At 35.8% G+C, this 57,671-nt stretch carries 56 protein-coding genes (2 of these 56 running past the window's edge); 13 read left to right on the top strand and 43 right to left on the bottom strand.

Annotation, left to right across the window (positions count from 1 at the left end; translation table 11 throughout):
* From ACMT7R_RS10980 to ACMT7R_RS10970, 3 genes are all read right to left on the bottom strand, one after another.
* Positions 1–608, bottom strand: partial view of a leucyl aminopeptidase gene (locus ACMT7R_RS10980; protein WP_415311930.1) — the 5' end (the start) only. 916 nt of this gene lie to the left of the window's left edge; the window shows 608 of its 1,524 coding nt (coding positions 1–608); the start codon lies at positions 606–608; the stop codon falls past the left edge of the window.
* An 80-nt stretch (positions 609–688) separates the two neighbouring features.
* Complete coding sequence (locus ACMT7R_RS10975) at positions 689–1,243, bottom strand: thioredoxin family protein (RefSeq protein WP_415311928.1); 555 nt, start codon at positions 1,241–1,243, stop codon at positions 689–691.
* A 72-nt stretch (positions 1,244–1,315) separates the two neighbouring features.
* Entirely contained in the window at positions 1,316–2,716 is a 1,401-nt protein-coding gene (locus tag ACMT7R_RS10970) for a nucleotide sugar dehydrogenase (RefSeq protein ID WP_415311926.1), read from the bottom strand.
* Positions 2,717–2,869: 153 nt separating this feature from the next.
* Between ACMT7R_RS10970 and ACMT7R_RS10965 the strand changes: the two genes are divergently transcribed.
* Positions 2,870–3,244 (top strand): hypothetical protein, encoded by a 375-nt coding sequence (locus tag ACMT7R_RS10965; protein ID WP_415311925.1) that lies wholly within the window; start codon positions 2,870–2,872, stop codon positions 3,242–3,244.
* Positions 3,245–3,281: 37 nt separating this feature from the next.
* Here the strand turns inward: ACMT7R_RS10965 and ACMT7R_RS10960 are convergent, their stop codons facing one another.
* Entirely contained in the window at positions 3,282–3,896 is a 615-nt protein-coding gene (locus tag ACMT7R_RS10960; protein WP_415311923.1) for a PqqD family peptide modification chaperone, read from the bottom strand.
* Between the two features lie 66 nt (positions 3,897–3,962).
* Positions 3,963–5,024 (bottom strand): S-methyl-5-thioribose-1-phosphate isomerase, encoded by a 1,062-nt coding sequence (gene mtnA / locus ACMT7R_RS10955; RefSeq protein WP_415311922.1) that lies wholly within the window; start codon positions 5,022–5,024, stop codon positions 3,963–3,965.
* Between the two features lie 65 nt (positions 5,025–5,089).
* Between mtnA and ACMT7R_RS10950 the strand changes: the two genes are divergently transcribed.
* Positions 5,090–5,506, top strand: a complete 417-nt coding sequence (locus ACMT7R_RS10950; RefSeq protein ID WP_415311920.1) for a hypothetical protein — start codon at positions 5,090–5,092, stop codon at positions 5,504–5,506.
* Between the two features lie 10 nt (positions 5,507–5,516).
* Here the strand turns inward: ACMT7R_RS10950 and ACMT7R_RS10945 are convergent, their stop codons facing one another.
* The 13 genes from ACMT7R_RS10945 to ACMT7R_RS10885 form a co-directional block, all read right to left on the bottom strand.
* Complete coding sequence (locus ACMT7R_RS10945; protein WP_415311919.1) at positions 5,517–5,912, bottom strand: hypothetical protein; 396 nt, start codon at positions 5,910–5,912, stop codon at positions 5,517–5,519.
* A gap of 18 nt (positions 5,913–5,930) precedes the next feature.
* The gene (locus ACMT7R_RS10940; protein ID WP_415311917.1) at positions 5,931–7,187 is read right to left on the bottom strand and encodes a DNA primase small subunit domain-containing protein; all 1,257 of its coding nucleotides are present in this window, start codon (positions 7,185–7,187) and stop codon (positions 5,931–5,933) included.
* Between the two features lies 1 nt (position 7,188).
* Complete coding sequence (locus tag ACMT7R_RS10935; RefSeq protein ID WP_415311916.1) at positions 7,189–8,175, bottom strand: hypothetical protein; 987 nt, start codon at positions 8,173–8,175, stop codon at positions 7,189–7,191.
* 384 nt (positions 8,176–8,559) lie between these two features.
* Positions 8,560–9,654 carry an RNA-guided pseudouridylation complex pseudouridine synthase subunit Cbf5 gene (locus ACMT7R_RS10930; protein ID WP_415311914.1) on the bottom strand — a complete coding sequence of 365 codons (1,095 nt, stop codon included), beginning with the start codon at positions 9,652–9,654 and terminating at the stop codon, positions 8,560–8,562.
* A gap of 30 nt (positions 9,655–9,684) precedes the next feature.
* Positions 9,685–10,305, bottom strand: coding sequence for an AAA family ATPase (locus ACMT7R_RS10925; RefSeq protein WP_415311912.1), 621 nt, complete (start codon positions 10,303–10,305; stop codon positions 9,685–9,687).
* Positions 10,306–10,377: 72 nt separating this feature from the next.
* Positions 10,378–10,953 (bottom strand): adenylate kinase, encoded by a 576-nt coding sequence (locus ACMT7R_RS10920; RefSeq protein ID WP_415311910.1) that lies wholly within the window; start codon positions 10,951–10,953, stop codon positions 10,378–10,380.
* 138 nt (positions 10,954–11,091) lie between these two features.
* Positions 11,092–12,543 (bottom strand): preprotein translocase subunit SecY, encoded by a 1,452-nt coding sequence (secY, locus tag ACMT7R_RS10915; protein WP_415311908.1) that lies wholly within the window; start codon positions 12,541–12,543, stop codon positions 11,092–11,094.
* Positions 12,524–12,961 (bottom strand): uL15 family ribosomal protein, encoded by a 438-nt coding sequence (locus ACMT7R_RS10910; RefSeq protein WP_415311906.1) that lies wholly within the window; start codon positions 12,959–12,961, stop codon positions 12,524–12,526. Before ACMT7R_RS10910 ends, secY begins: the two co-directional genes overlap by 20 nt.
* Before the next feature lie 103 nt (positions 12,962–13,064).
* Complete coding sequence (locus ACMT7R_RS10905; RefSeq protein ID WP_415311904.1) at positions 13,065–13,535, bottom strand: uL30 family ribosomal protein; 471 nt, start codon at positions 13,533–13,535, stop codon at positions 13,065–13,067.
* An 8-nt stretch (positions 13,536–13,543) separates the two neighbouring features.
* A complete protein-coding gene (locus tag ACMT7R_RS10900; RefSeq protein ID WP_415311903.1) occupies positions 13,544–14,164 on the bottom strand; it encodes a 30S ribosomal protein S5 in 621 nt (206 codons plus the stop codon).
* Positions 14,165–14,303: 139 nt separating this feature from the next.
* Positions 14,304–14,876 (bottom strand): 50S ribosomal protein L18, encoded by a 573-nt coding sequence (locus ACMT7R_RS10895; RefSeq protein ID WP_415311901.1) that lies wholly within the window; start codon positions 14,874–14,876, stop codon positions 14,304–14,306.
* A 455-nt stretch (positions 14,877–15,331) separates the two neighbouring features.
* Positions 15,332–16,111, bottom strand: a complete 780-nt coding sequence (larB, locus tag ACMT7R_RS10890; RefSeq protein ID WP_415311899.1) for a nickel pincer cofactor biosynthesis protein LarB — start codon at positions 16,109–16,111, stop codon at positions 15,332–15,334.
* A gap of 13 nt (positions 16,112–16,124) precedes the next feature.
* Entirely contained in the window at positions 16,125–17,042 is a 918-nt protein-coding gene (locus ACMT7R_RS10885) for a malate dehydrogenase (protein ID WP_415311897.1), read from the bottom strand.
* A gap of 141 nt (positions 17,043–17,183) precedes the next feature.
* Between ACMT7R_RS10885 and larC the strand changes: the two genes are divergently transcribed.
* The 4 genes from larC to ACMT7R_RS10865 all read left to right on the top strand — a co-directional run bounded on the left by larC (position 17,184) and on the right by ACMT7R_RS10865 (position 21,089).
* Complete coding sequence (gene larC, locus ACMT7R_RS10880; RefSeq protein ID WP_415311895.1) at positions 17,184–18,446, top strand: nickel pincer cofactor biosynthesis protein LarC; 1,263 nt, start codon at positions 17,184–17,186, stop codon at positions 18,444–18,446.
* A 1-nt stretch (position 18,447) separates the two neighbouring features.
* Positions 18,448–19,338 (top strand): ATP-dependent sacrificial sulfur transferase LarE, encoded by an 891-nt coding sequence (gene larE, locus ACMT7R_RS10875; RefSeq protein ID WP_415311893.1) that lies wholly within the window; start codon positions 18,448–18,450, stop codon positions 19,336–19,338.
* Positions 19,335–20,510 (top strand): cysteine desulfurase family protein, encoded by a 1,176-nt coding sequence (locus ACMT7R_RS10870; RefSeq protein ID WP_415311891.1) that lies wholly within the window; start codon positions 19,335–19,337, stop codon positions 20,508–20,510. The genes larE and ACMT7R_RS10870 overlap by 4 nt, the downstream gene beginning before the upstream one ends.
* Before the next feature lie 81 nt (positions 20,511–20,591).
* The gene (locus tag ACMT7R_RS10865) at positions 20,592–21,089 is read left to right on the top strand and encodes a redoxin domain-containing protein (RefSeq protein WP_415311890.1); all 498 of its coding nucleotides are present in this window, start codon (positions 20,592–20,594) and stop codon (positions 21,087–21,089) included.
* A gap of 70 nt (positions 21,090–21,159) precedes the next feature.
* Here the strand turns inward: ACMT7R_RS10865 and ACMT7R_RS10860 are convergent, their stop codons facing one another.
* The 14 genes from ACMT7R_RS10860 to ACMT7R_RS10795 all read right to left on the bottom strand — a co-directional run bounded on the left by ACMT7R_RS10860 (position 21,160) and on the right by ACMT7R_RS10795 (position 37,514).
* Positions 21,160–21,672 carry an acetyl-CoA carboxylase biotin carboxyl carrier protein subunit gene (locus tag ACMT7R_RS10860; RefSeq protein WP_415311888.1) on the bottom strand — a complete coding sequence of 171 codons (513 nt, stop codon included), beginning with the start codon at positions 21,670–21,672 and terminating at the stop codon, positions 21,160–21,162.
* Between the two features lies 1 nt (position 21,673).
* Complete coding sequence (locus tag ACMT7R_RS10855) at positions 21,674–23,185, bottom strand: acetyl/propionyl/methylcrotonyl-CoA carboxylase subunit alpha (RefSeq protein ID WP_415311887.1); 1,512 nt, start codon at positions 23,183–23,185, stop codon at positions 21,674–21,676.
* 12 nt (positions 23,186–23,197) lie between these two features.
* On the bottom strand, positions 23,198–24,742 hold the full coding sequence (locus ACMT7R_RS10850) for an acyl-CoA carboxylase subunit beta (RefSeq protein ID WP_415311885.1): 1,545 nt from the start codon (positions 24,740–24,742) through the stop codon (positions 23,198–23,200).
* 96 nt (positions 24,743–24,838) lie between these two features.
* On the bottom strand, positions 24,839–25,090 hold the full coding sequence (locus ACMT7R_RS10845; RefSeq protein ID WP_415311884.1) for a hypothetical protein: 252 nt from the start codon (positions 25,088–25,090) through the stop codon (positions 24,839–24,841).
* A gap of 29 nt (positions 25,091–25,119) precedes the next feature.
* The gene (locus tag ACMT7R_RS10840; RefSeq protein WP_415311882.1) at positions 25,120–25,569 is read right to left on the bottom strand and encodes a hypothetical protein; all 450 of its coding nucleotides are present in this window, start codon (positions 25,567–25,569) and stop codon (positions 25,120–25,122) included.
* Between the two features lie 52 nt (positions 25,570–25,621).
* Entirely contained in the window at positions 25,622–26,842 is a 1,221-nt protein-coding gene (locus ACMT7R_RS10835; RefSeq protein ID WP_415312198.1) for an AAA family ATPase, read from the bottom strand.
* 27 nt (positions 26,843–26,869) lie between these two features.
* On the bottom strand, positions 26,870–28,000 hold the full coding sequence (locus ACMT7R_RS10830) for a hypothetical protein (RefSeq protein ID WP_415311880.1): 1,131 nt from the start codon (positions 27,998–28,000) through the stop codon (positions 26,870–26,872).
* 37 nt (positions 28,001–28,037) lie between these two features.
* A complete protein-coding gene (locus ACMT7R_RS10825; protein WP_415311878.1) occupies positions 28,038–28,646 on the bottom strand; it encodes a 30S ribosomal protein S7 in 609 nt (202 codons plus the stop codon).
* Positions 28,647–28,648: 2 nt separating this feature from the next.
* Positions 28,649–29,086, bottom strand: coding sequence for a 30S ribosomal protein S12 (locus ACMT7R_RS10820; RefSeq protein ID WP_415311876.1), 438 nt, complete (start codon positions 29,084–29,086; stop codon positions 28,649–28,651).
* A 6-nt stretch (positions 29,087–29,092) separates the two neighbouring features.
* Complete coding sequence (locus ACMT7R_RS10815) at positions 29,093–29,563, bottom strand: NusA-like transcription termination signal-binding factor (protein WP_415311874.1); 471 nt, start codon at positions 29,561–29,563, stop codon at positions 29,093–29,095.
* Positions 29,564–29,745: 182 nt separating this feature from the next.
* Positions 29,746–30,045 carry a ribosomal L7Ae/L30e/S12e/Gadd45 family protein gene (locus ACMT7R_RS10810; RefSeq protein ID WP_415311872.1) on the bottom strand — a complete coding sequence of 100 codons (300 nt, stop codon included), beginning with the start codon at positions 30,043–30,045 and terminating at the stop codon, positions 29,746–29,748.
* A 7-nt stretch (positions 30,046–30,052) separates the two neighbouring features.
* Positions 30,053–33,847 carry a DNA-directed RNA polymerase subunit A' gene (locus ACMT7R_RS10805; RefSeq protein WP_415311871.1) on the bottom strand — a complete coding sequence of 1,265 codons (3,795 nt, stop codon included), beginning with the start codon at positions 33,845–33,847 and terminating at the stop codon, positions 30,053–30,055.
* A gap of 44 nt (positions 33,848–33,891) precedes the next feature.
* Positions 33,892–37,254, bottom strand: a complete 3,363-nt coding sequence (locus tag ACMT7R_RS10800) for a DNA-directed RNA polymerase subunit B (protein ID WP_415311870.1) — start codon at positions 37,252–37,254, stop codon at positions 33,892–33,894.
* Between the two features lie 8 nt (positions 37,255–37,262).
* Positions 37,263–37,514 (bottom strand): DNA-directed RNA polymerase subunit H, encoded by a 252-nt coding sequence (locus tag ACMT7R_RS10795; RefSeq protein WP_415311868.1) that lies wholly within the window; start codon positions 37,512–37,514, stop codon positions 37,263–37,265.
* Between the two features lie 488 nt (positions 37,515–38,002).
* Here ACMT7R_RS10795 and ACMT7R_RS10790 point away from each other — a divergent pair, with 488 nt between their 5' ends.
* Both ACMT7R_RS10790 and ACMT7R_RS10785 read left to right on the top strand, forming a co-directional pair.
* Positions 38,003–39,256 carry a hypothetical protein gene (locus ACMT7R_RS10790; RefSeq protein WP_415311867.1) on the top strand — a complete coding sequence of 418 codons (1,254 nt, stop codon included), beginning with the start codon at positions 38,003–38,005 and terminating at the stop codon, positions 39,254–39,256.
* Positions 39,257–39,688: 432 nt separating this feature from the next.
* Positions 39,689–41,131, top strand: coding sequence for a hypothetical protein (locus tag ACMT7R_RS10785; protein WP_415311865.1), 1,443 nt, complete (start codon positions 39,689–39,691; stop codon positions 41,129–41,131).
* 43 nt (positions 41,132–41,174) lie between these two features.
* Here ACMT7R_RS10785 and ACMT7R_RS10780 read toward each other — a convergent pair whose 3' ends face one another.
* Positions 41,175–43,958 (bottom strand): DEAD/DEAH box helicase, encoded by a 2,784-nt coding sequence (locus ACMT7R_RS10780; RefSeq protein ID WP_415311864.1) that lies wholly within the window; start codon positions 43,956–43,958, stop codon positions 41,175–41,177.
* Positions 43,951–44,148 carry a hypothetical protein gene (locus ACMT7R_RS10775; RefSeq protein WP_415311863.1) on the bottom strand — a complete coding sequence of 66 codons (198 nt, stop codon included), beginning with the start codon at positions 44,146–44,148 and terminating at the stop codon, positions 43,951–43,953. Before ACMT7R_RS10775 ends, ACMT7R_RS10780 begins: the two co-directional genes overlap by 8 nt.
* 137 nt (positions 44,149–44,285) lie before the next feature.
* Between ACMT7R_RS10775 and ACMT7R_RS10770 the strand changes: the two genes are divergently transcribed.
* Positions 44,286–46,181, top strand: a complete 1,896-nt coding sequence (locus tag ACMT7R_RS10770; protein WP_415311861.1) for an MBL fold metallo-hydrolase — start codon at positions 44,286–44,288, stop codon at positions 46,179–46,181.
* A 39-nt stretch (positions 46,182–46,220) separates the two neighbouring features.
* Here the strand turns inward: ACMT7R_RS10770 and sepF are convergent, their stop codons facing one another.
* The 6 genes from sepF to ACMT7R_RS10740 all read right to left on the bottom strand — a co-directional run bounded on the left by sepF (position 46,221) and on the right by ACMT7R_RS10740 (position 50,002).
* Positions 46,221–46,493, bottom strand: coding sequence for a cell division protein SepF (gene sepF, locus ACMT7R_RS10765; RefSeq protein WP_415311859.1), 273 nt, complete (start codon positions 46,491–46,493; stop codon positions 46,221–46,223).
* Between the two features lie 83 nt (positions 46,494–46,576).
* The gene (locus ACMT7R_RS10760) at positions 46,577–47,650 is read right to left on the bottom strand and encodes a tRNA (5-methylaminomethyl-2-thiouridylate)-methyltransferase (RefSeq protein WP_415311858.1); all 1,074 of its coding nucleotides are present in this window, start codon (positions 47,648–47,650) and stop codon (positions 46,577–46,579) included.
* Positions 47,651–47,747: 97 nt separating this feature from the next.
* Positions 47,748–48,110, bottom strand: coding sequence for an Rpp14/Pop5 family protein (locus ACMT7R_RS10755; RefSeq protein ID WP_415311856.1), 363 nt, complete (start codon positions 48,108–48,110; stop codon positions 47,748–47,750).
* Positions 48,097–48,693 carry a hypothetical protein gene (locus ACMT7R_RS10750; protein WP_415311855.1) on the bottom strand — a complete coding sequence of 199 codons (597 nt, stop codon included), beginning with the start codon at positions 48,691–48,693 and terminating at the stop codon, positions 48,097–48,099. The genes ACMT7R_RS10755 and ACMT7R_RS10750 overlap by 14 nt, the downstream gene beginning before the upstream one ends.
* A gap of 5 nt (positions 48,694–48,698) precedes the next feature.
* Positions 48,699–49,088 carry an RNA-binding domain-containing protein gene (locus tag ACMT7R_RS10745; RefSeq protein WP_415311853.1) on the bottom strand — a complete coding sequence of 130 codons (390 nt, stop codon included), beginning with the start codon at positions 49,086–49,088 and terminating at the stop codon, positions 48,699–48,701.
* 17 nt (positions 49,089–49,105) lie between these two features.
* On the bottom strand, positions 49,106–50,002 hold the full coding sequence (locus tag ACMT7R_RS10740; protein ID WP_415311851.1) for a hypothetical protein: 897 nt from the start codon (positions 50,000–50,002) through the stop codon (positions 49,106–49,108).
* Between the two features lie 405 nt (positions 50,003–50,407).
* Between ACMT7R_RS10740 and ACMT7R_RS10735 the strand changes: the two genes are divergently transcribed.
* Positions 50,408–52,099, top strand: a complete 1,692-nt coding sequence (locus ACMT7R_RS10735) for a hypothetical protein (RefSeq protein ID WP_415311849.1) — start codon at positions 50,408–50,410, stop codon at positions 52,097–52,099.
* Positions 52,100–52,130: 31 nt separating this feature from the next.
* Here the strand turns inward: ACMT7R_RS10735 and egtB are convergent, their stop codons facing one another.
* Positions 52,131–53,474 carry an ergothioneine biosynthesis protein EgtB gene (gene egtB / locus ACMT7R_RS10730; RefSeq protein ID WP_415311848.1) on the bottom strand — a complete coding sequence of 448 codons (1,344 nt, stop codon included), beginning with the start codon at positions 53,472–53,474 and terminating at the stop codon, positions 52,131–52,133.
* A 107-nt stretch (positions 53,475–53,581) separates the two neighbouring features.
* Between egtB and ACMT7R_RS10725 the strand changes: the two genes are divergently transcribed.
* A complete protein-coding gene (locus tag ACMT7R_RS10725) occupies positions 53,582–53,926 on the top strand; it encodes a TRAM domain-containing protein (protein WP_415311846.1) in 345 nt (114 codons plus the stop codon).
* A 54-nt stretch (positions 53,927–53,980) separates the two neighbouring features.
* Positions 53,981–55,054: a sn-glycerol-1-phosphate dehydrogenase gene (locus ACMT7R_RS10720; protein ID WP_415311844.1), complete on the top strand. Its 1,074-nt coding sequence runs from the start codon at positions 53,981–53,983 to the stop codon at positions 55,052–55,054.
* 32 nt (positions 55,055–55,086) lie between these two features.
* On the opposite strand, the gene ACMT7R_RS10715 is transcribed toward ACMT7R_RS10720, so the two are convergent.
* Positions 55,087–55,947 (bottom strand): FKBP-type peptidyl-prolyl cis-trans isomerase, encoded by an 861-nt coding sequence (locus tag ACMT7R_RS10715; RefSeq protein ID WP_415311842.1) that lies wholly within the window; start codon positions 55,945–55,947, stop codon positions 55,087–55,089.
* Positions 55,948–56,002: 55 nt separating this feature from the next.
* A complete protein-coding gene (locus tag ACMT7R_RS10710; protein ID WP_415312197.1) occupies positions 56,003–57,136 on the bottom strand; it encodes a pyridoxal-phosphate-dependent aminotransferase family protein in 1,134 nt (377 codons plus the stop codon).
* 71 nt (positions 57,137–57,207) lie between these two features.
* Between ACMT7R_RS10710 and ACMT7R_RS10705 the strand changes: the two genes are divergently transcribed.
* Positions 57,208–57,671: the beginning of a M24 family metallopeptidase gene (locus ACMT7R_RS10705; RefSeq protein WP_415311840.1), read on the top strand. 688 nt of this gene lie beyond the right edge of the window; 464 of the gene's 1,152 nt are visible here — the first part of the coding sequence; the start codon lies at positions 57,208–57,210; the stop codon falls past the right edge of the window.

The following is a 57,671-nucleotide window of genomic DNA, read 5'->3' as shown; positions in this document are numbered from 1 at the left end:
CCTGGATTGATGTGATTTGGAGGAGAGTTGGCTAGGTCTCTAGAAAAAAAAACTGCGTCACAAATTATCTTGGTTTTGTTTATTTGTGATAGTTCCTCTTCTCTTTTGCTGCCGTCAGTAATTATGTTTATATTACAATTGTCAGAAAACGATAAATCTTGATCCTGTTCGGATTTATTTTCTTTAAATTTGCTGAATTCATACTGAGATAGCACTAGTCCCTCAATCAGTGGTTCGAAGAACGTGGGTTCAGAAAAAAATTTTAGAATATTGATCCTAGTAAAGTTTAGCTCTTTGCATCGAAGTGAAATAAGACCCCCAATATGCCTTATGCGATCAGAATTTAACTTATTTAACTCACCGAGTCCTACTAAGAGAATCGTAATAGGGGTTTCATCCAAACTAGTAGCCAAAGTCATGAATTTGCCATACTTCCTAATATTTTTCAAATGTGTCTGTCCGAAACTATTGATTTTGTTCGATATCTGATTTAATTTTGAATTCTTTTCAACGTAAATTGGAATACTCCCATCTTCAGCAAGTCCAACTACCACAACATTATCAGACAAATCAATTTTATCCAAAGTAGTTGTTATTATATTTACCATAGCGCTAATTGGATTCCATTTTATAATTACTTAACTGAAATCATTATGCCATTATTGTAACTATCACTACGAAATTAAACTTAACCGATCCACTTTATGGAGCATCCTACGGATGGATCAAAATCTTTTGAGATATCATTCTTTTTGCCCTCTAATACTTTGTGAATATTTTCTTCCATGGTATGAACCGTTGGAATGGCATCTGGCTCTATAGCGTTGTTAATCTTGCCGTGGAAAACAAGTTTCTTTGACTCGTCAAAAAGAAATGGATCCGGAGTACAAACCGCTCCAAATTCCTTGGCAACGTGTTGTGTCTCATCTATCAAGTATGGGAAATTCAGTGAATATTCCTTTGCAAAATTTATCATATTGTCAAATCCCTCTCCCTCATAGCTTGGATCATTACTATTAATTCCAACTATTTGAAGCTCAGAAGGGGCAAATTTTGATTGCAGTGAGACAAGGTCTGAAATCCTAGCCTTTACGTATGGACAATGATTACAGATAAATACGATTAGTAAAGCTTTAGAGTTAAATTCATTCAAATTATGTATCTTATTGTCTACTCCTTTCAATGAAAAATTCGGTGCTTGAGAACCTGAACTTAATTTTTGTGCGGATTGCGTCTTGACCATACTAACAGGTGGGTAATAAAATAAATAAAAGTGTTATTTAGGTTGACTTTTATTTTGTAGTATTTACAAAATTCAAACAGATGGTCTGCCAATCCCCGCATAAAGACCCTTTTCAAATTTCTCAGGATGTAAAAACCCTCGTCCATCATAAATTGGCGTTTTACCCAAAACAGATGAATCAATATTCAAATATTCTTTATGATTGGTAGCCAAAATTATCAAATCTCTTCCAGTTATTGCTTCATCTAAATCCGAAATCAACCTAACATCCTTAAATTTCGCCAATAATCTATCATCTTTTACTAGCGGATCATGTACAATAACATCTTTGATTTTCAACTTTGCTAGTTCTCTAAGCAAGTCAAAAGTTGGTGATAAACGAGTATCCGATACCCCGCCACGGAATGCTAGACCCAAAATTGATATTTTGGATTTTCTTGAGTAGTGTCCCTTAATCAATTTTAATGCCTTATTCAATGAATATTTAGGCATCTCATTGTTTATTGCTCTACCTGTTTTCGTAATTCTGCAGTTTAATTTGTTTTTCAATCCAACATCGATGATGAATTGAGGATAGACAGGTATACATGCTCCACCTACCCCGATACCAGGATCATGAATATGACAAAAACTTTGAGAATTGGCTGCCTTCTTGGCCTCCCAAAAATTAATATTCAATTTGTCGCATAACCTTGCCAATTCGTTTGCCAGAGAAATGTTAACGTCTCTGTAAACACCCTCAAACAATTTTTCAGCTTCGGCAGTTTTTATCCCGAGTATGCTTACTATTCCCTTCTTGTACAAAAGAGAAAATAAAGCTGACGCTATTTCTAAAGAATATGGATCATCTGCAGATATAATCCCTGGATGACCTTCCTCTATGTCAAATATGGCCCGCCCTTCATAGATTCGTTCAGGATTATATATAACTGAAAAATCAATTCCTGATTTCAACCCGCTTGCCCTTTCAAGCAAAGGCACCAAAACTTTTTCTGTCGTCAATGGCGGAATCGAAGGATGAATAGATACGATATCACCTATTTTTAAACCTTTACCAATTGAGAGGACAACTTCCTTAATTATTGACAAATCAGGTTTATTCTTTTTAATTAGTACTGGAACGCATATCATTTTTAATTTAGAATCAAATGACGCTTTCACTGGATCTTCATATATGAAAAACCGATCCTCCTGTAGTCCCATGGAAAACGATTCGTTAACAAGAGGTTCAGGTATATGGGTAACCCCCCTCTTTGTATTTTCTATAACCTTACTTGATTTGTCTATTCCAATGACTCTGACTCCTGACCTGAGCCAAACCGAAGCCAGCGGAGCACCCACATGGCCTAGTCCAAACACCGACACCAAATATTCACCTGACCTAAATTTACTAACTATGCTTTCTATTGATTCCCTATTTTTACGGATTTGATTAGAATTATGAGGGACGTGTTTAGCTCCTCCCGATTGCACAGATTGAATATTTTGTTAACTTGTTATTATGTTTATATCATATATTGAAATGTAAGATATACAATGAGAAATTTTATTCGATTCAACGGTTATAATCTCGAATTGAGCGACTAAAAGAATATTTACGGAAGGAGTCTTTTGTAATAATAGATAATGTTATTCCCTGTTTATCAGCTTAATATAGCAGGATCAGAATGGTTTATCATTATTATTGTTATAGTAATATTCATTTTTCCGACCAAGATCACAGGATTTTCTAAGTCAATTGGTAGGCTTATTGGAGAGTATGAAAAAGCAAGAACTAAAATAACAAGTCAAAAAGATATGCTGATTTCAAATCCATCCACAAAGTCAACAAAGCATGAGTATAGAGGACCTGCTGTTCGAAGACCTATCTCCTCTGAAAGAGAGAAACTAGAACTAATCGCACGATCTCTTAGCATAGAATCGGAAAATTTACCAGACGATGATTTGAGGGCACAGATCTCAATCAAATTGAGAGAATCTGATGACAGTGGAAATCAATAGAAGGAATATCCTTGATCTTGATTAAAGAGAGTAAAATCTAATTCTCTGTTGTCGGAGGTTTCAACAATTCTGCTTCTAATAATTGTTGAATCAATTGAACTACTTCTTGCTCTACCTGCTGTCTTGGTAGGCTAAGTTTTTGTGAGAAATCGTCAGCTAATTGATTGATTGTCCTATCTCCTCCACAGCTCTCCCAAAATTCAATAATGTTCTCATTGACCATAAAACCTTGCTCTCGTTCATTAACTAACGCAAGGGAACCATCCTCTTGTTTCAGAACATGTCCACTTTTTTGTGGCATATACTTTTCGTAATCTATTTGAAATCTTAATGAAGGTTTTCCAAAACCCAATTTGTCCCTGACCGTGGGATTCATTTTGTCAATTGACCACGGTGGGTCCCAAACTATTTCGACATTTATAGCCCCCACACCTTCAATTGTATTAACATATTTTTTCACATCTTTTATCAAAGTATCATGTAATGGACAACCACGGGTCGTCATAGTCATCTTGATATCGACATTGTTTTTTTCTGAGACATCCACATTATAAATTAACCCTAGATCAACCACATTGACAGGTATTTCCGGATCCATACATTTACGAAGCTCAGAAAAGACCCTCTCCTTTGTAATTTGATTAGTATGCACTATCAATCTGAATCAAAACGCTTCTTAAATTTTTTTCCATGAGGAAAATATTTTGTCTATCTGATTTCAAGGACTGTTAAATAGAGCTTTCACATTCTTTTCATAAGGCGGTACAATTACCCCCTTCTCAGTGATGATACCAGCAATCAATTCAGGTGGTGTTAAATCAAATGCGGGATTAAATATCCTAACGCCTGCCGGAGCTATGCGTTTATCTCCTATTTTTGTGACCTCTTCAACTGACCTCTCCTCAATAGTTATGTCACTTGTTTCACTACAGAGATCAAAAGTAGAAAGTGGCGCTGCAACATAAAATGGAATTCCGTGAGATTTTGAAAGTAAAGCAACCTGATATGTACCAATCTTATTATATACATGACCGGATTTTAATATTCGATCTGCACCAACAATTACTTTATCTATCATTTTGTTTGCCATCAGATAACCAACAGCGGTATCTGGTACAAGGCTAACATCGATTTCATCGTGTACTAATTCAAAAGCCGTCAACCTTGACCCTTGCATCACGGGTCTCGTTTCCGTTGCTATTACACTAATTTTTTTACCAGATTCCTTTACTGAGCGAATTACACCTAGTGCAGTTCCATAAGAAACAGTAGCCAAAGCTCCGGCATTACAATGTGTCATAACAACATCACCATCTTTTATTAGGTCAGATCCAAATCGGCCAAGTTTTCTGTTTATGGCGATGTCTTCTTGTGACATTCTTACCGCGCAAGCTACTGCAAATTTCTTAATATCTTCAACACTTTCGTATTTTTCTGCCTCTTCGAGTACCACATCTAGCCCCCATTTCAGATTAATAGCGGTAGGACGCGTTTTTAGCAATATTTTATACGCAGATTTTAATTCATCCATGATCTTAGCCTTTGTTGAACTTGTACTTTTTACTGCACAAAGCGCTAACCCCATTGCAGCAGCCACACCTATAGCTGGAGCACCTCTAATCGCCAGTCTCTTTATCGATTCTGCTACATCTAGATATGTAAAACAGGTAATGGTTTGTAATTTTTCGGGTAGTTTGGTTTGATCGATAAGTTTTACACTATCATTATCCCAAAAAATTGTTGTTAACCCATTGGGAGAACTATTATGATCTATGGCCATGATCTTGACAATTATTGATCAATTATTATTTATTTCTACTGAACATTTATTCAATAGATATTTCTATGGGCCATATTTTAGATCAATTTATGAATCCTGTGAACCTCTCTAGCATTATCCAACTCCCACAAAGGAAGTTAATCGTTTCTTTAACAGATATTGATTTGACATTGAAGGCTGACAGAGATACTAACAATATCATTTTTATCCTAATGATCAAAGAATCGAGGGGGTCTGCCGGTGGTAGAGGAGGAGGTTCGGGAATGAGAAAAATAGAAAAGATTCTAGGTTTTAAGTTTGAGCAGAATAATGACAAACTGATTTTTGAAACAAATAATGAAGCAGATATTGAAAAGTTTGAAATTCCATATAGTGCAGTAGCTCAGGATATAGTTTTGAATTCCGGAGAAAAATATGTGGTGCAGGGAATAGTTGATCCCCAAATGGTCAAAAACTATTTGGAACTTGTTAAAGAATTATGACCTTTTTATATCAGGATACCTGTCTTACATGCATAAAGTAAAAGTGGTCTTCTTTGCATGTTAGCGAACAAAATTCCGACTTGCATTTCATCTTCTCATTTTTCCGGTAATCGCATTTTATTGGTTCAATGTTGTTAAATTCCTTGTTGCAAAAAGTACAAATAAATTCCAAATTTGGCAAGAGTTTTTCTCTGAATTCTACCCCACAATTTCTTTTCTCTTTGAACCACACAATGTGGTACGGACTCTTTTCTGCAAAAGTCATTACTATATCATAAGCCTCATAGTATCCCTCTGCAAGGAATTGCCTATATAAGAACTTCCTGCCGTCATGGGATTTTAGAAAAGCAACTACCCAGTATTCGAGTAGAGGTTGATCATCCGACTCGTGCTCATTTTTCACCATGGTCTAATGTCAAACCATTTACTTTAGTTTTTCAATATATATATCTCCTATCCCCTTTGATATGATATAAACTGCAACGAATTCGGGTATGTTATTTATCCCGGTCTTAATTTTGTATGATGTTCCATTGAAAAATAATTTGGTATCAACAAATGCATCTAATTTGACCAACGCATCTTCTCTGATGCAAGATTCCTTAAAAGGATCAAAAGTAGTTAAATTGTTGACACGAGATTTAACCAGCCCACTCTTACTATTTATCGTTCCAGCGAGCCGAAATATTCTATGTATATCAATAGTAACATTTGGATCTATTTTTACGGAAATATTTTGAATCTGATTGTTGATTACACCTGAGATCCCAATTTTGTTTGTTTCCTTAATTTGTGTTATCTTTCTCATAAATTTATCGTCTATACGATGATTTTTCAATTGCAAATGTAACCGACTTAACAGACGTGCTCTCCAGCCTTTGTTATAATAAATCTTATTTGGAAGCATAGTAATATTATCGCTTTTATCTATTCGAAAACCCAAGTTATCAACTAGATAACCCCTCCCTAGTAGATACTGTGTTAAAGAACTCCGTTTCATAGAACTTAGATTGAAAAAACTTTCATCAACTACATGAATATGGAAACCATTGTTACCAGAAAAAAAGATATTAATACTGTTGTTTTCGATGCCAAAATCATCATGAAGTACTTCAACTAACTTTGTTACTTCTTTTTTTAAATTTCTTATACAATTTTGACAAGGTAATTCAACTATCTGAACCATTGATGAATTACATTTAGAGCAACTAGTATGAACTTCCTTTTCAATTAGCTTGCAATTTTTGCAAAATGTCATGTTGTGAATTCGTGCGCAATCAAGTTGCAAATCTTTCCCGTCGATGTCAAAGATAAGATCTGCTCCAATCCAGCCCTTTTGATCCATGCTCGCAGAAGGATGTTGATATCTTGCGGGTGAACAAAAAATATCTGATGGAGAAAACTTGATTATGCTGGCAATTAGCTCTCTTTTGCTCTTAAAATTCAAATGTCTACGTATGTATCCATCAAAAAGTCTAAACCCAAATTCATGCTCTGATACATAGTTATCAAGTTCTATTTCTGAAGAGGAGTTAAAATAATGCTTTCTGAAAACCTTCTCAAGCCAAATCTTATTCGGATCATCTTCAACTGAATGAGGATAGTTGAATGAGTCGGTTATAGAATCTTTTAATTTATCAGAAGAGGAGGAAGTGTGGGATGAGGTAGTAGGTGAAGTCATGTTATTTAGAACTTTTTCTATAAATCAATTGTGTAGGATTGCTGATTCCTTTACAAACTACAGTCTCAAAACAGAGATTGTTCAATTTGATTTTCTCACAGGAAGGAACAAAATACTGTTTAGTGTTGCCTCGTTTACCTGCCAGATGTTCCAATTGATAGCGAGTAATTTGCTCATTATAGTCAGGCAACCGTTTAAAAAGGTCAATCATTTCTTCCATTGATTTGTTCGTATATATCAAAAATGTACCCAATAATACCCTAGCTGGATGAGAAAGATTTTCCCCCTTGTCAATTTGATTGTAAATATGCTGAATGCAAGGTGGTAGAATGTCTTGATGTCCCGGTGCCCTCAACGGAGGATACATTTTTTCCCACCTACTTTTTAGCGAGTCTGATATAGATATGATCATATCCGGGAGCACTTCAGGATTCATCTTCTTGATTCTATCAATAATTAATAAATAAAGTTCATTTCTGAATAGTCTCACTATTTCACTACCATCTAAATACACATATCCTTTATCTACCGTTCGATTTACAAGATTCCATTCCCTTTCTTGAAATGCAATAGGATGATCTAAATAATCACTTATTTTGATCTTATAAAAGTTGAATATATCTACTTCCAGATCTACTTTAGTCTGAAACAAATCTTCAAATATTTTGTACAAAATCAACTTTACCGTCTTGTCATCTTGATTTGAATTATCTAAATCCGATATGAGATATCTTTCAAATCTCATTGATTCAAACAACGCAAATTTCTTTGTGACAGAATCAATCGATATTGACTTTATTAACAACAATGAAATTAGAAAAATTATTACCTCTTCCTGCACAATAATCTCGTGGGTTTTATTATAATCAATTTGGTATGCCAATTTCCCTTCGAACACATAATCTTCGATTTTTCTTTTTGCCTTTTCTACAAGATGATAGAATTCCGAATTATCGAGATCTTCGATTTTGAATTCATTCTTAGTCACATACGACAACGCCTCTCTTAGAAACGGATATCGGGCTAGATCCTTATTGCCAAATCTCACCAAATCAGAATTACAATATTATCAGATTGAAAATAATTAAGATTTTCTATCAATTAAACAATTAAATTTAGAACAACCTAACAAAAATTCGGTATATGGAAAAATTACAAATATCAACTTACTGTAAGAATTTGAAACACATAGAATGTGATGACTGTATGTGTAATTGTCATGTGCCTGGTACTATAGAAAACCTTGCAAGAAAAATTTCATTGTTGGATAAAACCAACCCAGGGATGGGAGAGACGATCTAATCCCTAGAAATTTGATTAAATAAGGGAAGTGAATAAATAACTGCGATGCCATGCATTAACATACATTGAATTAATTATAATTATCAGAAAATATTGATTCTGAATCTTCATCTTCAGAATTGTGATCGTGTTTTGAAGGAGATTCTAAAGTGGCATTTTCTTCTGTATCTGTAGTAGTGGTTGACCAAAACTTTGGATAAGTGTTAGGCTTCATTACGATTCTTTTGATCTGAAAACAAATTCCCTTTTTCTTGTTAAAAAATTCTTCAAAATCTAACACCGAGATACCTAATCCAATTATCTCGCCTTTGATTGAATATATACCAACTAAATCTCCCTTTTTAATGTCCTTTGAAATCGAGACAACTCCTGGCATCGCCAGTTGTGCCCCATGGCATAATGCATCTATGGCGGTGTCTCTGACAATAACAGCGGGTAAGTGAGTCATTGCAATTTCAATTGGAAGTACAATGCGCCTAAGTTTTTCTTCATTTTTTGTTTCTTTATAAAGTTGAAAAGCATCCACTAAATCATGAAGTCTAACAAAATTGGACTCGTTAGTAAAGTCACATACTTTTGTTCTACGCAACTCAATCATTGAAGCTCCCACTCCGAGAATCTCGCCCATATCATATATCAATTTTCGAATATAGGTTCCTGATTCACATAATACTCTTAAGAGTAACAATCGATCATACTGATCATCAAGTTCAAACTTGTGAATGATTCTTACCCGAGTTTGTCGCTTGACAGATGACCGCTGTGGAGGTTTTTGGTAAATTGGACCGGTAAATTCCAAAATAACCTGAGCAAGTTTGCTATCGGACACATGACTATGTAGTCTACCTAAAGCGATGTATTCCTTAGGACCTAGTAATAAAACAGGTACTATTTTCGTTCCCTCTTCTAATCCTATAGGTAGCAACCCGGTTGTACCTGGGTCTAATGTCCCACTATGTCCGGCTTTTTCCAACTGCAATATCCTTTTTACATAAGAAACAATTTCATGACTTGTATTTCCCGACGGTTTGTCCAAGAGTATCAAACCATAATTCAATAACTCCGAAATTGGTCTTTTATTAGGATAATTACCAAAACGGTCATCTGAAACACCTTCGCTAATAGTTATTAAATTGTCTAGTTGTGTAAGTCTAAAGTCTGTCATGCCTTATCCTAAAAATTTTTCATATTTGCTTTACGTTCGCAATACATTTTCGACAATATTTTTGGACAATAAGATTAACGATTCTAATGTCAATATATCTGTATTCATCGCAAAATCAAACACATCTAGTTTTTCTCCAAATTCGAATTGATATAATTTTTTGTAAATCTGCTTGTTTTCAAAATCTCTTCTCTGAACAATTTTCCTTGCATTGTCAATATCAATATTGTCACGCATAGACATGCGCTTTGACCTGTTTTCTACTGAACCTTGCAACCAGAAGTTAATAGTGGCATCAGCAATCCAAGGAAGTGTATAACTGGTAATAACGACATTGCCTTCATTCAATAATTCAATCAATCGGTTATCTACTTCCCTATCGAAATTGGGATTTTTGCTCCGCTCATTCATAAATTTTGCGGCCTCTTCAGTATCCCACCAGTCATGATTCAGCGATGACGAATATCCTCTATCGTGCGCCATCATCTTTAGTATATCCCCACCATTCCAAAGTTTTAGATTAAAATCCCTTGCAAGGCTTTCCGCAATGGTAGTTTTACCTACTGCTGGCCATCCAGAAATCACTATACTGATCTTCCGATCGGCTTGGAAATTGATTTTTTTTATGTCATTATTTTGATTCGGTTCCATTTTTAACACTAAAACTAGATTTTGGTGATTAGTAACCTATGAGTATATAAAGCTATCAATGATTTGTACACTTCATTTGTTTAAAATGATCTTGCATATAGCATTTGAAGCATGATCGACTTGACCTGTGTTGTTCTGTATTAGATAAAATGGACAACCTGTGATAATGGAACTGGTAGATATCATACTCTCCGATAGCCTCAAATCATTGTTTATATGATCGATAGAAATCAAATCTCTTTGTCTGCTACTGTCGCTTTCTCTTCTCTTGTGAATTTCTTCCGCGGCAGCAGTTATCAAGATTAAATGGGTGGGATTTATAATATCTAATAGTTTAAGGGGCATCCCAGGGTAAAATCCATCATCAGTACTTATAAATAAATGAGTATCAACTAACACTACATCATTGCCCAGGGAATTAATAGAATTTGCAGCCATTTCTTGCAACGTTCGCTGTTGATCTATCGGTAACCTTCGAAGCTGATCGCGATTATGTATGGACATTAATTTAGCTTGTTCGAACATGATTTTTCCAAATTCAGCTATTTTTGTATCCACTCCTCTTTGGGATAATAGACTTTGTACATTTGTAATGACAGTAGATTTTCCTACACCCGGAATTCCAACTATTATGACACGTTTCGTCATAGGGATCTTGATTGAGATAAAATTTTGTTTTTTTGAAGTTGAAAAACCGTTAGTAGCATGACATCAATGTTTGTGGACAAAAAAGTGGAGGAGCTCAGCAGATGAGGACCTGATATCATGTCCAAGTCAGATCCCCCTCTAGGTACGTCCCAGCAGAGAAGCCAACTTAGGCATGTGAACATCGACCTGTTCCCTAACGAGCAGGTTATAGTAATTCACTAGGATATCCACCATCAGAAGCAAACCAATTCCCGTACCAAAGACGCTAAACAAGTCAGAGACCGACGCCAATAGTCCAATAATTACTCCTCCAATTATCGTAACGGACGGTATGTAGCGATTTAGTAGCGATTCCACAGAACTCTCAGACCGTCTAAACCCAGGAACCTGTACATCTGCATCCAAGAGGTTTTTCGCAGCCGCCTTCGCCGAAAGCCCACCTAATTCGACCCACAACCGACCAAAAATGGTAACTATTGTAGTTAGGAATACTACGTATACTATAGCTCGAACTGGATCAGCCACGGTTGCTTCAAACGATCGAGGAGCAGTGACGTAATAAAATAGTCCGCCCGTTGGATTCTGCGATTGAGCATCATATTGCGCTATCAGATTGAACATAGGATTATCATTATTAGGATTGTAGTTTATCCATACCATCTGTCCTATGAACAGAGCATTAGCCATTAGCGCTGACGCCAATATTACTGGAATGTTTGAAGTGTAAAGCAATTTGATAGGGTAGGTAGCAGTAAAACCCCTGTACCTCGTCGACACAATAGGAATGTCCACGTGTATACCCTGCACATACACCAATAATAGCAATATACCCGCAGTGATCCCAAAGGCAAACAGGCTTGGCATATTAGGCACTGGTGCAGGCGGCGCTGATCTCAGTACGGAATCCCCTAAATGACCTTCCATTCCACTCGTAATCATAAAGGGTATCATCCCACTTAGTTCCTCTCCATTGGGGATAGGGAGTGGATTGAACAAACTCCACAGAATAGCCTGCGCTACTCCAGCCATGATGAATATACTTATCCCTGAACCCAATCCCCATCCCTTTTGTACAAGTTCATCGAGGTACATTATGACGATGCACGCCGCCGTCAACTGCGCTATAAGCACAGCCAAGTGATACCCAGAAGGGGTCGCCCCTCCATAAACACTTACACCATATAATAGCGTCTCAGCAACAATCACGATGATGGTTACTATTTTAGTTGCCGATGTAAACAGTGATCTATCATTAGGATCTCTGAAATTAAGTTTCAATATGTCAGACCCTTTCAACAACTGCATAAGCAAACCCGCAGTAACTATAGGGCCTATACCTAATTCTAGTAAAGTTCTCTGTTGTGCCGCGAAGATAACCCTAGCAAATGCGAGAGGGTCAGTCGCCGGGTCAACATTAACACCGAATAAAGGCACTTGGCCCATAACAAGATAAACTAACAATGCAATGCCAGTCCAAATAAGCTTATTTGTAAGAGTAATTTTCTTTTTTGGTTTTTCGACTTGTGGGATAAAAGGAGAGATAGTCTTTACGACTGTTCTAAAGAGTCCATCATTCTGTATTGAGCTCATCTAAGACTATCACCTCTCCACCCGCGGATATAATTTTATTTCTGGCTGAATCAGAGATTTTTCTGACTTTAATTGTAAATGCTGAATTAAGAATACCAGCCCCTAATACCTTTCCTATTCCCAATTTATCCAAATCCAGAACTACTTTTCCATCCTTATCCGTTTCTGAAAATTTTACTAACTCATTTAATTCTTTAATATTAACCCATTTTTGAACATCACTGGGTCTAAGAGCATGAAATTGTTCATGTCCAAAGTGATTAGGTTCTTCTTTAATTGTCCTGATAAAGAAGTGTTTGTGTTTTCCGGCACCGCCCACACCGCCACGACTTCCAGAGGCTCTATGCTGGCCAATTTGACCCCATCCACAATATCGACTTCCGCGCTGCTTTCTACTTTTTCTCAATCGAGTAGCCATCCATTATCACCATTTATTCCTATAGGGGATATGCAACATTTGGTGTAAATATTAAAGTTTGCAATCCACAATCAAGACAAAAATTATTTATGCTAATCATATTTTACATCATCCTTTTTACAAGTTCTACAAGTTCACGGTTTTCGCCCAAAATTCCATTCTGGGAATAAAGTACTTTTGATTTCCTTTTAAATCCACCACGAGGTGGATTTAATGCGAACCAGGGTTTAAGCCCAGATATCTTTGATAGAAATGATTCGTTTTTTGTAATATCAGTAACTACTTTATCTATATCAGGAGCATTTTCAAGATTTGTCTGCGATTCCTTATTAGAAGACAACAACTTGGTTGAAGTATGTCTTCCCTTCTTCTCCACAAATTCACGAATAAACCCTTCATCAACTGACGTCCAAGCTACTATTTCCTTAATTTTTCGTAGCATTCCTAGTGTTTGCTCATTTTCTGGAATCAATGTTGCTCTAAATTTCTTTTGTAGGTGTAAATTATCCAAGGTACTTTGCGCCCAATTTGGAATATTTACTGTCCCCTTCATTCTTACGACCAGATATACCATTCCAAATCCTATCCTGTTACAAATGTACTCCGTAATGCGTTAAATATGGCTTTGGCTGTGGATGACATGGTATTAGTAGAGCCAAAAGATCGGCTCCAACAGTCCTTTAGTCCTGCCAATTTCAATAGGTTTCGTATATTTTCGCCGGCAACGATTCCTAACCCTCTTGGTCCAGGGATCAATTCTATTGTTACACTACCTCCTCGTCCTTGGACTTTAAAAGGAACAGAATGAGCTTGATGACATCTGCATTCCCAGCTACCACATCCAAGTTTTACTGGGATGACGTTGAGGTAAGAAGCGTTAGTAGCCTTATCAATAGCGTTTCGCATTTGAGAGGCCTTCCCCTTTCCTATCCCAAACCAACCTGACTCGTTTCCTATCGCCACCAGGGCATTGAATCTAGTTAATTCACCAGCATCAGTTTGTTTTTGTACTATTTCTACACTAACCACTTGTGTTTTAATATCAGGTAACAAATGTTTGACAATTTCTGATTCCTGGATCCTCATACCATTTTCAAATATCTGTTCCATAGAGTTAATCTTACCACTGGCCACCATTACGCCTAAGGTAGTTCTAGGTTTCCACTCTACCTCGGCCTCGTTAGATCTAGACATTCTGCTCATTGTCTACACCTACAGCTCGTAATTAATCTGAAAAATATCAAAGTTTTCATCCCTAATTCATCTTAACCTTATAGAAATCAATATTTTTTTGTTTATTATTCTTTCGGTATGTTTATAATTTGTCACTCACTTCGTCGCCTCATTCAAATTTACTATTTGAAATATGATTCTTAATTTCTTCGAAATGTTTAGGATATTCTTCCGGATTTATATTATTGCTAATCAATTTTGAAAATTGTTTTTCATAGCGATTTTTATCTTCTTTCAAGTTAGTTGCATATTCGGATACATGAGAACCACTAATCCTATCATCACTTGGTAAGGATTCCTCTGAGAGTGGAATGTTAATTCCTGCCGCGGAAATACCTTTTAAACAGGCAGCTACTTTGCTTGTGAAAGAAGTTTTCCCCGTATACAAAATTGCAGAGTCAATTTTCTTGGCTCCCATTTTCTTTCCGAGAATCAAACCGACCAAAAAACAAGCTGACAAGTTATTTTGCGAGCCCTTCCATCCATACTTTCCAAGCTCTTTGCTACCTGCATGTGTTAAAACCAGGTCTCCCTTGATCGCAGGTTGAACAAGTTGACAATAAATATTTTGATTGCTTATTTTGATGGTTACAAAGTTTCGCCTCGAAATTAATACAGCTTTCCTTTTTCTGTAATTGGTTTTATTGTTTCGTATTCGTTTAAGGGTTTTAATATAAGACATTCACTAATCCTTTCCTTTATGCTAACAATCAAGAAAACTTCTTGAATCTCTTATAAACGTTTTAAAAAGTACAAAATATTCCTTATCCAACAATGATAAAATATTTGATCGAGTTAACAATACAATTCGATTTGCCGATAGCATCCAGACAGATTGAACCCATCAGTTATTCACAGTAAGGTAGTAATAATGACAATAATAATTATCTGCTTACCCTAGCACTATTCACAAAAAATTCTAGCCATTATGACACTTGAGCTTCAAAAACATAATTTATGCTTAACAAATCATAATCTCTCATGATTAAACAGATTAATTAAGACTGAATGTATGGAACTTTTGCTTTTCAATAAAGAGTATAAAAGGTAAACTAGAGTCGCTACATCCAATTGAATTTCAATCAAGGATTTTTAAATTCCTTTGCAAGACCGACTACTGGGATTCAAAGATTATTATCAGGTACTACCTTTCTTTGCTACCATACTGGCGAAAATACCCCCTCCTATCCCATTATCTATGTTTACTACCGATAGTCCAAAAGAGCATGTTTGGAGCATAGAGGCCAATGCTCCCACTCCGTTACTTCCAAACCCATATCCGAAGGAAGTTGGAACTCCTATCACCGGTACGTTAACTAGTGAGGTAACGATGGCCGGCAAGGCTCCTTCCATGCCAGCTATGGCTACTATTGCATCGACTTTATTAGTTGTCATCTTCTTCAGTGGTCCGATCAATCTATGAAAACCTGCTATTCCTACATCATATGTAATATACGAAGTGCAACCCATTACTCGAGTAGCCAGTCTCGCTTCCTCGGCTATTCCCATATCCGAAGTACCTGCACTGATTATTCCGACCTTACCTTCCCGTATCGATGGAAGAGAAGTTTCATTTTTATAGACAAGAATTGAAGTACTGTTTCGACCTTGATCGACGATATAGCCGGCTTTAGCGTAGTAAGAGACAAATTTGGGAACCAAAGATGGTTTAATCTTACTTACCAGCACGTATTCTTTCTTTTGAAGAATCTTATTTAGGATAAGTAACAAGTCTTTGGGTTTTTTGTGGGTTGCAAGTACTACTTCCGGAATAAATTTCCTATTTGCCCTATCGATATCTAATTGTGCAACTTGGTCTTCTATATGCTCTATGGAGAAAAGGGAAAGAGAATCGAGAACGTCTTCTAGACTTTTCTTCTTGTCCCTGTAATCTTGTAATACGTCCTTTATATCCATAGAACATTCTTATTTATAATGGAAGTGAGGAAATCGCTTCCCTTACGTTTTGAATACCCTTCTCAAATTCCTGGCGTTCAAAATCGTTCAGAGGTAGTTCAACAATTTTTTCAATTCCATCCTTACCAACTACTGCTGGAACACCTATACATACATCATTTACCCCGAATTCTCCTTCTAAATATGCAGATAAGGGAATCACACTTTTTTTATCCTTAATTATGGCTTCTGTCATGGTTGCAACCGCGTTTCCTGGTGCATAAACGGTAGCTCCTTTGAGCTTTATCACCTCAGCTGCGACTTGCTTAGTCTTTTCATAAATTTCATTTGATTGATTTTCATTTATGAAGTTGTTAAGCGGTATTCCAGAGATTGAGGAGAATCTAATTAGTGGCAACATTTTTTCTCCATGTTCACTGATAACCATGGCTGAGATAGATTCTCGTGAAAGTTTTGTGTATTCATGAATAAAACTTGCAAATCTTGAAAGGTCTAACATACCCCCCATTCCCATGACTTTGTTTTTAGGATATTTAGTAGTCTTTAATGCCAGATAAGTCATAGGATCGAGGGGATTTGTTACAACAATTAGTATAGCATTTTTATTGTGCTGTGAAATTTTTGTAGCAACATCTTTAACTATTGATGCGTTGGTCTTTAAGAGGTCCATTCTAGTCATTCCAGGTTTTCTACCAACACCTGCTACCAAAATAACAATTTTTGAATCTCTTACAACACTAAAATCATTAGTTCCAATCAGGTCGCTGTCTAATCCCTGAACAGATAGTTGATGATTAATGTCCATTGCTTCACCTTGTGGCAACCCTTCAATAATATCTACAAGGTTAATTTTAGAATCCAATTCTCTCAATCCACAATTTAAGGCTATTGATGCTCCAACCTTACCAGAGCCAATGATAGATATAGTCATGTATTTGTAAAATTATTTTTTTTATTTATAGTTTTAAATCCGATTTGTCCGCATTATGGTGATTTCACGATATTTCAGAACCAGAGGCAGGTAAGCTTACGATAACTCCATAAAACGGAGTATATTATATTACTAGTCAGAGTGACTAAAATTGCGGTAATAGACGCCCAGCTCGGTGGAATAGCAGGGGATATGTTTTTGTGTGCTCTAGTGGATTGTGGTGCTGACAAAGTTAAGATCATAAAAAAAATAAGACAGTTCGAAAAGGTATTTGCTGGATCAATTATAAAAGATATAGATTTTTTAACAACAGAAACCCATGGTATCAAAGCGACAAAGTTGCACATAGCTTTGGAGGAAAAATATTCTGAAAGGCAGGCAACTGAGATGTTACAACTTATGACTAAGTGTTGTAATTGTTCAAAATTAAGTGATAGAGGGAAGCAATTTGTGCTCAATTCATTGAAAGCCATAATTAAAGTAGAGTCTGTAATTCATAACAAAAGTCCCAAGGATCTTTATTTGCATGAAGCTTCCAGCATTGATACCGCCGTTGATTTAATAGGAAGTGCAGTGGCATTGGAGGATTTGAATTTATTTGAGGATACCATTTTTTATACTACAAAAGTTGCGATAGGTGGAGGAACCACAAGCTTTTCTCACGGTGTGGTACCTAATCCGACAAATGCCGTTTTGGAGATGTTAAAAAGCCTTCAAATCCCGATTGCAGGAGGTCCAGTTGATTCCGAACTTACTACACCGACTGGAGTGGCAATACTCTGCGGTTTAAACGCCCGGGAAACCTTATTTTATCCTGATATTTATATAAATAAAATCGGGTATGGTACTGGAATAAAGAAGTTTGAAAAAATCCCAAACTTACTAAGAGTTTGTGTAGGGAGTAACATTAACGAAGAGAAAATTTCTAAAGACTTTGTAACAGTTTTGGAGACTAACATTGATGATGTATCTGGTGAGATCCTAGGGAATTTGATAGAAAAATTATCTTCAGAAGAATTAGGGGTCAAAGACGTTTCAATAATTAATGGCTTGACAAAAAAAAATCGACCTTTAAGTGTTCTTAAGGTGATCTGTTCTGAAAAAACAGAAAAAAACGTTGTAAGAATCATTTTTGAGGAAACTGGTACTTTAGGTATCAGGAAAATGATAAATGAAAGATATAGATTAGAGAGACATCAAATAATAGTACCTATTAAAATTATGAAAAAAGATTTTAAGATTACTGTAAAGATTTCAAAAGATGATAACGGGAATGTAATTAACATGAAACCAGAATATGAAGATATCAAAGATCTCGCGAATGTATTAGGCTTTAGTTATAAAAAAACTCAAGAATTGGTCAATAATTTAATATTTCAAAAAAGTATATTAAAACGAAGATAAATTGCCCATAAAGACTATCAACGATATAGCACATTCCAGTAGTGAGAAGTATACAGATTTATTAAATTGGTTCAAGTCCAAAAACTCGAGGGTAATGATTGCTCTGTCAGGTGGTGTAGATAGTGCATTTGTGGCTATGGCAGCAAGACAGGCCTTAGGTAAAGAAAAGATTTTGACCGCTACCGCAAATTACAAGACTTTGGCAAAAGAAGAACTAGAGGTAGCAAAGAAAATAGCTAAAGAAATTGATGTGGACCACATAATGATAGAGTATGATGAACTTGCAAATCCAAATTTTGTGAAAAACGATAGTCTAAGATGCTTTCATTGCAGAAATGAACTCGCAGATAATCTTCTAAGAGTTGCCAAAGAGGAGAAAATCGAATTGATTGTTGATGGAAGTCAAATAGACGACTTGGAAGATTACCGGCCTGGGATGACTGCACTGCATCAGAAAGGGATCTGCAGTCCGCTGATAGAAGCGGGTCTAAATAAGCTTGAGATACGTTATTTGGCGAAGGCTAATAATCTGTCTGTCTATGACAAACCATCTAATTCGTGTCTAGCGTCTAGAATTCCCCACGGTTCGGAAGTGACTTTGTTAAAGTTAAAAAAGATTGAAAACAGTGAAAGTGTAATAAAGAAAATCTCGAAATTTAGGAATTTAAGGGTTCGGGATCATGGAGATCTGGCAAGGATAGAAATAGATAAGAAGGAGTTTACTAAAATATTGGATCCTGAAACGCTTCAAGATTTAGTTACAAATCTAAAAAATAAGGGTTACAAGTATGTAACACTTGACCTCGAAGGATACCGAAGTAACAAAAATGATTACTCAATTGATACTGAAATAGATAATATAGATCCCGACGGAAGTAATGATCGTAAATGAAGGAAAAATCAAGAATATACTTGGATAATGCAGCTTCGACACCGATTGATTCGGCAGTAAGTGATGTAATGATACCTTACATATTTGATCACTTTGGAAATCCCTCCTCTCTTCATGAAAATGGGAGAAAAACTACTTTGGCTTTGTCCAAGGCCAGATTTCATGTTTCAAAGCTCATAGGTGCTAAGCCAAATGAAATTTATTTTACTTCTGGTGGGACTGAATCCAATAATATGGCACTTATCGGATACTCAAAAGCAGTAAAAAAGTTGAAACCAGAATATGATAGAATATTAGTATCCGAAATAGAACATGAATCAATACTAGAAACAGTAAGATATCTTGAAAAGGATTTGAGGTTTGCCATAGATTTTATTAAAACCACTAGAGATGGTTTCGTAGATCTGAAATCATACAGTGATCTTTTATCACCTAAAACCTGTTTGGTAAGTGTTATGCTAGTTAATAACGAGATTGGTACAATACAACCAATACAATCGATGGTTGAAATATTAAAGAAAAGAAACTATGATACGCTATTTCATTCAGATGGGGTACAAGCATTGGGAAAAATTCCTATTGATGTACGGCAGATGAAATTAGATATGCTCTCGATTTCATCGCACAAGATAAACGGGCCCAAAGGAATAGGAGCTTTATACATTAAGAGAGGAATTTGTATCGAACCCATTGTATATGGCGGAGGTCAAGAGATGAGTCTAAGATCCGGAACGGAAAATGTTTATTCAATTGTGGGTTTTGGAAAAGCGTGTGAGATTTGGAAAAATAAAATGAACCAGAGTAATTCAGTTGTTAGAGAGCTCCAAAAATACATGATTAATCGCGTGATGAATGAAATACCTGGATCAAGAATTAATGGTTCATTGCAAAATCGTATATCCAATAATGTAAATTTTTCTTTTAAAGGAATTAATGGTGAAAATTTACTTGTAAAGCTAGACGAGTATGGAATTGAAGCATCTACCGGCTCAGCGTGCTCCTCAAACAAAAAAAAGCAGGCATCCCATGTATTAAAGTCATTGGGACTATCATACGATGAAATTTCCGGTTCAATAAGATTTTCGTTAGGAAGTCAGAATACCTTAAACGAATTGGAAGTTGCTGTGAAGGTTTTAAAGGATGTAATTCATGAATTCAGAGAGACAAATTAGCAAAGTTAATTTTTGGATTTGCTACATGATTCAAACCATGAATATAGAATAATTTATTATATTGAAAATATACTTTACTGTATGAACAAGAGTCTTAGCGATAAAAATATTGAAGTAGGAGATAAAGCCCCAGATTTTGAACTCCTGGATACTAATCAGGATCTTCATAAATTGGCAGACAACAAGAATGGAATGACGATCCTGGCATTTTTTCCTGCAGCTGGTTCTCCAGTTTGTACTGTGGAAATGTGTAACTTCAGAGACTCCCTCAATAGCCTTAAGAATAGGAACGTTATGGTTTTGGGAATATCAGTAGATAGTCCTTTTGCAAATAAGGTTTTTGCAGAACATCATGGGCTTAATTTTCCAATTTTAAGCGACTATGATAGGCAAGTAATCGAAAAATATAATGTGGTAATGCCTAGTCTTGGAAAATTGAAAGATTATAAAGTAGCCAAGAGGGCTATTTTTGTGATTGACAAAAACTCTCAAGTAATATACAAATGGGTAACAGACAATCCATTGATAGAACCTGACTATAACGAAATCAGAAAGATTACAAACACAGTCACAGAATAGTCATTAATCGAACTTATAAAAGGTATAGAGTCGGTTCATCCGGATAGATCAAAGACATGACAAAAATAAATTATTCTAGAATTGCGACAACATCATTTCTAGAAATACTTTGACCTTCTTTTACTTTTAGTTCTTTTATATTTCCGTCTCTATGTGATTTGATAGCAACTTGCATTTTCATTGATTCCAATATCACAATGTTGTCTCCCTGTTTTACAATGTCACCTTTATTAATCGCTATTGAGATAACTCGTCCTGGAATCTGACTTGAAATTGTATTCTGTGAGTTCGCTCCACCCGACAGTGCACTTGACTTTTCAATTATTTCAGAGAGCCTGATATGTTTCTTAAGTGTCATAGGAATGTTATCTAATACTATCTTTAATTCAGTACTTGTAGAGTTACTAATCTTGGTTTCATGATACATACTATCGAAAATAAATTCAAATTTATCTGTCTTGATATCAATGATTTTGATCAGATGTTCAGTGCTGTTGATCTCAACGATAAGATTGTTGTCTTTATCAAATCCCATTATCTTTCCTTCAAATTCTTGATTAATTTCATCAACTTTTATTTCCATCTCAGCAATTCAATCCTCCAAATTTCCAGCTATTTGATATATTATTTTCAATTGTACTGCCTTTCTTAACAAACTCGGATTGTAGAATTGCAGAACTTACAGCAGGTAATAATCTTTTTTGCAAATCGGAATTTAGCGATTTTTGTTCATCCTTCATTTTTTGAATAATAGAATATCTATCCAGATAATCTGTGGATAACTCCCCCGAAATAAAGTGCTCGTCATTCATAATCGTTTTATATAGAGGAATAGTCGTATTTATCCCCTCAATAACAAACTCATCTAGTGCGTTTCTCATCCTACGTCTTGATTCATCAAAATTTGCACCCCACGAAATAAGTTTTGCTGTTAACGAATCATAAAATCCCGATACGGTACATCCTGGATATAGGTATGTATCCACTCTTATACCTGGCCCATATGGAAGATTACAATCAGGGACTTTACCCACTGAGGGAGCGAAGTCATAAAAGGGATCTTCGGCATTAATTCGACACTCTATAGCATTACCTGTTAGTTTCAAATCGTTCTGTTTAAACGGTATTGATTCATCATTGGCTATAGATATCTGAAGCTTTACAAGATCGATACCCGTCACGAGCTCAGTTACCGGATGCTCTACCTGTAATCTAGAATTGATTTCTATGAAATAAAAGTTACCTTCTGGATCACAAAGAAATTCTGCAGTTCCCGCATTTAGATAATCGACAGCATCGGCGGCCCTTTTTGCAATTTCTCCAATTTCATTTCGTTTTTCAGGGGTCATGATTGGTGAAGGAGACATTTCTATCAACTTCTGATGCCTTCTTTGAATAGAACACTCTCTCTCAAACAAGTGTCGGGTGTTTCCATGAGAATCCCTGATTAATTGAAATTCAATGTGTCTAATTTTCTCTAAGAATTTCTCTACAAAAAGAGCTGCTTTACCAAACGCAGCCTTTGATTCGGCAGAGGCCATCTCAAATTCTTCTCTCAATTCCTTCTCATCTTTAGCCAGTCTAATTCCTCTTCCGCCGCCGCCAAATGCAGATTTTAATAAAACTGGATACTTAGCATCGTTAGCAATCTGAACTGCCTTCTCCACATCCTCTATAACCCCATCACTACCCGGAACGGTGGGAACTTCAGCGTCTTTCATGATACGTTTACATTTCATTTTATCGCCCGTCAAATCCATAGCCACACTTTTTGGACCGATAAAAATAATGTTATTTTTTTCACATAATTCGGCAAAAGTTTCATTTTCAGAAAGAAATCCATAACCAGGATGGATAGCATCAACCCCAGCCGCTAGAGCAACTTCGAGAATCTTGTTCATATTCAAGTAGCTTTTAGATGGAGCCGCAGGGCCGATATGATAGGCAGCATCTGCACGCTTTACATGAATAGAGCGAACGTCCTCATCAGAAAAAATCGATACAGATTTAATATCCAGCTCTCTACACGCTCTTATTATTCTTAGTGCTATTTCCCCTCTATTCGCAATTAGTATGCTTGAAATTTTTTTGGTCATCTAATATACCCTTTAGAGATTGATATTTCCATGCTTCTTCCACGGCCTACTTTCTTTCTTATTAGATAATGCATTAAGAGCACTAATTATTGTACTTCTGGACTCCATTGGATCTATCACTAAATCTATTGTTCCTCTTTCTGCTGCAATGTAAGGATTAGCAAACTTGTTTCTATATTCTTTTGCTAGATTTTTCTTTTTGGAAGATGCATCAGGAGAATCCTTCAGACTCTTTCTATGAATAATAGTTATAGCAGCTTCGGGACCCAGAACAGCTATCTCGGCAGTTGGCCATGCGATATTAAGATCAGTTCCCAGATTCTTGCTGCCCATAGCAATGTATGCACCTCCATATGCCTTACCAATTATACAGGTTATTTTAGGCACTGTAGCTTCGCAGTAAGCAAAAAGTAATTTACTTCCATGTCTGATTATGCCGTTGTGCTCTTGGTCTGTCCCCGGTAAATATCCAGGAGTATCAACTAGAGTAACAATAGGTATATTAAAAGAATCACAAAATCTAACAAACCGTGCTGCTTTGTTTGAAGAGTGAATATCTAAGGCTCCTGCGAGGAAGAGTGGTTGATTTGCGATGATACCTATGGACCTCCCCCCCATTCGTGCAAAGCCTACAACAATATTTTCAGCGAATAGCTCATGAACCTCAAAAAAAACCCCATTATCAACTATCGATCTTATGACTTCTTTCATGTCGTAAGACTGATAGGGATTGTCTGGTAAAATTTTAATTAAATTTGGATCTACTCGACCAGGATCGTCAATATTTTCGGTCAGTATTTTTGGCTCTTCTTTATTATTTTGTGGTAAAAATGATATCAATGTCTTGATCTTGTCCATACAGTCGACTTCATCTTTAGCTACAAAATGGGCAACGCCTGATTTTGTGGCATGAGTCCTTGCACCTCCCAATTCTTCAAAAGTAACCTCTTGACTCAAAACTTCCTTAACAACCTCCGGACCTGTTACAAACATTTGTCCGATATTTTCAACCATAATTACAAAATCTGTCATAGAGGGCGAGTAAACTGCTCCCCCCGCACATGGTCCAATACTGGCTGTTATTTGAGGAATAACACCAGATGCAAGTGCATTCTTTAGAAAGATATCACCATAACCATCTAAACTTGATACTCCTTCTTGAATTCTGGCTCCACCAGAATCTAGAATTCCAATAATTGGACAACCTACTTTCAGCGCGTGAGACATCACTTTGGATACTTTTTTACCAGCCATTTCGCCTAATGAACCTCCCAGAACTGTAAAATCATAAACATAGATGAATACTTGTCGCCCGTTAACAGTACCGAATCCTGTAACCAAACCATCACCATAATACTTCTTTACTTCAGGATCATCACCCCTATGGGTTACAAACTTGTCAATTTCTGTGAAGGAATTTGGATCTAATAATAGATTTATCCGCTCTCTCGCAGTTAATTTTCCCTTTGAATGCTGGGATTCAACTTTATCCTGACCTCCACCTGCTTCTGCACTGTGTTTTCGGTCATAATATTGCTTTAGTTTCTCCTCATGCATATATTATGTTCTTAATCCCTGACATTATTTAATATAGACTTTGCTATAAATAAGGAAATCAAAATCATTGAACCTTGACGATATTTGTCAATATTGTTATTCCTTATCTCTTAGTTCACGCAATCCGTTCCTTCCCCCCTTAGCGCGTCTAAAATAATTTAATCCCAAATTATAATTCTCATACAACGATTCAAGTGTCTCTATTTCCATTTTTAAGAAGTCTTTTTCATAGGCTGAAGAATTATTTGAATTTTGTAGTTCTTTTAATTTTCTTGTTTTTTCAGTGAGGATTTTGCTGACATTGTATTCATATTCGCTAGACAATTTCTGACGGGTATTGTGTACCATTAATATTTATTTTAACTTTTATGGAGAGCCTATTTTTTAATTCTTCGGTTAAAAGATGTTTTATAATCTTCAAAGATTCTAGTATTAAACCCTTTCAAACAAAGAGCACAATACAGTGATTTTAGTTGATTACCCCCATCTACGATTTTGATTAGTTCAATAATTAAAGGATCGTTTAGGTCCACTGGGTTGTTACAGATAAAGCATAGCTCATTTTTCTGCCGTGTTGAAGTAGTAGCAACGGCATCAATCATGGCCCCCTTATTCATTCCTACATTACCACGATTTCCTATAGGATTAGTGTCTTGTTCAATTTGTTTAGATCCTAAATAGCAATTAGTATGAACTATGGATTTGGTATTTCTTGACCAGTAGCCAACATCTCCAGTGTTAATCTTTTGCTTGCAATTCAAGCATACTCCAGAAAATTTTATCTTGATCTTCAGCCAATCCCCAGAATAAAACTTACTATCGCTCATTGTTTAGGTTACACCAACATCTCGACTAACATCTTTTTGAAGGTTTCGAATGTTACCTTGATTTTTCCTTCTCAATTATATCATTCAACTTTGAATTATCAGGATTTTTGAAATCAATTGTACTGAGGTTTGAATTTCTTAGAATTTGTATCAAATAAGGATAATAGAAAAGTCCGACGTTACTCATTCCTGCATGAAATTCTCTGGCTAATTCGGCTCTAACTTGTCTCAGTGTTTGACCACGCATGAAAATTGAACCAATTAACGGGAATGGAACTGAATATTGATTGTATGTGATTGAGGGAAACCTGCTGTAGTCAAATATTTTCCAAACTAGTATATCGTTCGCATATTTTAGTAATCTCCAATTTCGATTTTCATAAATTTTATTTACGAACAAATCTGCCTCTGACAGATGATGTAATAAAGCTGCCAAATCCATCGAGGTAAGTACCTTGTGATTGCTTACTATGCTTGTGTACAGTGCATTCAAAAAATCTTTGCTTCGCTCCTCTGGACTATATCCAAACTTAGGAGTAGAATAACGAATTGAAGAACGAGACAATAATTCCTTAGTTTTTGAAATATCAGTGGAGGAGAAAAAGTAATTGACACATTCTTCTATAGGTATCTCTTGTCTGAGTCTTGAATCAACTTGAAATTTACCTTCAAGAATTATCTGCATTCCATTCAATAGACTTCGAGCATCTCCTTTACTCTGTTTAATTAAATCTAGCTTTACATTTTCACTTATGCTTTTTTTTTCTTCATCTAGAACATGCTGTACTAGTAGATAACTTGCAAATGGTGATAACGGGTGAAATGATATGGTCTTACTATTCTTTATCACATCCTTCATTTTTGGGCCCCTTGAATTAGCCGCCATAATTATTGGGATATCAGAATCTTTCAATACCGCACCTAAATATGAAGATCCTCCAAAATCATCTCTACCCGAAATACCGTCAACTTCATCTAAGAAAAGCAATATTTTTTTTCCAAAAACACTACGGTTGGATAATATTGGGCCAATAATGCTTTCTAAATTTATCTTGTTTCTCAAGTCGCTAGCATTTAGTTCGATCAGATCATAATCAAGATATTTTGACAAAGCCTTTACAAAAGAGGTCTTTCCTGTTCCAGGCGAACCTATCAACAATAATGGTTTAGTACCTTTTACCCATGTAGCAAGCCAGTCTATTACTGTGATCCTTTCTTTCTCATTTCCAAAAAAACTATCAATTTTTTCTATTCGATATTTTTCAGTCCACATCAATGCCTTCCAACTCTCTTTGATGATCTAAGAGATTTTTTTGAGATCATGTTGAAAATTTGTTAAGAGATCTATCTTCTTTGTGACTAATTCACGATACCAGAATTCATTATAATGACTTACTGTCAAGAACAAGAATTCAAGGTATGGTTTTATTTTGAAATCCTCTTCAAGCATTTCTAACGCCAAATAAGCTTCTGACAGATAAGACTTGCTTTTCTCCAGAGTCATTTTAAATCCAGTCCTTACGTCACCAGTCATTGAGGAAAAAAATAGTGGCCAAGACGGAGATTTGATCCCCCCAGTTCCAATTGCGTCTTGAATTTCATTGCCGCAGCCGACACACTCTGCCGCCTTGGCCATTCCAATATAGTAAATTTCTGATAGTGGTTTTTCATTAAGACACATATTTTTGCCAGCAGTACCAAGAACCGAACGGTATTTCTTATAACTCTGTTCTAAATTTTCATATGTTAAGTCAAGAGAATTAGTTTTCATTTCGTAATCTATTTTTTGACCCAATAGAGCATCCATAAAACCTATTTCAAATTCTTCAAAGACATCAGATCCTGCTTCCTTGATTTTGCGTTTGGCCAACGTCAAAATGTAAGGATTAATAAATTTATAATCCTCAAGATAATCAAGATCCTCATCTTTATCTAGAATCCTATCCATAGGTTCGCTGAGATCTATAGCAATTAAATGGCCATCTATTACATTATCACGCAGAATCCTATCATTGAAATTCCTCTTATCAGAATAGCCATCAAAAAGTGCAAAAAAAACCGGGTATGTCATTTTTACGAAATTAGAATTAAGTATCCTGTCTATCCTATCGTTGATCATGCTGCGGTCAGTCATTTTCGCTTTAGCGATGTCAATTTGATTCGTTTCGAGTTCTAGTTCTTTCGGACCACCTATTTCGTCAATGAATGCTTTATGGGTATCAATCGGGGAAGGATCAGAATGGATTAGTTCATAGATCCCATCTTTGTATCGCTGTACAAATCCACTATATTCCTTTTTTGATTCTTCTAAATAGTATTTAAATAGAGAATATTTCTTGTCCTTTAGCAATCCACTCTTTAGAATCATTCTACCGGAGGGGGTTGTCAACAAGTTTATCTTATTAAAAATATGATCGTCTTTGCCGCTCATTAAATGTCCCTAAAGTAGTTAATAGATAAAATATTAATTATCTAGATGACATTGCTATTCTTTCTTGTTCGTTCTTCTTTTTTATCGCATAACTATTCATGTCATTTTCTGATGCTAATATGATTTCTTTTGCCAAGACTTCTTCCATTGTCTGTGGAGAAGAATAAGTTGATTCCCTTACGCCTTCCGCAATAAATCTCAATGCTAAATCTACTCTCCTCAGTGGAGACACATCAACGGAGACGTGATATACTACACCTCCATATACTATCCTGGTCGTATCTTCATTGGGAGAAGCATTCTCAATGGCCCTTATAAGCAATTCAACTGGATTTTTACCAGTCTCTAAAAATATTATTTCAAGAGAAGTTTTCACCACATTCATTACTCGAGCTTTTTTGCCACCCATTCGACCAGTATTCTTTGCATATCTTTTTCCAAAATGCATCAGCTTGTTAGCCAATCGTTCGACTATATTGACTTCAGCTTTCTTAAGTCTTTGGTGTTCATGACGACCGAAAGTAATTGGAATAGTCATTGAAGGATGTAAATGAATTACGTTTTTTAATCCCTCGTCTTCAATTTCGATATTTGTTGTATCCCATTTGTTAAACAGGAGCATATTTGTTTGTTCTTTGCCACTCATTATTATCGCCTCGGTTTTTCTTTCCTTCCCCTAACTAACTGGTTAAGCGAAACACCGTTGACTTTGAAAACTTGCCATCGAACTCCCGGAATATCACCCATGGCTCCTCCCATAGACCCACCAATTCCTTCCAAAATCACCTCATCATGTTCATCAACAAAGTTCAATGCACCATCTCGAGGCAAGAATGCAGTTATTGATTTTCCATTCTTGATCAATTGTACTCTTACACATTTACGAACAGCAGAGTTAGGCTGTTTGGATTCAATTCCTACCTTTTCTAGCACAATTCCTCTAGCTTGCGGAGCACCCTCCAAAGGATTTGCTTTTTTATCGAGCATCAACATTCTTCTCTTATAATATTTGTTTGACCATCGGGCTCGCTTTCTTTTAGTCTTTAATACTCTGCCAGAAAATAATCCTAAAGGTGATTTACTCAACACATATCACATCTTTTCACTTTTAATTAATTGTTCCGGACTTATGACCAAAACATTTGTAATGTTAAAATATCTTTTTGCCAAGATTCTTGCTTTATCCACATTTCTACCATCCTTGCCGACTACGATTCCTTTTTTCTTTGAATCAACGACTACCAGTGCCTGTTTAGAGCCATCTGGTCGGTCGGTTAGTTTAATCTCTAAAATCAGATTAGAATTAAATATATTTTTTACAAAATCTACTGGATTGTCGGAGTGTTCTACCAATTCGATCTTCTTATTAATTACATTCTGCAGTTGTTTTATATTTGATCCACCCTTGCCTATTGCGATCCCCATTTGACCCTTGTTGACTACAAAAATCACTCTTTCCATTTTTTCATCTATCAAACAGTCTCGGGCATCAGCGGTAGTGACATTTTGAAACAAAGATAATAGCCGAAATTCATCTGGAGATAACTTAATTTTTTCACTCACTCTAGACTCACTCCACGGGAAATCAATAATTCTTCCAAGTACAAATAAGTCTCTCCAAGATATCCAATTTAAGTTTATTTTTAATTGCGAAATTTAAACCTAATGAGTGGTAGAAGGTAGTGCGTGTACTTCATGGCATTATCAATAAATTATGAAAAATCTGAATAAAAATCTATATCGCTCTACTTCTTTAGTTCAGTTATTTCTTCATCTGACACGTTTTTTAAAGATACCACACTTGTTCCATATGATACACTGCAAAGCCTTCCTAACAGTGCTGAATTTCCAGAGTATTCAATAACCTCGATTCCACTTTCCTCAGCTATTTTTTTCAACTTAATCTCGGAATCGCTGGATAGAGAACTAGACAGAACAATTAGCTTGGTACCTTTCATGTACTGCATTACCTCTTTATAACCCGTCTTTAATTTACTGCTTACAGCCGCTTCCTTCAGCAATTTTGCCAATTTTTTTTCATTCATTCTGTTTTTACTCCTTAACACTCATATATAGATCAATCATTCCAGTTCCAACTGGTACCGTGGCCCCTACAATAACATTTTCAGTAACCCCTTTCAATGGTTCTACCTGTCCTTCAAGTGCTGCCCTTGCTATTGTAGGGACGGTAATTTCGAATGCCGCTCTTGCTAAGACCGAAGTCTTTGTCCCTGCTATACCATGTCTTCCAATTTGTTGCAGGTAACCCTTAGAAGTCATCAAATCCGCAACTAACATGATATGTCGAATATCGACTTCAAGACCCTGTTCCTCTAGAGTATTTGTTATTTCCTTAACCAATGCCGTCCTAGCTGCTTCAATTCCAAGGGTTTGCCAAATTTCAAATACATTATTAGTAGTTATTCTGGTAACATCAATCCCATCAACCAATACTACTTTTGCTAAATTTGAACCGGCAGTTTGAATAACCCATTCATCATTTTGTTTTACTATAGTAACTCTTTCGATATCTGGGACTCCTTTTACCCGACCATTCAAGAGTTTGTTTCTCAGTGTGAGTAGAGTTTGAGCGTCAGGTTCCTGTGACAACGATATCTTGATCAATAACTGATCCTCATTAACCGTAACTTCATATCTTTTCTTCGAACTTTTCAGAACCTCATGAATTTCCTGAATAGATGTCCCCCTATCAGCAATCTTTTTATCCGAAAAATAAAAGGTGAGGTTTCCGCTATAATCTGTGTCAACTTTGCTTACCAAATCAGATATTCTAGTAAATATTATCCGCTTTGCAACTTCTAAAGCCTTTTCCCTTGATAACTTGTGCTCTTCATCTAGATAGATATCCATTGTAGGAGTAACAGGTTTTTTTCTCGCATCTACCAATTCAATTAGTCGAGGTAAACCCAAGGTAACGTTTCGCTCCTTTACTCCGGCGAAATGAAAAGTACGCAAAGTCATTTGTGTTCCAGGTTCACCTATGGACTGAGCCGTAACTACTCCGGCTGCTTCTCCAGGTTCTATCATTGCTTTTTCAAATAGATCCATAATCTTGTGAACTACCTTCTTAATACCCGATTTGCTAAGGGGATATGAGATTAGTGCGTTTTCTATATCTCGACCTAATTTAGGATTCATTTTTTCCTTGAACTTGGATAATAACTCTTTCATTTCTTCTTCTGATGTCTTTGGTCCATCATCTACAACCGATTCACTTTCAACGATTCTATTTATGTTTACAGCATCGCCATGATCGCTTTTGGCTGGATCAATACCATCATCCCCATAAATGTACTGAACGATATTTCCATGGGGATCTCTTACTGTCAGGTCATATTCAATTTTTAAATGCTCTAAGGCATTAATTAGTCTTCTCTGCATATAACCTGATTGTTGTGTCCTTACGGCAGTATCTACTAATCCTTCTCGACCCCCCATCGCATGGAAGAAAAATTCTATTGGGTTCAAACCATCTCGATAGTTTGATTTGACGAATCCTTTTGAATCCGGGTTTTGGTCTCCTGGCCTGAAGTGTGGCAAAGCTCGATTTCTATATCCTTTAATAATTCGTTTACCTCGTATAGATTGTTGACCTAGAGCAGCGGTCATCTGTCCGATATTCAATGTCGAGCCCCGAGCACCTGTAGAGGCCATTATCACACCGGAATTATCATCCGGAAAGGATCTATCAGCAATTTTACCGGCCCTATCTCTAGCTCTTGATAATTCGTTTACAACATACAGCTCTAATGCTTCTTCTGGTGACAAACCACGTGTTAAGGGTAAGGTACCGTCATGGTATTGTTTTATCAATTCATCGATCTTATTATAGGTTTTTTCAATTACATCGTATATTTCCTTGCGAGTATCATCACTTAGCCACAGGTCCGAATAACCATAACTAAAACCATTGTGAGTAATATAGGTCTTAAGCATTATGAGAATCGCATCGAGGAAACGTTTCGCTTCGTCGTTTCCATAGTCCTTTGCTATTCGGTGTAATACACTATCAGGTTCTTCAGCACCTATTGAAGCCTTATCAATGACACCAGAGATTAATTGCCCATTCCTTATAACCACATCCTTACCTTGTAATTTTGAAGCCTTATTCCACTTCGAGGTAATCACGAAGTTGAAATCTTTTGGCAAGAATAAGGAGAACAATTGCCTTCCTGTATAAAACATCTTTCCGTTCTTTTCAACTTCAGGTTTTGGCAATGGGCCATTATACCCGCCTAAGTAGGCAAAATTTGAAATTTCATCTACGGTCAACAAACTCTCGTCTTTAGTCAGCAAAAATGCACCAGTAATAAAATCTCTTATTCCACCAATTATTGGACCCCCATACCTTGGTGAAATAAGTTGGTCCTGAACTTTCATCAAAAGTGCAGCTTCTGCTCTTGCTTCTTGGCTTTGTGGCACATGCAAATTCATCTCATCACCATCAAAATCAGCATTGTAGGGAGGACAAACCGCAGGATGAAGTCTAAATGTTCTATAAGGAAGTACCCTGACATTATGGGCCATGATTGACATACGGTGTAATGATGGCTGACGGTTGAAAATTACAATGTCTCCATCCATCAAGTGCCGTTCGACTGTATATCCATTCATCAGTGAATCCGCAATGGCAGCTCGATCAGTGACGTAATCAAGCCTTATCTTTACGCCATCAGGCCTAATTATGTAATTTGCGCCAGGATAATTGTTTGGACCATTTAATACAAGATTTTTTAGCTTTTCCATATTCCATGACGATACGGTTTCCGGTATCGTAAGCTTCTTTGCAACATCGCTCGGGACCCCCACATCTGAAATGGTTAGATTAGGATCTGGAGATATTACTGTGCGGCTTGAAAAATCTACCCTCTTTCCTGACAATGAGCCTCTAAATCGCCCTTCTTTCCCTTTTAACCTCTGAGTTATAGTCTTCAAAGGCCTCCCGGATCGATGATGTGCCTGAGGAATTCCAGACACCTCATTATCGAAGTAAGTGGTAACATGATATTGTAATAAATCAACCAAGTCTTGAACAATCAATGGCGGAGTACCCGCTTCCTTACTTTCTTTTAATCTTTGATTAACTCTTATGATATCAACGAGTTTATGAGTCAAATCATCCTCGGATCTGATACCAGTCTCCAAAATAATCGATGGTCTAACAGTAACTGGAGGTACTGGCAACACTTGAAGTATAAACCATTCAGGTCTCGCTGTTTTAGGATCATAACCCAACAAAATAAGATCCTCGTTTGATACATTAAGTAATCTCTCTCTTATGGTAATTGGTAACAATCTATTTTCTCCTACGTCAGTCTTTTCTACAAAAATAGTTGGTTTTGTAAAGATTAAATCATACTGTTCCTTCTGACAGTGAGGACACACTTTGACTTTCTTAGATTTCTCAATTATTTCGTCCTTGACGTTTTCCAATGTAATAACAGCATAAGCAGCCTTACTATCCCGCAGATTCTTGTATTTTTCAAGATCCTCATTATTCAGTTTAATCCTGTTGCAGGATCTGCAAGTAATTAATAATAGTTTGTGAATGTCGTCTATGAACGCGATATGTAAAACTGGTTCAGCTAGTTCAATATGACCAAAATGACCAGGGCACCTTGCGGATGTATTACCACATGTTGCACATTTCTGACCCGGTTCTAAGGTGCCTAATCTGTTATCCATCAATCCTCCTTGAACAGGCATACCGTCTTCGTCATATGTTTCTGGTGCAGTTACCTCGGTGACACTAAATTTCCTTACTTCTACTGGAGACCAAATACTAAATCTAATTCCATCCAAAATTTTTACAGATTCATCATTCATTTAACAAAACTCCCATCTAAAGGAATACACATAAACAAAAAGGCTCAAACCTTCTCCTTTACCAGTAAGCGAGGTGCCACATTTAAACTCATCATTTCTTGCAACAGCAATTTAAAGGCATATGCAATAATAACGTTAGAGATCTTCGCTTTATCACCACAAACTCTACATACGTATTTTCTCTGTTTAGTATCAAAATATGATAATAGACCACATCTTTCACACACGTTTATCTCAGCCTTGTCAGACTCCTCCAACAATCTATCCTTTAGCATCATTGAAGCACCATAAGCAATCAAGCAATCTCTTTCCATTTCTCCAAATCTTAAGCCTCCACCTCGCGCTCTACCTTCTGTAGGTTGTTTAGTTAGCATCTGTACCTGACCCCTTGCTCTGCTATGGATCTTGTCTGCAACCATGTGATGTAGTTTTTGATAGTAAACAACTCCAACATACACATCCATCGGAAATTTCTTACCGGTTCTACCATCATACATTATCTCCTTCCCACTGTGCTTGAATCCGTAAGCCTCCATGATATCCTTAATATCGTTAAGTTTTTCGCCTAAAAATGCTGATCCATCAACTATTTTACCTCTTAGAGACGCTGCCTTTCCTCCAAGGGATTCCATGAACATCCCGACTGTCATCCTTGAAGGAAACGCATGAGGATTTATCATCACATCTGGGACTACTCCATCCTCGGTATAGGGCAAGTCCTCTTGGTTTACTAGCATTCCGACAACCCCTTTTTGGCCATGTCGTGAGGCAAATTTATCACCAATTTCGGGGATCCTCATATCTCTTACCCTAATTTTATACATTTTACCACCCTCCACAGACTGTGTCATTATGACAGTATCTACAACGCCATTTTCAGATGGTCTAACACCAATTGACGTGTCTCTTCTATACGGCCCCTTAACCTCAAATTCCTTGTATTCTTCCATAAATCTTGGCGGCGACGTTCGACCTATCAATATGTCACCTCCGTTGACCACTGATTCATGCATTATCGCCCCATCTTGTTCCAGTAAGCGGTATGATTTTTCTCCCCTGTATCCACGAATATTTGCCTCTGATGATGGTATTTCAAAAGTATCCTTCATACCCCCCGGATATTGTTTTGCTTCAGCCTCATAAACACGATAAAAGAATGTTCTTGCCAATCCTCTATCTACAGATGATTTACTGAACACCACCGCATCTTCAATATTATAACCTTCAAAAGGAAGGACGGCCACCACGCAGTTCTGACCCGTTGGCCGCTCATCCAAACCAAGCAGATTAATGGCCTTGGTAGTAACGACTGGCATTTGGGGATAAAGCATAAAGTGTTGCCGAACATATGTGCTTGCATTCATTAACGGTGTCGAAAATCCAAGACTTTGTTTGGCCATTGCACTCTCATAGGTATTACGAGGAGACTGATTGTGTTCAGGATAAGGAATAATCGATGCACCCACACCTAATATGGATGACAAGAAAATCTCAACGTGAGTATGGTCGCTTGAAATATTTTTTAGTTCGCTTGCGATATAACAATTCTCTTCCTCATTGGCATCAACCAATTCAATAATACCCATATATAATAGGTCAGTCCATGACAAAAATTTCTTGGATATCTTATCTATAACTTCTTTAGTTAATAATATGTTACCATCCTTAACTATTGCAACAGGTCTCAGGACACGGCCAGAATTACAACTAATATATAACCTCTTGGTTGCATTCTCATTAAGTGAAGAATAGTAGTAAATTCCCATATGTGGATGCATTCTTCCGGATCTCCTCATGGTTCGCAGCCTATTAGCCAATGAACCCCCATCCTCGATATATCCTATCAATCTACCATCAACAAAAATTCTCGCTCCTTTTTGTTTTAATTCATCGTTGGTTTCGTTTACATTTTGTACTCCCAATTCATATAGTTTTTCGATTACGTCTGAGGATAACACACTTACTGAGATAACAGCAGATAATGCCAGATTCTTCACCAATCCACAATTAGATCCTTCAGGGGTTTCAGACGGACATATACGCCCAAAATGAGTTGCATGTAGATCTCGTGCCTCAAAATTTGGTTGACTCCTGCTTAAAGGAGATTGTATACGTCTTAAATGGCTCACTGTCGACATATAATTTGTCCTATCCAATAACTGCGTAACACCAACTCTACCTCGTCCCCAGTTGCCTGTTGCAATAGCATTATTTAGTTTATCTGAAATTATTCCTGGTCTTACTGCTGCGGCTACTGCATTGATGCCGCGCTTCTGACCAGATCTTTCCAATTGGTATTTCATATCTCGAATTAAATTTCTAAATGCTGTTCTAAACAAATCAGCTAACATTTGACCAGCAAACTTGATGACTTTGTTACCATAATGGTCTTTGTCATCAGGATCTATCCAGTTAAGATTCAATTCAATCAACTTGCATGCAGATTCACCTAAGAACAATGCCTTTTCGTATCGATTGTCTGGATTTTTCCCTAAATGTGGTAACAATCCCCAATCTAATAAGGTTTCGGCCCTCTTGATTTGAAATTCTTCTAACATACCCGGGGCAATTCTCTTACTTATGTAAATAATAGCATCTCTACTAGTTGTTACTTCGCCAGATTTTTCAAATGATGGCTCAAGTTCGTCCTGAATGGCGTCATTTAGTGAAACTGCATTTGCTATGTCTTTATCTGATTCTAGCCCTAAAGCTCTTATCAAAATAATTAACGGGATATCTACAGGAGAGCCAGGTATCTTAGATACGATGGAACCGTCAGGTCTCATTATCAATTCCAATTTAGCTCTATATCCAACAATCGATGAGTAAACCTTAGCCTTATAAAGCATAGTTCCAGAGGTTTCTTCTATATCTACTATGATTTTATTGTAAGATAAATCTTCTAACCCTACGATCACTCTCTCTGACCCATTAATAATAAAATAACCCCCAGGATCTTTTGGATCTTCTCCGACATCGACTAATTTTATCTCCGAATAATTGTGAAGCATACAAGCATTCGATTTGACCATTACAGGCATATCCCCGATATGGATGAATCGAGATTCTAATGTCTTGCCCTCCTCAACAATGCTACATTCTAGCATGATTGGAGAAGCGTATGTCAAGTTCCGAAGGCGGGCTTCAACTGGTGCAACATGTGTGATGGATCCATCTAATTCCATTATTCTAGGCTGTTGCATCTTTATTTTTCCAAGCTTGATTTTATATGGATATTCGGCAGTCTCTATCTCAATTTCATTAACTTCATCGATTATGCTTTGAAGCCCTCTTTCTATGAACTCATTGTATGAATTAAGATGTTGTCTAGCAACACCCTCTCTCCGCAGTATATCATTTATGATGGGCCACATATCAATAGAATTATTACTAATACTGACTGTCATGATCTAGATCAACCTTCTACTACATATCGGTAATATACACTTTCACCCGCTGTTGAGCTCTTTCTGGTGATCTTAATAACGTCTCCTGGTTGCGCTCCCGATCCTTGTATCCCTTTATCGGAGGACATGATATAAGGAAATTGACTAGGTTTGGAATTAAATTTTTTAAAAACCAGCTCAGCTTCGTCTTTGGAGAGTATTTCATGTTTAGGCTGATAAATATGATCCACAATTTTTATTTCCTTTTTTTCAGTAGACAAAATCACTTCTCTCCTGAGCCAAACTTAAATTATATAATAACAAAAGAATCGTCAAATATCCTATAAAATACAGGTCGATTATATATAATCTTCCCCTACCACTGCAAATATGCACACAAGATGGCAAAGGGCAAGGGCTCCAAATTTTCATTGATTTTTTCAAGACTATCCTTCAACTAAGAAATGGACTTTATGCTACAAATATATTTAGATAAAATAAACCAAAATAAAATAGAAAGCTCATATCTGAAAATAAATAACGAAGGAACAGTTAACTAAGACTGCGGCCATTTTTGACTGTATCAATGATAACAATTGAGGAAGTAATAAATTCAAATTATTGTTCACATTATGATAACAATTCTTGTTATATACATTTAGGGGTGAGAATTAAATAAATACTCGTTACTTTGATAAAACAGATCAGTATATCATGATTTTGCTTAAGAATAATTCTTATATGATGAGGCGGGCGTAATACTATACGGTTGTGGAAAAATGGAAATTCGCTGGTCAGCAATTCAATCCTAGACTATCAGTCTATGGCATGGTTAGTAATTGGATTGGCATGTTTGAGTGTTTTCTATTTTATGCTTGATTCCAATTTAGTTAACTCAACCATCGAACCCGAATCTAATTATGAGAATTATGACGCGAAAAATACGACCTTTGAGACAGCTAAGACCAATGTCTCAAACTTGTCTTATGATATATATTATCAAATGATGGTAGGTAATACAATTATTCCTGTTAAGATATCCAGTTTAGGAAACCCTGTTTCCAATATAAATTATGATAACGAAGAAAAAAGTATTATTCTTGTAATTAATTCCCTTAATGAAAAAATAGACAAGTTAATAATAGACATACCAAGGATTATTCTTGATTCCAAGGTAAACGGCAATGACAAGAATTTTACAGTGTTGGCAGATGATCAGCCAGCTAAATTTTTAGAGATAAAAAATCCCGATAAAGGGAAACCAATTTTGAATAGTACGATTGGCAATATATCAGCGGTACAATATTCCAACAATACAGAAAGTAGAAAATTAATGGTGGAATTTGAATCGAATACAAAAATAATCGAAATAATTGGAACTGATACCACTCTAGCAAATGAGAAAAATATCCCCATCGGAGAAGTTAATTCTCTATTTCATGTACCCATTCTGATTGACAATAATACAGAAAATTTATCATTACAGCTAAGTGGTGGTACATTGGACTATATTCAATTAACTTCGAGTTCTGAGGATAACCGGACCCTATTACTATCAATATCGTCATATAGCAACAAAGGCAATCTAATAATAGACATACCAAGGATTATTCTTGATTCCAAGGTAAACGGCAATGACAAGAATTTTACAGTGTTGGCAGATGATCAGCCAGCTAAATTTTTAGAGATAAAAAATCCCGATAAAGGGAAACCAATTTTGAATAGTACGATTGGCAATATATCAGCGGTACAATATCCCAACAATACAGAAAGTAGAAAATTAATGGTGGAATTTGGATCAAATACAAAAATAATCGAAATAATTGGAACTGATACCACTCTAGCAAATAATCAGTCTATAGACAATAGCACTCAAAACAACACGATTCCAGAGAAGGATAGAAACCTTGGAAATTTCGTGTTTCCAATTATATCCATAATTGTTTCATTGGTCGGAATCTCACTCTTTTTCTATTTCCGTAAAAATAAGGCCCATCTAATGAATAAATTTAAGCCAAAATAGATAATAGGAAAATTTTAGGTTCTATTGCGCTTCAGATCTCAACTCGGTATTCAAATATTGTAATGGTACGAGATTTTAAAAACGATGAAATATTGCTACACACTCTTTATGAGCAAATCATCGTTTTTAGGGGTAATCAATCACAAGCATGCGAATTTATTGCCAAGATATGAAATTTTGTTTCGAAGTGAATCAAGTTTGGTCCAAAATCGAATCTAGAAATAAAACATTTACATTGAAAAAGGAGAAATATTACAATTTTGTATTACTTTTAATAATATTTAAGTAAATAATGCAATATTTTAAGAACAAATAAATAGTACGTTTGGGCGATACTGATGATAGTTGTTCTTGATGTTTTTCGGAAATTGTTAATCAATATTAGAAAATTTTTTTAAATTAAAATATGTATAGTGAAATAGATCACTGTAATTGACATTAGACTACAACAAAATGATTGAAATAATTTTAGAAGAGAACCAAGAACTTGATTTTGACAAACTAAAGGAAATGATTGAAGAAAAAAAAGCTAATGTTGGAGCAGGCTACTTAACTGACCAAGGAGCTTTGTTTTTGGTAGCTGCAGATTTGGGCATATCTTTGGAAAAATCTCCAAAGACAGAATACAAGATAAAAGATATTTTCATAGGAGCTCGTGATATTACAATAATTGGTAGAATAATAACTATAAATCCTATCCGAACATTTCTAAAGAGAGATTCAGATCAAGAATCAAGAAATAGAATTATATCCATATATGATAAGGACTCTAGTATCAGGATCAAACTTTGGGATGATCTGGTTGATTTTCCTGAACAACTTAATTTAAAACAAGGAGATTTAATCAAGGTATCAAATTGCCAAGTAAAGTCGGGATTAGATAATAGACCAATAGTGAATCTAGGCAACAGTGGTTCTATTGATTTGATAATTGATGATACTAAACATCATATCCCTACCTTATCTGAAATCACGGTAACAATCGATGATTTGTCAACACCCAAAGACAATTTGGTAATAGTAGGTAATATTAGTTCAGATCCCAGAATCTCTGAATTCACCAATAGTAGAGGAGAACACTCAAAGTCCTTGCACTTGGAGTTATCAAATGAAGAAGGTACACGTAAGATCCGGTGTGTGATTTGGAATATAACTGAAGAAAGCGTTCCAAAGACATTAACAAATAACTCCAAAATAAAATTGATAGGAGTTAAAACCAAAGTCGGTAATCCTAATTTTGGAAATGGCGATTTGGAAATTCATGGAGACGAAGGAACCGTGATAGAATTATTAGAAGAGGAAAATCCCATTGAAAACTATATTTTAAGAGTAATTTCAAAAAGAATCGATAAAAATGATGGTAAGTTATTATCTATGGCTATAGATAGAGAAAGTAGACCATACTTCTTGAAGATAAATACCAAACTCTTTGAAACGAATATAGATTATGATGATATAATTGAATGTTATCCGACTAGGATATTAGGTAACACAATCGAACTTACCGAACAAGACTCTTTTATTCAAGTTTTGAATAATGAGCAAGAATTTCCGCGAGCTGAGCAATTCGAAATCAAAATCAAGAATATTGGCACAATAAATAGACCATATATTGTAGAAGCCATTGTTCTTCAAATGCCAAATGCCTCAGAAGTTAATACTAAAAGTGGAGAATTGATTACAGTAGCTGATACAATAGTAGGTGACGACACCGGTGAAATTAGGCTTGTAGGATGGAGAGAGAACAGTAGTTTGGTAAGTCAACTCAAGATAGGAGAAAGAATAAAAATTATGGCAGCAGTTGCAGTTAACGGCAGAGAAGGAAACATAGAGTTGTCATTGAAGCCTTACTCAGAAATTGTACAAGTCAGCTAGTATCAATTAGGAAAGATATTACATATACATACATTCATGTAACTTAGCTGTCCCAAAATCCTCTCGTTGTTATATACTGTTTCTCCGCCTCGTAAATTGCCTTCAGCAAATTTTCTTCATCAGTATAATTTCGCAAGATTCTTGCACAAGTGTCAACACCAATACCATGTCCAGATAAAACAAAGATTGCCATTTTCCCAAAGTTATTAATTAGCGACGCCAATTTCCACGCTCTATCAAATTTATTCATTTCATCCTTGGTAAGGCTAGCCCCAATCATTTTCCGGCTAACAATATTTCTTAAATCAGTATCCTTCCAAAAAGTAGCCGAAATCAGCTTTGATTTGCAAAACGGACACCCTATTTTTTCGGGGACCTCCTGGGTTTCATAAACTCGTTCCCATTTCGCGCATCTTACACAAATTAATTTATGCTTAGTTCTTGTCAATCTCTCTCTGATCAACTCAAGAATTCCACTCTCCATACCTTGGGGTGATGAAATTGTCTTCTTCGATTTGGCTAGAATAGGTTGAGATAACCCCGAAAATCTAGTGTTTTCGAACCAGTGTATCTTGATGGAGCTTGTTTTAATCTTATTAATTATGACTAAAGTATTACCAATATCGAATTTATCATGAATTAGTTCCCGAATGGACTCTTTGCTTATAGAAGTTTTTCGGTATTTCTCATATATCATGCGGGCCATTCTCTTGTCGTAAATAGAGCGCTTGTCGATTATCCCAAATCGCTTCGCAATCATCCAAACTTTCCAATTTATGTTATAGGTACCTGTAAAGGAAGCTATTAAAACAGATTCGATATCAAAATCGTTATCAAATAGAGAAAATACATGATTTTGTCTTAGTCGGGCATTTGCTGAGCTTAGTAGGATTCTATATGGATCGGATCGATATTCGATCTCGTATCCAGTCATTGAAGAAATAAATGTAGAAAAAAGAGATCCCAAAGTGTTATTTATTTTCGAGCCAAACGTGCTATGTATGATTACTAAATTATCCGAAGGCATAGCCTCAATAACGATATTATGAGAATCCGGAATTATAAGGAGGGGACTCATGTAATCAGATAGTTTAGTAACAAGTTGCAGGTCCACTTGTTTTAAAACATTCATTTGAAATCGCTGAGAGGAGTTCAGGCTTCCTCTTACTCTTCCAACCAACTTCGCAGTCTCATAGTCAACAGGAATCATTTCGCCAACCCAATATGGGATGTTTATCGGGGCACCGCTAAGTGGTTCAACATGCACCTGAAATTTTCCCTCATTTACAGCCAAAATTCTCCATTGAGAACCCTTTAATACAAAAACGTTCCCTTTTTCCCCATAGTCGCCCACAAACTGTTGATCTAATGTTCCTATCCTCTTATTAGATATAGAATCAATTACTTCAAATTTTACTACATGAGGAATTGTGGAGACATTCTCATAATAGTAAAGGTATGTTTTTCGTGTTCTCCATATGAGATTATTTTCTCTATCTAACCTAAGAATATAATTATTGGCTAAAAGATTTATACAATCGTTAAAATCAAAAAAAGTCAGAGATCTGAAAAGATATGCTGAGGAAAATATCTCAAAAAGATTTTTGAAATTTAATTTTTCCCTACTTTGTAGAACGGAACCTACTATGTTGTGTGCTAATACATCGAGCGAGCATTCATGAGGTGACTGATCCTCTATCGAACCTCTATTCACTCGATGAATTATGCTCAATGATTCAATATAATCATCATAATTATTAGTTAGGATCAATCCTTTTGCCGATGCATTACGAGAATGCCTGCTCCGGCCAATTCTCTGCATTAATTTGGAAACTTGCCTTGGGGAGCCATAATGAATTACGAGATCAATTGAACCGATATCTAAACCTAGTTCCAAAGATGAGGTGCATACAACAATTCCCACAAAACCATTTCGTAAAAAATTTTCTGTTTCCTCTCGAATATCTTTGGATAAAGAACCATGATGAACATGTATATCGATGGTATTTTGACTTTTTAATACGGTACCCAAAAATTCTGATTCATCCCTAGTGTTAGTGAAAAGCAAAACAGAAGACATTGGATGATTGGTAGTCACATAATCTAGGATGTAACCAGAAACCTCTTTTATCGACCCTTCAATATGCCTTAATTCGAGATCATATTTTCGCAGTGTTCTATCGATCATGATCGCACATTTCCTTCGGCTTCCAGTTAAAAATTTAGCAGTGGTTGAAATATCTCCTACCGTGGCTGAAATTCCAATTCTGCAAAACGTCGAAGTAATCAACGTTAGTCTCTCCAAGGCCAAGGAAAGATAAGCGCCCCTTTTTGAGGGTATTATTTCATGTATTTCATCTATAATCACCCATTGTACTGTCTTCAGTAAATCACTCATTTTCTCATTGACCAACATTATTCCCAATGATTCAGGAGTTGTAATTAAGATCTCAGGAGGATCTTGGATAATTTTTTTACGTTTGGAATACGGAGTGTCACCATGTCTAACTTCTACACCTAAATTTTCTGATGTTGAATACTTAATTATTCTCCTAAGGACATCATTATTTAGAGAACGTTGCGGTGTAATGTACAAACATTTGATTCCACTGTTTTCTTTGATGCATTTCTTTTCATCACTTAAAATACTAATAACAGGAATTATAGCAGCTTCGGTCTTCCCGGACCCCGTAGGAGCAACCAATAGCGAATGTCTTTTTCGCGCGATTACTTTGTAAGATTGTGCTTGAATTGATGTTAATTGTTTGAAAGATTCTTTTTCAAACTTTGCTAAAATTAATTGTTCTGTTTGAGCGTAATCATTCAACTTTATCAAATTGTTGTTTGGTTTTGACTTTGGATGCCTTCCTTCCTAGTTTTGTCGCTCCAATAGTGTTTTCAAATTCTTTTCCTTTTCCTTTGTTAAATAAATATTCATAGGCGAAAATGGAAATCAACGCAGCAAGAAATATTATTAATGATGAAGAAAAAACCATACTATCAAAAGAGTCGGCCATATTACTAACTATATAATCATGGTGTCAAGATATAAATATGTTAAATAAATAACCAATTATTGTAAATAGGTTTTTATACAAAAGAGTTCTTTATTAATTGTTTTACTATTTGATTTTCGTTAAGAACTGGGATAAACATGTACTCTAGGTCGTCTGAATCTAATCCCAATATGCAAGATGCGCAATCCGTAATGGCAACTATTCTTCAAAATCTGCCGCGAGAATGTTCTTTAACCAAGATAGAATACGAGGGCCCAAGAATAGCTCTTCACACCAATAATCCAAAGTTTTTACTAGAAAATAGCAAAATCCTTCCGAACATAGTTGCACAAATTAAAAAGCGAATAGTATTGCGAATAGACGAATCGATAAGGATTGAAGAAGAAGGAGTTAAAAAGATGGTAGGAAAATATATCCGGGAAAAATCTAATATTTCTGATATCCTTTTTGATCCTGCCCTTGGTGAGGCAACCATATTCTTAAAAAAGTTTTTAGAAACAAGCAATCTTGAAAATATGATTAATAAACTAACATTAGAAACAGGGTGGAAGATAATATTTAAAAAAACTCCTAAAATAGTATCCACCATAAAAGCAATAAATAAAATAACTAAGGATTCTTCGGACTACAGAATTCAATTTTTCAAAAGAGTTGGCGAAAAAATATTCCGAGAAAAAATGACCTCAAATATTGAAACTAGTTTGATATCATTGGGCGGATTTGCTGAAATAGGTAGGTCCGCCATTGTACTTAGTACCAATGAGAGCAATATACTTCTCGATTGTGGTTTAAATGATTATACTAACGATCCACTTTTGAAGTTTCCAAGATTTGACTCTATAGGCTTGAAGTTGTCAGATATTGATGCAATACTGCTAAGTCACGCTCATTTCGATCATACTGGATTTTTGCCAGTATTGTTCAAATACGGTTACCAAGGTCCAGTTTACTGTACCGAGCCTACTGCATATTTAATGTACATCCTATTCAAAGAACACGTAAAGAATAATGGACAGTATGCGAATTATGATGATAAAGACTATGAAAAGATTTTCTCACATATTATATATTTGAATTACAATATCGTTACCGACCTCACTCCAGATATTAAGGTAACATTATATAACGCTGGTCATGTATTAGGATCGACTTCTTTTCACTTTCATATAGGTAACGGGGATCACAATTTCGTTTATACGGGTGATCTTAAGTTTGGAAAGAGTTCATATTTAGAGAATGCGGTTTGGAATTTTCCCAGAGTAGAAACCATACTAATAGAAGGCACTAATGGCGGAAGAGAAGATTCTTTTGTGACAAGGGAAGAGGCAGAGTTAAAACTTATTGATGAAATAAATCAAGTATTAAAAACCAAGAAAATTATCCTTATGCCAACTCAATTAATAGGAACCTCTCAAGAAATGATAGTAACATTGGATCAACTAATAAGACAGAAGAAGATCAAGAAATGCAAAATTTTTGTTGATGGATTACTATCAGAAATAAATTCAATACATGAATTTGATTCCGAGTTCCTTAATAAGGATTTGCATAGTAGTATTTTGTCAGATGAGTACAACCCTTTTCGATCAAGGTCGATTACTATTATTACGGATATCGAAAGACAACAATTTAACTCTGGGATAGTAATACACCCATCATCAATGCTTAATTGTATTCACAGTTTCGACTATTTGAAGAGGTTAGCAACAGATCCAGATAACCTGATTATTTTTACCTCTAAACCAAATGAAACCAGTATTGCCAAGCAAATTATTGATGGGAAGAGAATATTTTCAAATGAAAAAGGGCAAATTGAAATCAAATGCAGAGTTGAAAGCATCTATTCATTAAATTCACATTCGGATTTCAATCAGCTTAATGCTTATATTTCACGATTGAAACCAAAGCTAAAGAAAATAATTGTTAATCATGGAGAAAGGGCTAAGGTCCAAAACTTTTCAAGCTACTCAAGCAAAGTCCACAATATCTCTACTCAATACATGCAAAATCAGGAAGCAATGAGATTATTATAATGATGTTGTAAATTAGCCACCTCTCAACATTCGACTACTTTAACCATGCCAAATTTTTACATCAGGGGGAGTCAATATTATCCTCTCTTCACCTAACCTAGCCATATCTCCACCCAAGGAGGTAACTGAATTATATAGGCTTTCAACAACATTTCTAAGATCGTCGACATCCTTTTGAGCCAATGGAGTAATTCTTATTATGATTATCATATTTCTTTCTATATCTTTTTCAATCTCTTTAATGTCCTTTACATCTCGCAAAGTAAATGTTTTCAGGTAAATAGGTTTGTTTAAGGGGCTTTTAGATGGCATTTTATTAATTGTGTTTATCAATTATTAAACAAATGATTAATATAAATATTGAAGGATTAGTTAAGTAGATTCTACCGTCATATTTAGATCCTAAATGCATCAAATTCATCATTCTCGCATCGCTGTGACGAAATCAATTTTTTCCAACCTCTCTTTTTTTGGATAACTTGTACTTCATAAATCTTACCTTGAAGAGTATCAGAATAGCGTAATGTTATCATAATAGCCAATTGAAGCAATTTCTTATGTTTACGCATATCAGCCTTTTTATGGAATCTCAATATAGATACTGGTCCAGGTATCAATACTGGCTGAATCAAATAATCAAAGTCCTGACAATAAGCAAGGAGCATTTCATTTTCAGCATGGTTCCTACCTACAACAAGTTTAGAAATGGGATCTAATCTAAAGTGTCTTCCAATTTTTAAAAGATCCATATCGTTAAGACTTGGTTCAGATATGACATATTTGAGCAAATCTCTTACCCTTTTTGAAAAATGTGGATCGGTTAAGAGACATCCTCCTGCAGCGTTGGGAGGATCTAATATTCCATATTTGGTAGCTAAATCTAATTGTCCTTTCCTCGATCGTCCCCTAATTGATCCTAGAAGAGAACGATTAACTAAGCCCTTGGTTTCTGGAGTCGTAGGTGTCAACAATTTAGCTGATAAGGGTCTTAAGACTTTCCCCTCCATCTCAGTGCCCCTTTCAATAATCGATAAGGCATTTGAGTTTTGACTCATCGGTCTCTGGTGTAGCACTTCCCCTGTAATAACAAAAGAAGCCCCGATTTTTTCCATATGTTTTTTTGCCTCTTCATACATCATCATTCGACAATCAATACAAGGATTCATCCCCGAACCGTAACCATGTTTTGGATTCTTTAACATAGTCAGATATTCTTTACCTAAGTATACAGTTTTGATATTAATATCGAGTTCGGTTGCAACTTCCAGAACCTTGTGTCCGCATCCTTTGCCACAGTCAAAATCACAGAAAGGTGTTTTGATGGCCACTGCTTCAACTTCAATGCCTTGTTCCTTCACCATTCTAACTGCTAACTGACTATCCAGGCCTCCAGATAACAATGCGACTGCCTTTACCTTACCTTCCTCTTTCGTTTTATGTGAAACATCTTCTGAATTTTCTGTCTTCATTGTCTTAGGCGATTTTGGTGATTGGGACTTGAACATTGTTTTGGATCATTGCTAGTAGATTCGCGACATGTTTATACTTAGCTATTAATGGTCACATTTATTCAAATGATGGATTTTTGATTAGTAATTGTGATCCAGCAAAATTTTTGTTAAATAGATTGGTATTCTTCTTTACTTGTTTAAGAGTTCCAGATATAGAAACAATGATTAATTCTTGATGAAGAAGATATAAAGAAATCAATGTGCTTGATAAGGAATCAAGATTGCATTTCAGAATAAAGATGTTATTATTAAAATCCTTTGTTTTTATTAGACGGCTCAAAGAATTAAAATACTCGATTGCACCAAAGACCTCGGTATATCTTCTCGAAAACTCATCAAAAAACTTTCCAGGATCTAGCGGAGGATCATATGGAACGTATATTGTTATGTACCGGAATTTTTTCTTAGTTAAAGTCATATACAATTCCTCGGTTCTTGTCCTCTAACCATTTATTAAGACTAAACCAATATTCACGCGGCAAGATATCTAATTTGACTAAGAAGGAATTAAACAGTTTAGCTGATATCAAGTCGTATATATTGCTTGCACCGCTTGATAATATGAGCTGATGTCCATACTTTTTACACAAATAATGGATATACTTTACATCAGAAAACCACTTTCCTACTTCATAAGAATTACGATATTTTAGATTTGAAATTAGTATTTCAAATCCCATATTTTTTCCCGCCAATTTTTGAAACATAGATCTATAATGTATAGGACTATCTACTTCGAGAACATCATATCCCGCACCTTTTTGATCTATTCTATCATCAAGATTCTCATATACCAAATACGTGTATCCATAAGTCTCTTTTGTTTTATGAATATCGCTTTTTTTAATTTTTAATACTACGGAATCTCTATTTGAGATATTAACTCCTTTGCTCACTAAACCAATCTTGCTGATACACAAAAACTCTCTAATAAAGGCAATAGTCTGGTCATCACATTCAAAATTAACAGACAAATCAATGATTCCGGGATTTTGAGTCATTTTACTTATTTTTCAAATTTTCCTTTTCGTCTAAATATTATTCTGACTGCATCATTATCTGAAAGTTCTAATTTCCCTAGACAAAGCTTCTGTTTATCTAGTCTAAAGTAAACCGATCCCTTCATATCAACATTATTAGTGAGGTATCGATCTAGTTCCTCCTTGCCATATAAGGTGATCAACGCATTCATTATGTTCCCAAAATATTCATCTACAAATAGTAACAGTATAATATTGATACGTGTAATTGGATTTTTCCAATGACCCTCAGTCTTTACTGTTTCGACTTGTTTAGAATTTAATGATTTTCCGAAATATTCGAGGATAAACTTTGTGATTTTGTTTTCATCCTCAGTAGCATGAGCAAGTACTGAAATATCAAGAGATGAAAACAATGTTTTAAGTTTTAATTCTATCTTTCTAGCTCTTCTTGGGTATTTGTGTTGATTTCATTAGTCGTCGAGGATTCAAGCTCTTCTTGGGTATTTGTGTTGATTTCATTAGTCGTCGAGGATTCAAGCTCTTCTTGGGTATTTGTGTTGATTTCATTAGTCGTCGAGGATTCAAGCTCTTCTTGGGTATTTGTGTTGATTTCATTAGTCGTCGAGGATTCAAGCTCTTCTTGGGTATTTGTGTTGATTTCATTAGTCGTCGAGGATTCAAGCTCTTCCAAGTTCTCCGAATTTTCAGAATTAATTTTGGTGTCTTCGATCTGTAGAGGTGATGATATCAATTTAGTCTTTCTCACCCCGACATGTCTGATAATTGCGATTTTCTTTGTTTCTTCCATCATATCGGACCCCATTTTGCCCATTGTTACGTCCTTTACAAAGTCATTTAAGGAAAGAGTAGGAATTTTTTCCTTCAATATTCGGTCCATTGATAACCTAATTTCATGTTTTTTTGCCGAGTTTATCCTCCTTTGAGTAAAGGCAGTGACTGAAACTCTGAACATATATCCATCACTAGTGGTATATTCGTCTACAAAATTTATCATCGAGCTACCTCGTCTGATCAAGCTCCTTAAAAACTCTTTAGCATATTCGTGTCCTTTGAAGATGGTAGATGCAATTCCTGAGTTTATTCGATCAATTTGTACAAAGATCTTTGTTTGATGTTGGCTTGGATCTTGCTTGAGCATGTCATAAAGTGTATTCTCGATTACTCTGCCCTTTGCATTTGTTACATCGGAAATTGGAATATAATTAAGAGGGACTTGGTCAAAAGCTGGTGGTGCATTCACTACAATCCACTGCTTATCTCTCCATTTGTCACGAACTCTGCCCCCTCGTCTGGAACCTTTTGCCATATGCAGGCAATTCCTTGAATCCAAAATATAAGTTATGCTAACTCGCGGTATTTTCTGGAAGGCTAGATACTCAATTCAAGTAAATAAATATTAAATAAGAGTCTTGGACTCTTAATGATAACGATTTATTGTGATTTTAATCAAGTATGCACGCTATAATTTGAGGATCAAATGTTCACTATCGTTTACTATTGACCTTTGAGGTAAGAATATCCGTGATAAAACAAAAATAATCTTAATTTGAGTATATAATAAAATCGGATATCAAATGACTCATCATCAAAAAACGTTTATAGTTAAAAAGATATGTCAATAACATAATACTTGAGAAAGAGCCAAATTTTTTTTTGTTCATTATTATTTAGTTTCTTACTTTTTCTAATCTCTTATTCAAATCATAATGCCTTGACAGTTACACTAAATTTTGCGAATGCCTCAATTTTGCCAACACAGCCTCCAAATCAAATAGCTGAATTTGAAAAATGGAATTGCGGAAAAGTCGATGACATAAACTCAAATTTTTATATAGAGGAGATTCAAGTGCCTGAAGTTTGTAGCATCCCAATTTCAATAGCCTTCGACGAAAAAGATAACAAAGTATGGTTCATCGGAACTCGAAATGGTACGTTGTTTGAGTATATCCCATCTAATCAAACTTTTAAGACTTATCAAATACCTAACTGGTTTTCCAGAGACCTCCCAGCAGGGAATTCTTGGAGTTGGGACTTGAAACTAGACAAGTCAGGAAATAATATTTGGTTTACTGATGAGAAGTTAAACTCACTTTGGAAGTTCAACAAAAATGAAAAAGAGTTTGAACAATTTGTTATACCATTTTATTCAAACAGTTATTCCACTGCATATCCTGTTTCTATCGAGTTTATGGATGATAAGAATATGTATTTTGTAGGGATAAGGTCATTGTCATTATGGCATGGCTATACAGACCGAATGACGAACGGTACATCAACTGGAATTGAAGAGATACCAATTCCTCTTGATGGCTTATTTAAAGGCATTCCTGAATATGAAATAGGGATAGGGTCACTCGCAATCGATCATGCCAAAAAAAACATATGGATAACTGCTCTGGCATTTGAGAAGAAAGGAGTGTTAATAAAATACAACTTGGGGGATAAAAATTTTACCCTGTATGAACTACCGGATTCTTTTAGATCCCCTACAGGTATCACATTAGATTCTAATGACACTGTTTGGATAACAGATCATGCCACTAGTTCTTTATATAAGATTGATCCTCCTAGAGAATCAGTCACTCTAACACCATCAGATATGGAGCATATTGTAACATCACCCCTGTCATCCAGAATTTACGGTGTTGATTTTAAAGATACATCCAATAAATCATTACATATTTATGAAAATTCCTTGCCTTATTGGATCGATTCCACTAATGACGGAAGCATAGTTACAAACGAACACGTTGGAAATAAAATAGCAAGATATTTCCCCGGTAATGAGACAATGATCGAATATTGGGTACCAAGTCAAAACATACTTTACTCCGTTTGTGATCCAAATAACTTAGATATTGAGTGTGGATATTCGAATGTGTTGCAGTTCGATATAGAATCTAAGACGTCACCTACATTAGGTAATTATACTTCTAAAATATGGTTTACTGAACAGTCAGAAAACAAAATAGGATTCGTAGATCTAGAAAAGACAGTACCAATTTCATTAACAGTCACCCCAAACCACTCTAATATCAGTGGTGGAATTAATGGCGAAACTGTAAGAATAGATGTTCAAGCAAAGATAAAAAACTTGAAAGGTAATGATTTAACTATCCGGTCAGATTTTACGAATGAAGATAATATCACACTTAAACCAGTTATTTCTGGTACGTTTACCCCTAATGGTGACATTAATGGGTTTGAAGCAACCATAGAACCAGAAGTTTTACACATCAATATGAACCAGAATTTCACGGATAGCGATACCAAATTCGCTAGTTTCAGTATCTTATTGAAACCTGTCAGAGAGATACCGCCTGGTAATTATAATCTAATGGTTGGGGTTGAGAGCAAAGATATTACCATGATGAAGAAGGTAAGACTGAATATCATTAATTGAGGAAACTCATACTGAGAGTATCCAAAAAAAATTAGGCATCTACAGCACATCTAAAACCAGAAAAAAGGATTCTTTCATGCGGTTTAAAATAGTTCCTATAACTGTTGCGAATTTGTTTTTTTGGCGTAGCAAAGGATCCGCCACGGAGGACTTTTTGATTTATAGCCCATTTGTCAGTATATTCTTCGAATCTAGAAACAAACCCAGGATATAAAGCATACTCCGAAGAGGTCCACTCCCATACATCCCCTAACATTTGATAACAACCATAGTGACTTTTTCCTTTAGGGAAACACCCTACTTCTGTAGGATGCCAAACAGACGTTTCCAACAAATTAGCATGTTCGATAGTTATCTCAGTATTTCCCCATGGATAGAGCGTTTTTACCTTAGTTGAATCATCCCAAGAGGAGGTTTTTTCCCACTCTGCTTCTGTCGGCAATCGTTTCTTAGCCCATTTACAATAGGCATCTGCCTCGTAGTAACTTATATTTGTGATAGGTTCATTTTCTCTGATTTCATTTACACCTCTAAAATCCTTTTTTATCCATTTATTCTTATATTTGTCAAAACTCCAGTATAATGGCGAATTCCAGTCCTCTCTTGTTACCAGATCCCATCCATCGGCTAACCAGTAGCGATAGTTTTGATATCCTCCCGATTCAATAAATTCCATAAATTCTCCATTCGTTACCAGAGAATTGTCAATTTTGAAATCGTTTAGATAGACTTTATGCGGAGGGAGTTCGTTATCATAACAAAATTCACTTCCTTTAAATCCCATCTCAAAAATCCCTCCTTGAATAAAAATCATATCTTTTTGCACTTTTTCTAACACTGTTATAGAGGATCTGGTTTTAGGAAAATAATTATCGTTTTCATGGACGAAACGACTGAAGTAATACTGAAAGTCATATACCATTAACTCTTGGTGTTGCCTTTCGTGATTAATTGCAGTTTGTATATCCCAGATCAAACCAGAAGGATTGTCCACTAAATTAGAATTATTCCCTTTCAAAAAATCCAAGAATAGTTTCTCTATCTCTTTTCTGTACTTAATAGTTTGCAAAACTGTAGGGCGTGGATATTTTCCCCGATCGCTTTTCTTTAAAATAGAGCCATATTTTTGATAATAGGAATTCAGATATGAAAGATCATATTCACCCTTTAATGATAAGGATAATTTACAGTATTTCTCCAGTATCTTATGGAAAAACCAAGTTACATGCGCAATATGCCAATTTGGAGGACTCCCAAAGTCACTGGATTGAATAACTGCATCTTCTATGCACAAAGGAGAAAATAGCTCCATCGTCTTATTTCTGACCTCGATGAAATCCTTACATAAACCTTCCAACTGCAACGAGATTTGCATTTATTTTATGATATATAAAAAAGTATTTTAATATACTTTGAATTCTAGGACTCCAAAATATCAAAGTTGAAATATCCAATGATATTATAATAAAGTACTGATATAGATTGGAAAACAGTGAATCACAACCATCAGGAATAGAGCAAATATCACAAGGCGACAATGGTCAAAGAAGATTTTCTAACAGAAGAAATGAGAATGGAGGAGGTAATAATAATGGAGGCGGAAGCTACAATAGATTTTTTAAGCCATCTCCAGTGAATGCAGGAGAAGAACATGAAATCGATATAGAATCGATGAGTAAAAGAGGAGATGCAGGTGTAGGAAGGATTCAAGGATTAGTTATTTTTGTTCCGAATACAAAGGTAGGAGACAAGGTGAAAGTTAAGATCACTCGAGTCGGAAGAGGTTATGCTACGGCAGATTTGGTAGAAGCTAAGACAGAAGAATAACTTAAAAAAACTTTTATAGTTTTTTCAAAAATTTTCTCAATTATTTACGTTCAAATGAGTTATCATTCAACTCATATAATGCAGTTACCAAGAAAGGTAATCATAGGCAACAATGTTATACAAAATTGTGGGACACTCATCAAAGAATCTAACTCGAATGCCAAGAAGATAGCTATCATAACAGGTCCAAATGTCAAAACAAAAGTAGCAAGCTCTTTAGAGTCTAGTTTAATTAGTTGCAATCTAGAATATGAATGGATTATTGCCCAAGAGGCATCATTTCAGTTGGCAGATAAGATTACAAATTCACTAAAAAAGGAAAGAGTATCGATCATAATTGGTTTAGGTGGAGGAAGATGTATCGACTTGGGCAAGCTTATTGCAAGTAGATTGCAGATTGCATTCATAAGTATACCCACTTCTGCATCTCATGACGGGATATCTAGTCCTTTTGTTTCTTTAAAAGGGAACAAACGACCTTATTCGATAATGACTGAAACTCCATCAGAGATTATTTGTGATTTAGAAGTCATATCAAATGCCCCTTACAGGCTACTTGTTAGTGGCTGTGGTGACTTGATCGCAAAGACTACTGCCGTAAGGGACTGGGAATTAGCTAGAGATTTTAATAATGAATATTTCGGTGAGTATGCCGCTAAGTTAGCATATTTAGGGTCAAGAATGATAATAGACATTTCGAAGGAGATAAGTGGATCAAAGATATCTAGCCAAGTTACAAGGACGATTGTTGAGGGGCTAATCAGCTCGGGCGTTGCAGCTGGGATTGCAGGTAGCAGCAGACCCTGTTCAGGATCTGAACACTTATTGAGTCATGCGCTTGAATTTATCACAAAAAATAATTGCGGCTTACATGGTGAAAGAGTTGGTCTGAGTACAATTATAATGGCTAGATTGCATGGATTGAACTGGGCGGAAATAAAAGATGCGCTGCAGAGATTGGGTGGACCCGTAACTGCTAGGGAAATTAGCGTGGATAAAGATCAACTGATTGAAGCAATGGATCTGGCAAGGAAAATTCGACCTGAACGTTTTACTATATTAAATAGGGTCGAACTTAGCAAGGATCAATGCCAGAACATTTTATCTGAGACAGGAATTTTGGACTAGAAATAAGAAACGGGAAAAACTTCCCATTAGTATTATTGTTTTTCTATTTCAGAATTTTCAGCTTCTGTACCTTTGGTATTTTTACCTTCACTTTTACTCTTCGTCTTGGAGGTCTCCGTATCCGCAGATTCAGGAGCTGGGTCGGTATTTGTATTTGCTTCAGTTTTATCAGCCGTTTCTATTTCGGACGAAGATGCTGGAGTTTTTGAAGATGGATTATCATACTTTTCGATAAATACTACACTCTTTAATAACGGAACGAATTTGAAGATATCCGCTGATATGCCTCGTTTTATTATTTGAATCCCATCAATTAGAAAGGTGCTCTCAGGGAGAGAGATTTCCAAATTTGAATCCTTAGTTTCATATTTTATCTCTGCGGTATCAATTGGTAAACGACGTCTAATCAGGTTGGAAATTTTTTCATCATCGCTATCTAATTTTTTTACTATGTTAGCGTCATATACAAGCGTCCTTCCTGCATACTTGTGATTGAAGTCAACCTGCACACGTCCAGAACCGATGAATCTTATAATGCCAATTCTATCATCCAGTTCTATTACATCTCCTATATTTACTTCGTTTGCTTTTTCTCCCAGTTTTCGCAAAGGGATCATCCTAACTTTTGATGGATCTCGTTCTCCGAAAGCCTTTTCAGGAGGAATTTCTATATTCAAAGGAGTACCAATACTTGATTCGAGTAACGCCTCATCCAATCCTTTTAAAACCCAGCCTTCACCTACGCCCAATAATCGTGGCTCATACTTCTTATTAGGATCAAAATCAGGATTATTTTTCACATCATCTATCCTTGTAGTCTCAAAAATTTCATTAGAATCTTTTATCTTAGCAGTATAATCTAATAGAATAAGAGAACCCTTTTCTAATGTCATAAAATTCGCTATAAAGTTTCCATATATTAAGTTTGACAAAAAGTTGAAAAATTCTTTAGAGGTCGGCGATTGCTTTATTTATCGAACCAGGGGGAACATCTATACCCATCATTTGAAATGCTGATTCAATTGCAGAAAGGGTCCTTACAACATGATATTTGTTAACCTCTCCCATTGATCCGATCCTAAACACTTTCCCTTTTAGATTTCCAAAACCACCAGCCACCAAAACTCTGAATTGGTCAGACAATAGGTCTCTAAATTTCTTATCATCAACACCTTCAAGATAATTCACAGCTATTACCACATTACTCCTTGCATCGGGTTTAGCGTAGGGAGTAAGTCCCATGGCTCCCAAACCCTCGTAGAAAGCAGTCGCACATTTTCTATGTCTATTAATACGATTATCAAGTCCTTCTTCGAATATGAGGTTCAAAGCCTCATCATAAGCATAAACCAGTGGTAAGGCAGGTGTAAAGGGTGTTTCAAAATGTTCCTCATAATATTTAAAATATCTTTTAAGGTTAAAATAGAGAATGGGTGCCGGATTTTCTTGGATATATTTTTTTGCTTTTGAACTAACAGAGATAGGAGATACGCCCGGCGGTGCGGCAATTGCTTTTTGTGATGCAGTCACACATACATCAATATTCCATTTATCTACAGGTAACTCATCTCCCCCAAGAATTGATACAGAATCTGCTACGAAGAAAGTGTCGTTTTTACTGCACAGGTCACCCAATTTATCCATATAGCGAATAGTGGTCCCCGTAGACGTTTCATTGTATACAGCATATAATGCTTTTATGTCCTTATGTTCGTCAAATACCTCCTCAAATCTTCCATATGGAGGGTTTTCACCATAAGGTGACTCGATCCTAATCGAATTGCCTCCCCAGCTATCGATCAAGTCAGCTAGTCTTGTACTAAATTCGCCATTAACAGGGATCACAACTTTATCCCCTTTTTTAATAAGATTTACTACAGATGACTCTACTGCACCCGTCCCTGACGAAGATAACAAAACTACATCGCTCTGAGTTTGAAATAGCTTTTGTGTTTTTTCTGTAATCGACTTATATAAAGTTCTAAAGTCTACACTCCTATGATTAATTACAGGAGCTAACATAGCATTCATGACTCGATTAGGAACATTGGTAGGGCCAGGCAACATAACTAAGTATTCCATTCCGACTTTCAAAATTACAGGATACTTTCCCGTTATTTATAAGTAATTCAACGTTTTATTTTTACAAGTTGTTGGACAAGATAAGAGCAGATACCAGAAAACAAAAACTCTTGGATTCCTTAGAACCAAATCCACTTAAAATTAATGATCACAAAAAACCGATCATAATAATTGATAGACCAGAAGACATCTATTATTATACAGGTTTCTGGGGAGAAGGATTGTTGCTCATTTTCGACGATTTGAGTAGTAAGCTAATTGTTCCAAGGTTAGAAAGTTTAAGAGCATTAAGAACTTCAAAGCAATGTGATGTAGTATCATCAGAAAGGGGACGAGGATTGATCGATTCCTTTTTGAAATTTATTGGATCAACGCACTTTGTTTATTACGGTGGAAGTGATTATTGGATAGCGAATATCATTGCTAGGCAAGTTGGAAGGAGAAATTTAATACCAGGCTCAGAACAGTTTAGAAAAATTAGAGAAATCAAGGATAAACAAGAAATAGAAACAATCGATATTGCGTCAAGAGTAAT

It is taken from the genome of Candidatus Nitrosocosmicus sp. FF01 (genome assembly GCF_047711275.1).
GTDB lineage: Archaea > Thermoproteota > Nitrososphaeria > Nitrososphaerales > Nitrososphaeraceae > Nitrosocosmicus.
This window is presented reverse-complemented; position numbering and strand designations above follow the sequence as displayed.

What these genes read in the sequence shown, in the direction of transcription:
- ACMT7R_RS10830 (WP_415311880.1), bottom strand. Translation starts at nt 28,000, where the DNA reads ATGAGCGGCAAAGACGATCATATTTTTAATAAGATAAACTTGTTGACA.
- ACMT7R_RS10860 (WP_415311888.1), bottom strand. Translation starts at nt 21,672, where the DNA reads ATGGAAATAAAAGTTGATGAAATTAATCAAGAATTTGAAGGAAAGATA.
- ACMT7R_RS10755 (WP_415311856.1), bottom strand. Translation starts at nt 48,110, where the DNA reads ATGACTTTAACTAAGAAAAAATTCCGGTACATAACAATATACGTTCCA.
- ACMT7R_RS10940 (WP_415311917.1), bottom strand. Translation starts at nt 7,187, where the DNA reads ATGACTTCACCTACTACCTCATCCCACACTTCCTCCTCTTCTGATAAA.
- egtB (WP_415311848.1), bottom strand. Translation starts at nt 53,474, where the DNA reads ATGCAAATCTCGTTGCAGTTGGAAGGTTTATGTAAGGATTTCATCGAG.
- ACMT7R_RS10740 (WP_415311851.1), bottom strand. Translation starts at nt 50,002, where the DNA reads ATGGCAAAAGGTTCCAGACGAGGGGGCAGAGTTCGTGACAAATGGAGA.
- mtnA (WP_415311922.1), bottom strand. Translation starts at nt 5,024, where the DNA reads ATGGCCATAGATCATAATAGTTCTCCCAATGGGTTAACAACAATTTTT.
- ACMT7R_RS10870 (WP_415311891.1), top strand. Translation starts at nt 19,335, where the DNA reads ATGAAGGAAAAATCAAGAATATACTTGGATAATGCAGCTTCGACACCG.
- ACMT7R_RS10950 (WP_415311920.1), top strand. Translation starts at nt 5,090, where the DNA reads ATGGGCCATATTTTAGATCAATTTATGAATCCTGTGAACCTCTCTAGC.
- ACMT7R_RS10720 (WP_415311844.1), top strand. Translation starts at nt 53,981, where the DNA reads ATGAGTTATCATTCAACTCATATAATGCAGTTACCAAGAAAGGTAATC.
- ACMT7R_RS10825 (WP_415311878.1), bottom strand. Translation starts at nt 28,646, where the DNA reads ATGAGTGGCAAAGAACAAACAAATATGCTCCTGTTTAACAAATGGGAT.
- ACMT7R_RS10840 (WP_415311882.1), bottom strand. Translation starts at nt 25,569, where the DNA reads ATGAGCGATAGTAAGTTTTATTCTGGGGATTGGCTGAAGATCAAGATA.
- ACMT7R_RS10850 (WP_415311885.1), bottom strand. Translation starts at nt 24,742, where the DNA reads ATGCATGAGGAGAAACTAAAGCAATATTATGACCGAAAACACAGTGCA.
- sepF (WP_415311859.1), bottom strand. Translation starts at nt 46,493, where the DNA reads ATGCCATCTAAAAGCCCCTTAAACAAACCTATTTACCTGAAAACATTT.
- ACMT7R_RS10945 (WP_415311919.1), bottom strand. Translation starts at nt 5,912, where the DNA reads ATGGTGAAAAATGAGCACGAGTCGGATGATCAACCTCTACTCGAATAC.
- ACMT7R_RS10805 (WP_415311871.1), bottom strand. Translation starts at nt 33,847, where the DNA reads ATGAATGATGAATCTGTAAAAATTTTGGATGGAATTAGATTTAGTATT.
- ACMT7R_RS10810 (WP_415311872.1), bottom strand. Translation starts at nt 30,045, where the DNA reads ATGAATGAAAAAAAATTGGCAAAATTGCTGAAGGAAGCGGCTGTAAGC.
- ACMT7R_RS10835 (WP_415312198.1), bottom strand. Translation starts at nt 26,842, where the DNA reads ATGTGGACTGAAAAATATCGAATAGAAAAAATTGATAGTTTTTTTGGA.
- ACMT7R_RS10930 (WP_415311914.1), bottom strand. Translation starts at nt 9,654, where the DNA reads ATGACAGACTTTAGACTTACACAACTAGACAATTTAATAACTATTAGC.
- ACMT7R_RS10865 (WP_415311890.1), top strand. Translation starts at nt 20,592, where the DNA reads ATGAACAAGAGTCTTAGCGATAAAAATATTGAAGTAGGAGATAAAGCC.
- ACMT7R_RS10900 (WP_415311903.1), bottom strand. Translation starts at nt 14,164, where the DNA reads ATGAGCAGAATGTCTAGATCTAACGAGGCCGAGGTAGAGTGGAAACCT.
- ACMT7R_RS10965 (WP_415311925.1), top strand. Translation starts at nt 2,870, where the DNA reads ATGTTATTCCCTGTTTATCAGCTTAATATAGCAGGATCAGAATGGTTT.
- ACMT7R_RS10910 (WP_415311906.1), bottom strand. Translation starts at nt 12,961, where the DNA reads ATGGCTACTCGATTGAGAAAAAGTAGAAAGCAGCGCGGAAGTCGATAT.
- secY (WP_415311908.1), bottom strand. Translation starts at nt 12,543, where the DNA reads ATGAGCTCAATACAGAATGATGGACTCTTTAGAACAGTCGTAAAGACT.
- ACMT7R_RS10750 (WP_415311855.1), bottom strand. Translation starts at nt 48,693, where the DNA reads ATGACTCAAAATCCCGGAATCATTGATTTGTCTGTTAATTTTGAATGT.
- ACMT7R_RS10760 (WP_415311858.1), bottom strand. Translation starts at nt 47,650, where the DNA reads ATGAAGACAGAAAATTCAGAAGATGTTTCACATAAAACGAAAGAGGAA.
- ACMT7R_RS10775 (WP_415311863.1), bottom strand. Translation starts at nt 44,148, where the DNA reads ATGGCCGACTCTTTTGATAGTATGGTTTTTTCTTCATCATTAATAATA.
- ACMT7R_RS10845 (WP_415311884.1), bottom strand. Translation starts at nt 25,090, where the DNA reads ATGGTACACAATACCCGTCAGAAATTGTCTAGCGAATATGAATACAAT.
- ACMT7R_RS10920 (WP_415311910.1), bottom strand. Translation starts at nt 10,953, where the DNA reads ATGACGAAACGTGTCATAATAGTTGGAATTCCGGGTGTAGGAAAATCT.
- larB (WP_415311899.1), bottom strand. Translation starts at nt 16,111, where the DNA reads ATGGATATAAAGGACGTATTACAAGATTACAGGGACAAGAAGAAAAGT.
- ACMT7R_RS10710 (WP_415312197.1), bottom strand. Translation starts at nt 57,136, where the DNA reads ATGGAATACTTAGTTATGTTGCCTGGCCCTACCAATGTTCCTAATCGA.
- ACMT7R_RS10895 (WP_415311901.1), bottom strand. Translation starts at nt 14,876, where the DNA reads ATGTCTTATATTAAAACCCTTAAACGAATACGAAACAATAAAACCAAT.
- ACMT7R_RS10925 (WP_415311912.1), bottom strand. Translation starts at nt 10,305, where the DNA reads ATGGAACCGAATCAAAATAATGACATAAAAAAAATCAATTTCCAAGCC.
- ACMT7R_RS10905 (WP_415311904.1), bottom strand. Translation starts at nt 13,535, where the DNA reads ATGGTATATCTGGTCGTAAGAATGAAGGGGACAGTAAATATTCCAAAT.
- ACMT7R_RS10975 (WP_415311928.1), bottom strand. Translation starts at nt 1,243, where the DNA reads ATGGTCAAGACGCAATCCGCACAAAAATTAAGTTCAGGTTCTCAAGCA.
- ACMT7R_RS10855 (WP_415311887.1), bottom strand. Translation starts at nt 23,185, where the DNA reads ATGACCAAAAAAATTTCAAGCATACTAATTGCGAATAGAGGGGAAATA.
- ACMT7R_RS10800 (WP_415311870.1), bottom strand. Translation starts at nt 37,254, where the DNA reads ATGACAGTCAGTATTAGTAATAATTCTATTGATATGTGGCCCATCATA.
- ACMT7R_RS10715 (WP_415311842.1), bottom strand. Translation starts at nt 55,947, where the DNA reads ATGACATTAGAAAAGGGTTCTCTTATTCTATTAGATTATACTGCTAAG.
- ACMT7R_RS10770 (WP_415311861.1), top strand. Translation starts at nt 44,286, where the DNA reads ATGTACTCTAGGTCGTCTGAATCTAATCCCAATATGCAAGATGCGCAA.
- ACMT7R_RS10885 (WP_415311897.1), bottom strand. Translation starts at nt 17,042, where the DNA reads ATGACTATATCTATCATTGGCTCTGGTAAGGTTGGAGCATCAATAGCC.